At 59.0% G+C, this 56972-nt stretch carries 60 protein-coding genes (1 of these 60 running past the window's edge); 37 read left to right on the top strand and 23 right to left on the bottom strand.

What is annotated here, in order from left to right; genetic code table 11:
• The 3 genes from JX292_RS08875 to JX292_RS08865 form a co-directional block, all read right to left on the bottom strand.
• Positions 1–329, bottom strand: the 5' portion of a protein-coding gene (locus tag JX292_RS08875) for an HIT family protein (RefSeq protein ID WP_204863452.1). It extends 244 nt beyond the left edge of the window; 329 of the gene's 573 nt are visible here — the first part of the coding sequence; its start codon is at positions 327–329; the stop codon falls past the left edge of the window.
• Between the two features lie 147 nt (positions 330–476).
• A complete protein-coding gene (locus tag JX292_RS08870; RefSeq protein ID WP_204863451.1) occupies positions 477–1046 on the bottom strand; it encodes a hypothetical protein in 570 nt (189 codons plus the stop codon).
• A gap of 383 nt (positions 1047–1429) precedes the next feature.
• Complete coding sequence (locus tag JX292_RS08865; RefSeq protein ID WP_239653711.1) at positions 1430–2842, bottom strand: potassium channel family protein; 1413 nt, start codon at positions 2840–2842, stop codon at positions 1430–1432.
• A gap of 191 nt (positions 2843–3033) precedes the next feature.
• Here JX292_RS08865 and JX292_RS08860 point away from each other — a divergent pair, with 191 nt between their 5' ends.
• Entirely contained in the window at positions 3034–3963 is a 930-nt protein-coding gene (locus tag JX292_RS08860; RefSeq protein WP_204863450.1) for a hypothetical protein, read from the top strand.
• A 379-nt stretch (positions 3964–4342) separates the two neighbouring features.
• Positions 4343–7249 (top strand): FAD-binding and (Fe-S)-binding domain-containing protein, encoded by a 2907-nt coding sequence (locus tag JX292_RS08855; protein WP_204863449.1) that lies wholly within the window; start codon positions 4343–4345, stop codon positions 7247–7249.
• A 100-nt stretch (positions 7250–7349) separates the two neighbouring features.
• Here JX292_RS08855 and JX292_RS09075 read toward each other — a convergent pair whose 3' ends face one another.
• Positions 7350–7829: a hypothetical protein gene (locus JX292_RS09075; protein WP_239653710.1), complete on the bottom strand. Its 480-nt coding sequence runs from the start codon at positions 7827–7829 to the stop codon at positions 7350–7352.
• On the bottom strand, positions 7811–8236 hold the full coding sequence (locus JX292_RS08845; RefSeq protein WP_204863448.1) for a hypothetical protein: 426 nt from the start codon (positions 8234–8236) through the stop codon (positions 7811–7813). The genes JX292_RS09075 and JX292_RS08845 overlap by 19 nt, the downstream gene beginning before the upstream one ends.
• A gap of 289 nt (positions 8237–8525) precedes the next feature.
• Here JX292_RS08845 and JX292_RS08840 point away from each other — a divergent pair, with 289 nt between their 5' ends.
• The 3 genes from JX292_RS08840 to JX292_RS08830 all read left to right on the top strand — a co-directional run bounded on the left by JX292_RS08840 (position 8526) and on the right by JX292_RS08830 (position 11769).
• Positions 8526–9299 (top strand): nucleoside phosphorylase, encoded by a 774-nt coding sequence (locus JX292_RS08840; RefSeq protein WP_204863447.1) that lies wholly within the window; start codon positions 8526–8528, stop codon positions 9297–9299.
• Positions 9300–9580: 281 nt separating this feature from the next.
• Positions 9581–10153, top strand: coding sequence for an HD domain-containing protein (locus JX292_RS08835; RefSeq protein WP_204863446.1), 573 nt, complete (start codon positions 9581–9583; stop codon positions 10151–10153).
• 575 nt (positions 10154–10728) lie between these two features.
• Positions 10729–11769 (top strand): GIY-YIG nuclease family protein, encoded by a 1041-nt coding sequence (locus tag JX292_RS08830; RefSeq protein ID WP_204863445.1) that lies wholly within the window; start codon positions 10729–10731, stop codon positions 11767–11769.
• A 366-nt stretch (positions 11770–12135) separates the two neighbouring features.
• Here the strand turns inward: JX292_RS08830 and JX292_RS08825 are convergent, their stop codons facing one another.
• The 6 genes from JX292_RS08825 to JX292_RS08800 all read right to left on the bottom strand — a co-directional run bounded on the left by JX292_RS08825 (position 12136) and on the right by JX292_RS08800 (position 20834).
• Entirely contained in the window at positions 12136–12654 is a 519-nt protein-coding gene (locus tag JX292_RS08825) for an HXXEE domain-containing protein (RefSeq protein ID WP_204863444.1), read from the bottom strand.
• Between the two features lie 225 nt (positions 12655–12879).
• Positions 12880–14913 carry a threonine--tRNA ligase gene (gene thrS, locus JX292_RS08820; protein ID WP_204863443.1) on the bottom strand — a complete coding sequence of 678 codons (2034 nt, stop codon included), beginning with the start codon at positions 14911–14913 and terminating at the stop codon, positions 12880–12882.
• Positions 14914–15045: 132 nt separating this feature from the next.
• The gene (locus JX292_RS08815) at positions 15046–15468 is read right to left on the bottom strand and encodes an ArsR/SmtB family transcription factor (protein WP_204863442.1); all 423 of its coding nucleotides are present in this window, start codon (positions 15466–15468) and stop codon (positions 15046–15048) included.
• Between the two features lie 174 nt (positions 15469–15642).
• On the bottom strand, positions 15643–18408 hold the full coding sequence (locus JX292_RS08810) for a Rib/alpha-like domain-containing protein (RefSeq protein WP_204863441.1): 2766 nt from the start codon (positions 18406–18408) through the stop codon (positions 15643–15645).
• A gap of 760 nt (positions 18409–19168) precedes the next feature.
• Entirely contained in the window at positions 19169–20059 is an 891-nt protein-coding gene (locus tag JX292_RS08805; protein WP_204863440.1) for a fumarylacetoacetate hydrolase family protein, read from the bottom strand.
• Positions 20060–20135: 76 nt separating this feature from the next.
• Positions 20136–20834, bottom strand: coding sequence for a lipoate--protein ligase family protein (locus JX292_RS08800; RefSeq protein WP_204863439.1), 699 nt, complete (start codon positions 20832–20834; stop codon positions 20136–20138).
• Between the two features lie 251 nt (positions 20835–21085).
• Here JX292_RS08800 and JX292_RS08795 point away from each other — a divergent pair, with 251 nt between their 5' ends.
• Together JX292_RS08795 and JX292_RS08790 are read left to right on the top strand one after the other, a co-directional pair.
• On the top strand, positions 21086–22564 hold the full coding sequence (locus tag JX292_RS08795) for an anion permease (protein ID WP_204863438.1): 1479 nt from the start codon (positions 21086–21088) through the stop codon (positions 22562–22564).
• Positions 22565–22813: 249 nt separating this feature from the next.
• Entirely contained in the window at positions 22814–24283 is a 1470-nt protein-coding gene (locus JX292_RS08790; protein ID WP_275586155.1) for a glycoside hydrolase family 1 protein, read from the top strand.
• 105 nt (positions 24284–24388) lie between these two features.
• Here the strand turns inward: JX292_RS08790 and JX292_RS08785 are convergent, their stop codons facing one another.
• From JX292_RS08785 to JX292_RS09110, 12 genes are all read right to left on the bottom strand, one after another.
• The gene (locus tag JX292_RS08785) at positions 24389–25510 is read right to left on the bottom strand and encodes a GNAT family N-acetyltransferase (protein WP_204863437.1); all 1122 of its coding nucleotides are present in this window, start codon (positions 25508–25510) and stop codon (positions 24389–24391) included.
• A gap of 28 nt (positions 25511–25538) precedes the next feature.
• Complete coding sequence (gene uvrA / locus JX292_RS08780) at positions 25539–28427, bottom strand: excinuclease ABC subunit UvrA (protein ID WP_204863436.1); 2889 nt, start codon at positions 28425–28427, stop codon at positions 25539–25541.
• A gap of 213 nt (positions 28428–28640) precedes the next feature.
• Positions 28641–29414 (bottom strand): MBL fold metallo-hydrolase, encoded by a 774-nt coding sequence (locus JX292_RS08775; protein WP_204863435.1) that lies wholly within the window; start codon positions 29412–29414, stop codon positions 28641–28643.
• Positions 29415–30682: 1268 nt separating this feature from the next.
• Positions 30683–32395, bottom strand: a complete 1713-nt coding sequence (locus tag JX292_RS08770; RefSeq protein WP_204863434.1) for a formate--tetrahydrofolate ligase — start codon at positions 32393–32395, stop codon at positions 30683–30685.
• 215 nt (positions 32396–32610) lie between these two features.
• Complete coding sequence (locus JX292_RS08765) at positions 32611–33654, bottom strand: zinc-dependent alcohol dehydrogenase family protein (RefSeq protein WP_204863433.1); 1044 nt, start codon at positions 33652–33654, stop codon at positions 32611–32613.
• Between the two features lie 426 nt (positions 33655–34080).
• The gene (locus JX292_RS08760; protein ID WP_204863432.1) at positions 34081–35208 is read right to left on the bottom strand and encodes a tyrosine-type recombinase/integrase; all 1128 of its coding nucleotides are present in this window, start codon (positions 35206–35208) and stop codon (positions 34081–34083) included.
• A complete protein-coding gene (locus tag JX292_RS08755; RefSeq protein WP_204863431.1) occupies positions 35205–35450 on the bottom strand; it encodes a helix-turn-helix transcriptional regulator in 246 nt (81 codons plus the stop codon). The genes JX292_RS08760 and JX292_RS08755 overlap by 4 nt, the downstream gene beginning before the upstream one ends.
• A complete protein-coding gene (locus JX292_RS08750; protein WP_204863430.1) occupies positions 35450–35623 on the bottom strand; it encodes a hypothetical protein in 174 nt (57 codons plus the stop codon). Before JX292_RS08750 ends, JX292_RS08755 begins: the two co-directional genes overlap by 1 nt.
• Positions 35624–36161: 538 nt before the next feature.
• A complete protein-coding gene (locus JX292_RS08745; protein ID WP_204863429.1) occupies positions 36162–36554 on the bottom strand; it encodes an ImmA/IrrE family metallo-endopeptidase in 393 nt (130 codons plus the stop codon).
• A gap of 42 nt (positions 36555–36596) precedes the next feature.
• Complete coding sequence (locus JX292_RS09145; RefSeq protein WP_204863428.1) at positions 36597–36881, bottom strand: helix-turn-helix domain-containing protein; 285 nt, start codon at positions 36879–36881, stop codon at positions 36597–36599.
• Positions 36869–37252, bottom strand: coding sequence for a helix-turn-helix domain-containing protein (locus tag JX292_RS08735; protein WP_204863427.1), 384 nt, complete (start codon positions 37250–37252; stop codon positions 36869–36871). Before JX292_RS08735 ends, JX292_RS09145 begins: the two co-directional genes overlap by 13 nt.
• A complete protein-coding gene (locus tag JX292_RS09110) occupies positions 37252–37653 on the bottom strand; it encodes a helix-turn-helix domain-containing protein (RefSeq protein ID WP_204863426.1) in 402 nt (133 codons plus the stop codon). Before JX292_RS09110 ends, JX292_RS08735 begins: the two co-directional genes overlap by 1 nt.
• A 102-nt stretch (positions 37654–37755) precedes the next feature.
• On the opposite strand from JX292_RS09110, the gene JX292_RS08725 reads away from it, so the two are divergent.
• The 30 genes from JX292_RS08725 to JX292_RS08580 form a co-directional block, all read left to right on the top strand.
• Positions 37756–37974, top strand: a complete 219-nt coding sequence (locus JX292_RS08725) for a helix-turn-helix domain-containing protein (protein WP_204863425.1) — start codon at positions 37756–37758, stop codon at positions 37972–37974.
• A gap of 53 nt (positions 37975–38027) precedes the next feature.
• The gene (locus JX292_RS08720; protein ID WP_204863424.1) at positions 38028–38264 is read left to right on the top strand and encodes a hypothetical protein; all 237 of its coding nucleotides are present in this window, start codon (positions 38028–38030) and stop codon (positions 38262–38264) included.
• A 10-nt stretch (positions 38265–38274) separates the two neighbouring features.
• Positions 38275–38490: a hypothetical protein gene (locus JX292_RS08715; protein ID WP_204863423.1), complete on the top strand. Its 216-nt coding sequence runs from the start codon at positions 38275–38277 to the stop codon at positions 38488–38490.
• Positions 38487–38999: a hypothetical protein gene (locus JX292_RS08710; protein ID WP_204863422.1), complete on the top strand. Its 513-nt coding sequence runs from the start codon at positions 38487–38489 to the stop codon at positions 38997–38999. Before JX292_RS08715 ends, JX292_RS08710 begins: the two co-directional genes overlap by 4 nt.
• A gap of 10 nt (positions 39000–39009) precedes the next feature.
• Positions 39010–39216 carry a hypothetical protein gene (locus tag JX292_RS08705; protein WP_204863421.1) on the top strand — a complete coding sequence of 69 codons (207 nt, stop codon included), beginning with the start codon at positions 39010–39012 and terminating at the stop codon, positions 39214–39216.
• A gap of 678 nt (positions 39217–39894) precedes the next feature.
• Positions 39895–40038, top strand: coding sequence for a hypothetical protein (locus JX292_RS08700; protein WP_204863420.1), 144 nt, complete (start codon positions 39895–39897; stop codon positions 40036–40038).
• Between the two features lie 21 nt (positions 40039–40059).
• A complete protein-coding gene (locus tag JX292_RS08695; protein WP_204863419.1) occupies positions 40060–40275 on the top strand; it encodes a hypothetical protein in 216 nt (71 codons plus the stop codon).
• Positions 40268–40573, top strand: coding sequence for a MarR family transcriptional regulator (locus JX292_RS08690; protein ID WP_204863418.1), 306 nt, complete (start codon positions 40268–40270; stop codon positions 40571–40573). Before JX292_RS08695 ends, JX292_RS08690 begins: the two co-directional genes overlap by 8 nt.
• Complete coding sequence (locus JX292_RS08685; protein ID WP_204863417.1) at positions 40570–41478, top strand: helix-turn-helix domain-containing protein; 909 nt, start codon at positions 40570–40572, stop codon at positions 41476–41478. The genes JX292_RS08690 and JX292_RS08685 overlap by 4 nt, the downstream gene beginning before the upstream one ends.
• 12 nt (positions 41479–41490) lie before the next feature.
• Positions 41491–41994, top strand: a complete 504-nt coding sequence (locus JX292_RS08680) for a hypothetical protein (RefSeq protein WP_204863416.1) — start codon at positions 41491–41493, stop codon at positions 41992–41994.
• A complete protein-coding gene (ssb, locus tag JX292_RS08675) occupies positions 41987–42523 on the top strand; it encodes a single-stranded DNA-binding protein (protein ID WP_204863415.1) in 537 nt (178 codons plus the stop codon). The genes JX292_RS08680 and ssb overlap by 8 nt, the downstream gene beginning before the upstream one ends.
• Positions 42524–42542: 19 nt before the next feature.
• Positions 42543–43055: a hypothetical protein gene (locus JX292_RS08670; protein ID WP_204863414.1), complete on the top strand. Its 513-nt coding sequence runs from the start codon at positions 42543–42545 to the stop codon at positions 43053–43055.
• An 11-nt stretch (positions 43056–43066) separates the two neighbouring features.
• Positions 43067–43420 carry a hypothetical protein gene (locus JX292_RS08665; RefSeq protein ID WP_204863413.1) on the top strand — a complete coding sequence of 118 codons (354 nt, stop codon included), beginning with the start codon at positions 43067–43069 and terminating at the stop codon, positions 43418–43420.
• Between the two features lie 10 nt (positions 43421–43430).
• Positions 43431–43871 (top strand): RusA family crossover junction endodeoxyribonuclease, encoded by a 441-nt coding sequence (locus JX292_RS08660; protein WP_204863412.1) that lies wholly within the window; start codon positions 43431–43433, stop codon positions 43869–43871.
• Positions 43872–43882: 11 nt separating this feature from the next.
• Positions 43883–44551, top strand: a complete 669-nt coding sequence (locus tag JX292_RS08655; RefSeq protein ID WP_204863411.1) for a hypothetical protein — start codon at positions 43883–43885, stop codon at positions 44549–44551.
• A complete protein-coding gene (locus JX292_RS08650) occupies positions 44545–44778 on the top strand; it encodes a hypothetical protein (protein WP_204863410.1) in 234 nt (77 codons plus the stop codon). The genes JX292_RS08655 and JX292_RS08650 overlap by 7 nt, the downstream gene beginning before the upstream one ends.
• Positions 44779–44848: 70 nt before the next feature.
• Positions 44849–45451 carry a DUF7341 domain-containing protein gene (locus tag JX292_RS08645; RefSeq protein WP_204863409.1) on the top strand — a complete coding sequence of 201 codons (603 nt, stop codon included), beginning with the start codon at positions 44849–44851 and terminating at the stop codon, positions 45449–45451.
• Between the two features lie 99 nt (positions 45452–45550).
• Positions 45551–45865 (top strand): HNH endonuclease, encoded by a 315-nt coding sequence (locus JX292_RS08640; RefSeq protein WP_204863408.1) that lies wholly within the window; start codon positions 45551–45553, stop codon positions 45863–45865.
• A 163-nt stretch (positions 45866–46028) separates the two neighbouring features.
• Complete coding sequence (locus JX292_RS08635) at positions 46029–46370, top strand: terminase small subunit (RefSeq protein WP_204863407.1); 342 nt, start codon at positions 46029–46031, stop codon at positions 46368–46370.
• Positions 46336–47943: a terminase large subunit gene (locus tag JX292_RS08630; RefSeq protein WP_204863406.1), complete on the top strand. Its 1608-nt coding sequence runs from the start codon at positions 46336–46338 to the stop codon at positions 47941–47943. The genes JX292_RS08635 and JX292_RS08630 overlap by 35 nt, the downstream gene beginning before the upstream one ends.
• Positions 47934–49451 carry a phage portal protein gene (locus JX292_RS08625; RefSeq protein ID WP_204863405.1) on the top strand — a complete coding sequence of 506 codons (1518 nt, stop codon included), beginning with the start codon at positions 47934–47936 and terminating at the stop codon, positions 49449–49451. Before JX292_RS08630 ends, JX292_RS08625 begins: the two co-directional genes overlap by 10 nt.
• Entirely contained in the window at positions 49435–50163 is a 729-nt protein-coding gene (locus JX292_RS08620) for an HK97 family phage prohead protease (RefSeq protein ID WP_204863404.1), read from the top strand. Before JX292_RS08625 ends, JX292_RS08620 begins: the two co-directional genes overlap by 17 nt.
• Before the next feature lie 13 nt (positions 50164–50176).
• Positions 50177–51403, top strand: coding sequence for a phage major capsid protein (locus tag JX292_RS08615; RefSeq protein WP_204863403.1), 1227 nt, complete (start codon positions 50177–50179; stop codon positions 51401–51403).
• 24 nt (positions 51404–51427) lie between these two features.
• On the top strand, positions 51428–51934 hold the full coding sequence (locus tag JX292_RS08610; protein WP_204863402.1) for a hypothetical protein: 507 nt from the start codon (positions 51428–51430) through the stop codon (positions 51932–51934).
• 337 nt (positions 51935–52271) lie between these two features.
• Positions 52272–52529, top strand: a complete 258-nt coding sequence (locus JX292_RS08605) for a hypothetical protein (protein ID WP_204863401.1) — start codon at positions 52272–52274, stop codon at positions 52527–52529.
• Positions 52516–52947 (top strand): hypothetical protein, encoded by a 432-nt coding sequence (locus JX292_RS08600; protein WP_204863400.1) that lies wholly within the window; start codon positions 52516–52518, stop codon positions 52945–52947. The genes JX292_RS08605 and JX292_RS08600 overlap by 14 nt, the downstream gene beginning before the upstream one ends.
• Before the next feature lie 3 nt (positions 52948–52950).
• Positions 52951–53556 (top strand): hypothetical protein, encoded by a 606-nt coding sequence (locus JX292_RS08595; protein WP_204863399.1) that lies wholly within the window; start codon positions 52951–52953, stop codon positions 53554–53556.
• Positions 53557–53651: 95 nt separating this feature from the next.
• Positions 53652–53933, top strand: a complete 282-nt coding sequence (locus JX292_RS08590) for a hypothetical protein (RefSeq protein WP_204863398.1) — start codon at positions 53652–53654, stop codon at positions 53931–53933.
• Positions 53903–54304, top strand: coding sequence for a hypothetical protein (locus JX292_RS08585; protein WP_204863397.1), 402 nt, complete (start codon positions 53903–53905; stop codon positions 54302–54304). Before JX292_RS08590 ends, JX292_RS08585 begins: the two co-directional genes overlap by 31 nt.
• A 12-nt stretch (positions 54305–54316) precedes the next feature.
• The coding region (locus JX292_RS08580; RefSeq protein WP_204863396.1) for a hypothetical protein at positions 54317–56972 on the top strand (2656 nt) is incomplete at its 3' end.

The following is a 56972-nucleotide window of genomic DNA, read 5'->3' as shown; positions in this document are numbered from 1 at the left end:
GCAATCTCCAGGGTTTCCGCCTCGGTCGCATCGTCATAGAACGGAATGTGGCGGTACGGGCAAATCAGCAGGTGCCCGGGGTTGTACGGGTAGAGGTTGAGAATCACGAAGGCATGCTCACCGCGGTGCACAATCAGCGACTCCTCATCACTGCGGCTGGGCGCGGTGCAGAAGGGGCAGGTCTTCTCGGTGTAGTCCTTCTGCCCACCGCTCACGTAGGCGGTGCGGTGCGGGGTCCACAGGCGCTGGAACTGGTCGGGTGCGCCGGGTAGCTCGAAGGAATCCTGCACCGAGGGTGCGGTGGTCTCGGGGGTCGTGTTCTCGCTCATAGTCCCATTCTATAGCGTTTTCACGTTCCCACCAGGGGCGTCCACGGGTCGGCAGTGCGGACCGGCTGAGAGCCCCGCGATAGGAATAGAAAGGGGCGCCCGGTCCGTCCACCAGAACGAAACCGGCGCCCCTCAACACTGCGGGCCCTAGCCCTCGAACTTCATCAGCTGCACCGTGCGGGTCTCACCGCGGAAGGTGAACGAGAAGGTCAGCATGCCGTCGCGCACCGTAAATTCCTTTTCAGACTCCGAAGCTGCCATCGGGTTGCGGTCCATCGTTCGACGGTCACCCACCGAGGTCCAGCTGTAGTCGCCCTGACCGGACTCGAAAGTACCAACCCAGATGACCGTGGCCGTCTCTTCGTAGTTGAGGTGGTAGGTTACGGTGATTTTATTACCGCGCACCACGGCGTCCACGTAGTTCTCGGTGTCACCGAGCTGTAGCCACGTGCTCTCCGTCTGTGATGCGTCATCGCGCGGAACGTAGGTTTCAGAGCTGGAGGAGGGAACCTCAGAAATAATCTGGATTTCCGAGGTTTCCGTGCTGGCCGGGGTGGCACGCGCGGAGGCAAACGATGCGTCATCGACAGTGACCGTTCGAGCGGTCAGAGAGGTGCCGTTCGACGAGCTAGAAGCGCCAGCCGTAGCGGAGGCGCACATGCCCAGAGTGAGCGCACCGGTCAGAACCAGCACGCCCAGAGTGGTCTTAGAAGCCACAGGTTGCTCCTGTTGAGTGTTTGAGTGAGAGTTGTGAGTGCATGCTGGAACGAAACGAATATAAAGCAACACCCCGTAGCATGCGAGCTACAGGGTGTCTTCGTACGCCAGCACGTAGATAGTGTATCCGCAGTGGCGTTTTATTGTGTATACCTACTAGGCATTTTAAGTGATAATTTCCTCACAATTGGGTTATTCGAGAATGTATTTGTGAAATAAGCTCTCGGGGTGAACCCAGGGTTACTCATCATCGCCAAGAGGGTTTGCTCCAGCGTAGATTGAATGTTGGTTACTGTTGGGTTAAGTGCGTTCGAGGCGCCTTGATATGTTTTGACGGGTGCATATACACGCTCCCCCGGGCCTCGAAGCAAAACTTCCCAAGACTACTTGCGGGAACGGAATGAGAACTTCTCACGAATAATCGTGAAGGTCTGGCGGGTTTCCTCCAGCAGAGCCACAGGCTCCTGCTCGGGCGCTTCCTCACGTACCGCCACCTCACTGCCGGTACCGCGGCCAGCCTCGGCACTCGGGCTAGCCCAACCAGCGACCTCCTGCCGATTACCCTCAGCCTGTTCTTCAAGCCAGCTACCGGCCCGGCCGGTGCCGGGCGCATCCGTTGCCTCGGGCATCAGGCGGGTACCGTCCCTACCCGTTGCCTCCTGAGTCGGGCCGGACAGGCCCTCGCGGCGAGCGTACTGGCGGGCCAGCAACGCCCGAAGCTCCGCAATCTCCAGGCGGAGGTCATCCACATCAGCCTTGGTGGCGGGGTGTTCCTGCTCCTCCACTCCCCCAATTTTCTCGATAATCCAGCTCGCGAGCGCACCGGTAGCGACCGCGACCAAGCCCACCCCGTACAGCATGACGACCACGGCAATCGCCCTACCGATGCCGGTGACCGGGTAGACGTCACCGTAGCCGACCGTGGCGAGGGTCGTGAACGTCCACCAGTAGGCGGTGGGCAGGTCACGAATCATAGCACCCGGGGCGGAGGACTCCACCGAATAAATCCCTAGGGCGAACATGATAATGAAGATTGCGGTGTAGCCGAAGAGCTTTACTCCCAGCTCGGACAGCCTCTTGTACTGGCGGTTGGTGGTCAGGTGAATCATGGCCAGGAAGCTGACAATACGCCAGGCGGGCAGCAGCACAATCGCCAGATTCATGAGGTTGTGCGTGATGAAGTAGAGTCGACGTGGCGCCAGATACAGGCGAATGCAGTAGTCGGCAGCGAAGAGGGCCCACAGAATCAGCTGCAGGAAATTAAGGTGAGCGTCGTACGGTTCCCGGATTCGCGTACTCACAATGGGCGCAGCAAAAGCCAGGAGATACAGTAGTGACGCCACGAACATGGGCTTGGAGGTGCGCTCCTCCCACGCCGCCAGGTTCTTCTCGCCGCGGTACTTGCTGAGTCTACGGAAGAAGCGGGTGCGCGGGGCGCGACGCGGTGGGTCCGTGACGGTGCGGGTGACCGTGCGGATGGTGGTCGTCTGTGTTCCGGGTTCGCGCACCTCGCGGGCGGTTTCGGTATAGGTTTCGGCATGGGTTTCAGCAGAAGATTCAGCGGACCCGATGCCGAGCGTGGACCGGGGCACGACGGGAATACCCTGCGTGCGCGGGCGGTGGCTTGTGCGGGTGATGCGGTGGCTCTCGCGGTGCGTGCCATCCGGCTCGTCGCTGGTGGCGTATTCTTCGACTACTTCTTCGTAGTCTTCATCCTGCGCGGGATTGTATGCGTCACCGTCGCCGTCCGCGGGGGTCTGTAATTGATGCTGTGCCGTCCTATCCATAGGAGACATAATACTCTGCGCCTTGTGGGCATCCTGGCGCCTCGGTCGGGGCATCGTGTGATTCTGTGGGTTCTGCCGCATCCATGCTTCGTTGCACCGTATGCACTGGAGCTGGCACAATGTGTGGTGCGTGCATCAGCTGCAAATGCGGGTGCGCACCACCGATATCTTCCATCCATGAGTCCACACCGGAGTGTTCCATGACCCCTTCACGCTTCCTCTCCTCTACTGTTCCCGCGGCCCCGTCGGGTCTTCCCGCATCCGGCCTGCATAGGGGTGCTGTGCGTGTGCGGACCCGCGGCGTTGCGCTGGTGCTTTCCCTGGCTGCGGCTCTGGTGGTGCCTCTGAGCGGGTGTGCTACGCAGAATGCGGATTCTTCCGCTTCGGCTTCGGCCAGTGTTGATGGTTCGCTTGCGGTCAGCCGCGGGGTGGCCCCGGTGAATGAGGAGCGTGAGGGCTACCGTCTATTCTCAGGTCGAGGCCCTGTTGAGGAGGCCGTGTTCGAGGGACCCGCGGGTACCGGCTCGTATTCCTATATTGAGTTTGAGCGGCGCGGCGAGCCGACGGCCCCCATGCGTGTTTCTCTGCGTGATGAGGCTGGGACCTCGGTGGAGTTCCCGGCGGGTGAATCGGGTGAAATGGGTGGCGTGTGGGTTCGCAACACCGCTTCCCCTTCCGCCTCCGCGAGCGCGGGCGCTTCGTCTGACGTGTCATTGAGCGCGACGCGAGTGACGGCTTCCACCTCGAATCTGGCCGATGATGCGCAGTGGGTGGTGTCGGTGCGTTCGATGGGCGTTGATTCCTCTGGTGAGCTGACTGCTCCGGAGGGTCTGGCGCTCGTGAGCCAGACGCTGTCGTCGGGCGATATTGTTCAGCAGGGCACGCGAGGTTTTGTTGACGACACGACGAACCGTTCGAGTTCTGCCGCTGTGGAGAACCGTTCGGGCGCACCGATTCGGGTGTACTGTGCGGGGGCCACGCGCCAGGAGCTGACCGTGCCTTCCGGCGGTCGTGTTTTCTTGGATGATTTGGGGGTGCGTGCGGCGGATAAGTCGCCGTTGCTGTGCGGTGTGGTGACTTCGGATGCATCGGCCCGCTGGACCCTCACGACGCTGAGCTCCCGCGCGTAGCGAAGGAAAACTGAGGAATCTGGAAATATCGAAAGCTGCGTTTGACGAGCTATCGACCCTTCGACCGCGACACAATCGCAACAGCGTGAGGCGGGGGCCGCTTTCAACCAAAATGTTACAGCATGTGATGGGGGTGTCTAAGAAAATCTCAGATCAGCGGGCCAAGGATAGAGACACCCTCCCCGGATAGACTGATGAAGCCCCGAGATATCAATAAATACGCAGGAAAATCCCCCGTCACCACTGCACACAATTAGCGATCACATAGCGACGAATAGTCGTCAAACTTAGCCGGAGCTAACCAGAAAAGACGGCGTTCAAAAGACGATACTGGAAGAGACAGCATTACATCCCTTCATCTGTAAGGAAGCTCAAGATTATGACCGTTGTGTCAAATACATCTGAAGCACTCAAGTCCCCCTACGCGGACACCCTCAATCGTCTACTTTCCGATGCACGCGCAGAAGCCGTCGAATCCAGCGTCTCCGAACTCGAACGCCTGGCTATTGCACACGACGCATCCCACTACCTGCTCGTGCCCGCCGGTCTGGTCCGCCCCGATTCCGCCGAAGATGTTGCAAACATCTTCCGCGCAGCAGGCGAACTCGGCCTGCCCCTGACCTTCCGTTCCGGCGGTACCTCCCTGTCCGGTCAGGCCAGCGGTGACGGCCTGATGGTCGACACCCGCCGCTACTTCAAGAAGATCGAAGTTCTTGAGGACGGTAAGAAGGTTCGTGTGCAGCCCGGCGCGACCATCATGATGGTTAACAACTACCTGGCCCCCTACGGCTACAAGCTCGGCCCGGACCCTGCCTCCTGGTCGGCCTGCACCATCGGTGGCGTGGTCGCTAACAACTCCTCCGGTATGTCTTCGGGTACCGCCTACAACACGTACAACACCCTGGACTCCATGGTGTTCGTGCTGCCCAGCGGCACCATTATTGACACCGCAGAACCGGACGCCGACCAGAAGCTACGCTCCCTCGAACCTGAACTTCACGAGGGCCTGCTACGTCTGCGTAAGCGCGTCACCGAGAACCCCGAGTCTATGGCGAAGATTCGCCAGCAGTACTCCATGAAGAACACCATGGGTTACGGCCTGAACTCCCTGGTCGACTTTGAGACCCCCGTGGACATTCTGCAGCACCTGCTGATTGGTTCGGAGGGTACCCTCGGTTTCGTTGCTTCGGCAACCTACCGCACCCGCCCGATTCTGAAGAACATTTCCACCGGCCTGCTGGTGTTCAACAACCTGATTGATGCTGCACGTTCCGTGCCTGAACTGGTTGCTAACAAGCTCGCAACCGTTGAGCTGATGGACGCCACCAGTATTCGTGTGGGCCAGCGTACCGGTCAGGCTGCGGAGGCGCTCGCCGCCATCGACGTGAAGGATCACGCCGCTCTGCTGGTTGAGTTCCAGGGCAACTCCGAGCAGGAGCTGAACGACCTGGCTGCCGCTGCGGCACCCATGTTTAAGAGCCTGCCCGTGGCTTCGCCGGTGTCGATGACCAGCAAGCTGTCTGAGCGTAACGCACTGTGGGCTGCCCGCCGTGGCCTGTACACCACCGTTGCGGGTAACCGCCGCTCCGGCACTAACGCACTGCTGGAAGACGTGGTTGTGCCCGTCGAGGTTCTGGGTAACACCTGTAGCGACCTGACCAAGCTGTTCGAGTCGCACGGCTACCAGGATTCCGTGATCTTCGGTCACGCGAAGGACGGTAACATCCACTTCATGCTGAACGAGCAGTTCCGCGACCCGAAGCGACTGGACCGCTACCGCGACTTCACTGAAGAAATGGTTCAGCTGATTCTGGGCAACGAGGGCTCGCTGAAGGCTGAGCACGGTACCGGCCGTATCATGGCTCCGTTCGTGAGCCGCCAGTTCGGTGAGGAACTCTTCGACGTTATGCGCCAGATTAAGCGCCTCATCGACCCGAAGGGCATCATGAACCCGGGCGTTCTGCTGGTTGAGCCGGACACCGACTACGTGACCGACCTGAAGGTTGCCGAGACCGTTGAGGAAGAAGTCGACCGCTGTGTGGAGTGCGGCTACTGTGAGCCGGTCTGCCCCTCCCGTAACCTGACTTTGACCCCGCGTAAGCGCATCGTGCTGCGCCGTGAAATTGCTGCCGCTGAGGCGAATGGCGACCACGAGCTCGCTGAGCGCCTGCGTAAGGAGTACGAGTACTACGGTATTGAGACCTGTGCTGTGGACGGCATGTGCCAGACCCGCTGCCCCGTGAACATTAACACCGGTGACCTGATTCGCCGCCTGCGTTCTGAGAACCAGAACAAGCTGGCCGCTACCGGTTGGAAGGTTGCCGCACAGCAGTGGGGCTTCATGGACAAGATGGCCGGTAAGTCCCTGACTGTGGCTAAGAAGCTGCCGTTCCCGGTGGTTCACGGTACCACCAGCATCGCCCGTAAGATCATGGGCGACGATATGGTTCCCTCCTACAAGAAGGACCTGCCGGTTGGCGGTGTGGCACGTAAGCCGCATAAGGACGCTAACGCTGAGATTGTGTTCTTCCCCGCTTGCGTGAACTCCATGTTCGGCGGTGTGGACGGCGACGGCAAGCACGACCCGATTAACGCAACTCAGGCGTTCATCCGCCTGTGCGAGCGTACCGGCGTGAAGTACCGCATCCCGGACAACATTGGTGAGATGTGCTGCTCCACCCCGTGGAAGTCGAAGGGCTTCACCGACGGCTACTCGATCATGAGCGACCGTGTGCTGAAGTCCCTGTGGGAGGCTACTGACGGTGGCCGCCTGCCGGTCGTGTGTGACGCTTCGTCCTGTACTGAGGGTCTTGAGGTGATGCGTGAGAAGGTACTCAAGGCGCTCGAGCACAAGATCGTGAACGGCCTGAAGCCGGGTGAGCCGGACTTCTCGCGTCTGCGCATGTATGATGCGGTTCAGTTCGCCGCCGATAACATGCTGGACAAGCTGACCGTGTCCGCTCCCCTGCCGTCTGTTGCTCTGCACCCGACCTGCTCCATGACTCACCTGGGCACTCAGCCTGCGTTTGAGAAGATTGCGAACGCGATGAGTGACGACGTGTATGTGCCGAAGCACTGGGGTTGCTGTGGTTACGCGGGTGACCGCGGTATGTTGCACCCGGAGCTGACTGCGAGCGCTACGGAGGCTGAGGCTTCTGAGCTGAGCGAGCAGAAGGAGTTTGCCGCATACATTTCGGCTAACCGTACCTGTGAGCAGGGTATGACCGAGGCAACCGGCCACACCTACCAGAACGTGCTGCAGCTACTGGAACGCACCACCCGCTAACGGGTTGAGCGCATAGCAGCGGTATAAAGAAGGGACCCGGCGGGCTATCAGATGGGATAGCCGCCGGGTCCTTTTATGCTTGTTGCCTTCTAGGCTGTCTTTAGGCAGTGACCAGGTGGGTTCCTAGCGCGTTCTGTGCAACTGCCTGCACCGGGCTCAGGTCGCTTTCTAGGACAACTGAGCCGTTCGGGATCATCTGTGCGTACTGCAAGAAGGTGCCGATTGTCAGGTCTTCGTGTGCGGTTTCTGGCTGGGTAACGCCGGATGCGCTCGCGACGGTTGTTACGCCTCGTGAGTCTTGTCCGAGGTTTCGTACGCGTTCGGCTTGGATGATTTGGGCGTAGAGCGTTCCGTTGATTTCGGTGACGATGATGACGGCTGATTCTCCGGCGACGTTGCGGGAGCGGCGGAAGACGTCAGCGACTTTCTCAGCCGGGGCTGCGGGGATGACGTGGCATTCTCCTCCGGCACGTTGAGCCGCTAGGGCTACGAGTGCGCGGTGTTCTGGATTGCGGCGGGCAGACAGGTTGAAGCGTCCCGCGATGCGAGCTCGTTCTTTCATCACTTCAATGCTTGCCATTCTTCAATCCTTTCAAATGCGCCTTCTACGATAAAGACTGTTGCTTCTTCGTAAGCGGCGTTGCTTTCCATAATACTATTCAGGGGTCGGTTCTCTTCGACTATAGAGCGGTCGCTGCGGTACTTGTAGCGGTGGTAGTGGAAGTTCCGGTGGGAGGAACAGCCACGAATCACCTGCCAGTACTGCTCCTGTGCCTCTTCGTTACGGCAAGATAGGGCAATGCTGAAGTTGTACGCCATATCTCGAGCCGGGTCGGTAGCGGTACAGGTTGTGTGGCGGTCTGTTATGCGGAGGGTGTTCTCATCATCGAGGTATGAGATAACGGGAGGGTAATCCCAGGTTTCGCTGCAACTGGGGCACCGACAGTAGAATTTCTCGCCGGATATGAGGTGTTTCTTTTTCGCCATGGTGTCGCTCCTTCACGTGGGTATATGAACCCTACCGTGATTTTGAGGAGCATGTGCGCCACGTTCGGCAATCTGTGGAAAACTACCCTCGAAAGCGAGAAAAAGACGACCTGTGGAAAACAGTGCAAGCTACCTTTGGGCCATGAATTCATAAGGAGGACCCGGCGGGCTATCTTATGTGATAGTCCACCGGGTTAGATTTTGTCTGTTTTGTAAGGTTTAAAAAGATATCTAGAATCTAATTGTGGTACAATATTAAACTATAATTTAAATGAAAGAGGTGTACGAGATGATTTTAGAAGAATTTGACCCCAACCGACAGGCTATTATTAATCCACAAGACTTACACAAACCAATTGAAGGATTTCCCAAAGTAGTCATATCGTGCTTTTCAAGAGTAACTTTTGCGCGCCTACTTGAGAATTACGAACATGACGAAATTACAAGAACATCTATGGCTAACTTTGAAGTCATTGTCTATGGGATTACTATTGGAGACCAACAGATTGCTGTCTTTAATGCGCCAGTTGGGGCGGCTTCCTGTGTGGGAATTATAGAGGATATGATTCAATTTGGGATGGAAAAACTCGTTCTCTTTGGAACTTGTGGGGTTTTAGACCAAGATATTGAAGCAACCTCCATCATTATTCCAACATCTGCCCTTCGAGACGAGGGGACTAGTTACCACTATCTTCCGGCAAGTGATGAAGTGGAAGTGAACAAGGGAGTCCTTCCTCTCTTCCAATCTTTTCTGGATAGTCACAATGTTTCATATCAAAAAGGAAAAGTTTGGACGACCGATGCTCCCTATCGGGAAACCATAGGCAAGATGAAGCGTCGAAAGGAATCAGGAGCAATCTGCGTTGATATGGAGTGTTCTGCCGTGGCGGCATTAGCAGCTTTTAGGAGCTTTGAACTCTGCCATTTCTTCTACGCGGCGGACCACCTCTCGGAAGAAAAATGGGATATCAGAACCTTATCTAGTCATTCGGACTTAGATAGTAAGGACAGAATCGCAGACTTGGCAATACAATTTGCGCTCTTTTGGGAAAAGGCTGACTAAATAAACCAAACTTTAATGTATTGATACCAATAGCCTATAATAATATTAATACTTAATGTTATTATGCAGTTAAATCAACTATTTATTCGAGTCTTTTTCGGATGACTATGCGAAAATTGAGTGTAGTTAACCGACTTTCAAAGTTTTAACCCGACAGAAAAGGATGGTCAAGTCCATACCACACAGACAAAAGAAGAGTTCTATCAATATTACGATCTAGATAAGGCAGGCAAAGTCTATCATGAGATTGACTGAAGTAAGATATACAAAGGAGAAGAACGATGATAGAAGAACGAATACATGCTACAAAGCAGTATGTTAAAACTTTATTTGCTGATCGAGCGGATGGCCATGATGTAGAACACACCCTTCGCGTCTATACCAATGCTATAAGAATCGCACAAGCAGAAGGTCCATGTGATATGGAGATAGTGGGCTTGTCAGCTCTTCTTCACGATGCTGATGATGATAAATTATTTCAAACAGAGAATAATGCGAATGCTCGCACGTTTCTAGAAGAGATTTGTATTCCTCAAAACCAAATCAACCAGATTTGCCAGGTTATCAATGCTGTTTCTTTCAGCAAAAATCGCGGTAAACATCCAGAAACCATAGAAGGCAAGATTGTCCAGGATGCAGACCGCCTGGATGCGATAGGAGCTGTAGGAATTGCGCGAACTTTTTCCTATGGTGGCCACAAAGGGAGGCCCCTTACTGATACCATTCAACATTTCCATGACAAGTTGCTCCTCTTAAAAGATGAAATGAACACGGAGACTGCCAAACAAATGGCAGAAAGTCGCCATCAATTTTTAATCACCTTCCTAAATGAACTAGAAAAGGAATTGTACTGAATAAAACATTGAAATTAACTTTTATAAAAGACTCATTTGATAGGAAGATATGCTAAATCGACTATTACCCCCCTTTAAGTTGTTCAATGCATTCAGACATCCTTATCTAATTCGAACAATTACCGGCACCTCTGAACGGTAACGAACGTTAGCACCATCGCTTACACTAGCACGAAGACACCCGCCCGGACTAGGAAAGACTCCCCCACCTGTGCCTCCCCAAAGGCACACAAAGAAACCACTCCCTCCGCAGCCTGTCGCCGCAGGGGGGTCTATATATAGGCTCGGTGCCAGTTCGCTAGCTTAGCTGGCCACGGTCAACTGCAGTCAGCTCGCACCGGCCACAGCTACCGGAACGTGCTGCAGCTGCTGGAACGCACCACCCGTTTAAAGGCTGAGCGCATAGCGGCATAAAGAAGGGACCCGGCGGGCTATCTTATGTGATAGTCCACCGGGTCCTTCTTTAATGGCTTAGAGCGCATAGCGTTCCTCCACTAGCCCAGTATGATTAATAATCAGAAGCGTCTTTAGGGCACCTTTTAAATATTTATTCACAGCGACGGCAAAGGAGCACCGTGTCTACCGTTCACACCACGGTTCAGCTACATACGACCCTCTGGAAGGGCGATGTTAACGAGCGCATCACCTATCAGCTGTATAACCGCAACATTACAATTGATAAGCTTCCGCGCACTTTGCTGGATAAGTATAAGGATGAGGATGAGCTGCAGTTCTCAGGTATCTATTTCCTCACGAATTCTTCGACTGATAATCCGCGTATCTATATTGGTCAGGCAGCAAAACGAGTGAACGGTAATGGGCTCATGGGTCGCATTCGTGAGCACGACCGTCAGAAGGACTTTTGGGATACTGCGTATCTAATTGCGCCTACCGATAATTCTTGGGAGGCGACGGAACTGAACTACCTGGAAAGTGCGTTCTGCCGTCAGGCTCAGAAGGCCAATCGCTATGCATTGGAGAACGGCAATATCCCATTCTCGGGAAATATTGCGAAGGTCAAGAAGGCCATTCTCAGCCCCTTAGTCCATGAGGTTCTTCTGATGCTTCGCGCAAGCGGACACTATATGTTTGAACCCGTTACCTCGGAGAATATTGCTCCCACCGTTGCTAGTTCGCAGCCGGAAATAACACAGAACACACAGCAGAACCAACCTACCGAGACTTCTGTTGGTACAACCCCATTTTCCGATGACTCTCGCCCGGAATCTCATCCGGCTTTTGTCGATGCGGTGTTCCGTATCAAGCGAAAGAATCTGGCGGTTCCCGCTCGTGCGCGAATCGTGGGTAACCTTGGGGCACGCGTGAACGTCGAGGTTTTTGAGGGTGAGGTTCTGCCGGTGCGTGCGCCGAAGAAGGCTGAGGCCCGCTATCTGAAGGATTTGGAGTCCTTGGAGGTCACCCGCAACGAGCAGGCTACCGCCGGTCATCTTGAGGGTTTGAAGATTGTGAAGCCGATTGAGTTTACAAGCCAGTCGGCGGCTTCCCGTTTTGTTCTAGGCGGCTCTTCGAACGGTAATGCGGATTGGGTTTTGGAGTCTGATCCGAACATTTCGCTGGGTGCATTCCTGCAGAACCTTGAGGGTTCTCAGAGCTAATCCCTGCCTGCTGTGTATGAGAAGACCCGGCGGGCTATCTGATGGATAGCCCGCCGGGTCCCTTTGTCAGTTACAGCACCTATTTTCGACTATTAAATAGTCCAATAATCAATACTGCTATTGAGATGCCGTAGAGAATTCCAAGCAGCAGGTCGCTGACATTTGACACTGCGTTCAAGATAATTGCCAGGATCAAGAACAGCATCCCAACAGGAACATACTTATTCGACTTCATACGCTCGTGCTCCCCCAATAATCAACAGCGATACCTCATTTTCAGGGCTATATTAAATATCTGCAATATACATAATATTGATTTATTGAGAAAATTGCCAAAGTTGAGAGGAATCCAGCGATTGTCTTATGTTACATCTTTCTCATTGCGTTTTCAGCAATTTTACGAGTCACTACCCCCATTATCCAGTGAACAAATATCAAATTTAGAAACATTAAAATTACACACAAAATGGATGCTGCAACTATACTTCCAAAAGTAAGCCCCAAATATTCAACGGAACTATATACTAAATAAACACTACCCGGAAAAAGTACAATGCTTGAAATTAGCGACGGAATATACTTCCTTACTATGATGCTTTGCGCTATATGAATTAATAAATGTATCAAGAATGCGATAAACACGCCTATCCACACTAGATACATTTTCCATATTGTAGCCACATAGGTCACCGCAATACATATCACGTATTCTTCAAGAACCGCAACCGCAAACCCTTCAGTACTGAAGTTTCTATACAATTTTCGAAGGATGCTATATTTTTCTATTAGGTCAAGATTTTTTTCAAACCATACCCTGAAACCTACTATCTCCTCCATCTCGTGGACCATAAAAATAACAGGAAACAACCACAGATTTACTTCCACTTTCACCTTCACCTTCTAAATATCTAGATTTAATTACATAGACCAAACAATTCCTTGCCGTTATTATTTTTTAAATATAATCGTCATTTCAATTATAAGACCGTGGTGAAAATTTTAGGCTGGAACACTCCTCTTTTTAGAATACGCAAAGAAACCACCCCCTCCGCAGCTTGTCGCCGCAAAGAGGGTGATTTCTATATATGAGCTAGACCAGAAAGCCTAGTACTACTCAGCAGCCTCAGTGCTGGGCTTGGGGTCTTCGTTCACGCGGTTGCGGATATGCTCCACAATACGTGCCACAGCCTCATCCACGGGCACGCCGTTCTCCTGCTTGTTACCGCGGAAACGGAACGAAACAGCGCCGTGCTCCGCATCCTCACCACCAGCAATCAGAATGAACGGAACCTTCTCGGTAGACGCAGTACGGATCTTCTTCGTGAAGCGGTCCGAACCGTAATCCACCTCAACACGCACGCCGTGCGCACGCAGCTTATCCGCGATCTCAGTCATGTAGTCGTTGAACGCCTCAGCCACCGGAACACCAATCACCTGGACCGGCGACAACCACGCCGGGAACGCGCCCGCATAGTGCTCAGTCAGCACACCCAAGAAGCGCTCAATCGAGCCGAACTTCGCCGAGTGAATCATGACCGGTTCCTGCACGGTGCCGTCCGCAGCCTGGTACTCCAGACCGAAACGGCTCGGCTGGTTAAAGTCGTACTGAACGGTCGACATCTGCCAGGTACGGCCAATCGCGTCCTTCGCCTGAACCGAAATCTTCGGGCCGTAGAACGCAGCACCACCCGGATCCGGAACAAGCTCCAGACCGGTCTCCTTCGCAACCTGCTCCAGAACCGCGGTAGCCTCCTCCCACTGCTCATCAGTACCGATGAACTTATCCTTCTTATCACCCTCAGTGTCGCGGGTCGACAGCTCAAGGTAGAAGTCATTCATACCGAAGTCCTCAAGCAGGCTCAGCATGAACTTCAGCAGGTGACGCACCTCGTCCGGTGCCTGTTCCTTCGTCACATACGAGTGAGAGTCATCCTGAGTAATCATGCGCACACGAGTCAGGCCCTGCAACACACCGGACTTCTCATCACGGTACACGGTGCCGAACTCAAAGAAACGCAGCGGCAACTCACGGTACGAACGGCCACGAGAACGGTAAATCTCGTTGTGCATCGGGCAGTTCATAGCCTTCAGGCGGTAATGGCCGTTATCCAGCTCCATAGGCGGGAACATGCCGTCCGCATAGTACGGAAGGTGACCGGAAGTGTAGAACAGGTCTTCCTTCGAAATGTGCGGGGTGCTGACGTACTGGAAACCCTCCTGAATGTGGCGGGTACGCACGTAATCTTCCATCTCGCGCTTAATCACGCCACCCTTAGGGTGAATCACCGGCAGGCCGGGGCCAATGTTCTTCGGGAAGGAGAACAGGTCCAGCTCACGGCCCAGACGGCGGTGGTCACGGCGCTCCGCCTCAGCGATGCGCTCCTTGTACGCCACCAGCTCGTCCTTGCTCGGCCAAGCGGTACCGTAAATACGCTGTAGCATGGGGTTCTTCTCAGAACCGCGCCAGTACGCGCCACCGGCACGCATCAGGGCGTAACCGTTAGCAATCAGCTTGGTGTTCGGCAGGTGCGGGCCGCGGCAGAGGTCCTTCCAGACGGTCTCGCCGGTCTTCGGGTGCACGTTGTCGTAAATGGTGATTTCACCCTCGCCGACCTCCACGGATGCGCCCTCGGCAGCATTCGCACCAGAACCGGGGCCCTGGCTCAAGGAGAGCAACTCCAGCTTGTACGGCTCGTTCGCCATCTCGGCAACAGCCTCATCGTGGGTGACCACACGGCGGCGGAACAGCTGACCGGACTTGATGATCTTCATCATCGACTTCTCGATCTTCTTCAGATCTTCCGGGGTGAAGGGCTCAGCCACATCAAAGTCAAAGTAGAAGCCGTCAGTAATGTACGGGCCAATGCCCAGCTTGGCGTCCTTACGGTACTCCTGCACCGCCTGCGCCATCACGTGCGCGGCAGAGTGGCGCAGCACGTTCAGGCCGTCCGGCTCATGAATGAAAACCGGCTCAACAGAATCGCCAGCAGACAGCTCGTGGGAGAGATCAACCAGCACGCCGTTCACGCGTGCCACAACGATCTTCGGGTCGTCGGCGAACAGCTCGGCGGCAGTCTTCGCGGACACCTCGCGTTCCTCACCGGAAACGCTAATAACAATTGCTGAAGAATCAGCGGCAGACATAAGTCTCCTTAACTCAGGCGCGCGCGTGCCGCTCGGGGCGCCGCGGGTGCGCATACTATTCCGCACTGTACAGGTGCACGGACACACACCATCTTACAACGGCACCCAGCAAACACTCAGCTTGAGGGCGAATCAGTCCGCATGATGCTCACGCGTATGCTCGTGAACGTCCGTCACAATGTGACTGATATGATGGTCCTTCAGCCGGTAAATCGTGGTGCGGCCATGCTGCTCGCGGTCAATCACGTGCGCCTCACGCAGAATCCGCAGGTGATGCGAGGCCAGCGGCTGAGAAATACCCAGGCACGTGTGCAGCTCGCTCACGCTGTGCGGGCGGTGCACCAGGTGGTGTGCAATGGCCAGGCGTAGCGGGTTCGCGAGCGCCGAGAAGATTGCCACAGACGGGCCGAACTGCTCCTCCCAATCCTTGGGGCCGCTCCCCTCGAAAAGAGGTGCGGAGGCGGGCGCCTCGTGAACGTGGGCGGAGTGGTCTGCGTGGTCGGTGTTAGCTTCAGCTGAGTTTTTGTGGCGGTCTGCGTGGTGGCTCTGAGTCATAGTATTTTCACCTTAGATACAGGTGCGGGGCACGTCAAGAAAGCAACACCTTGTCGGTGTCGGCATTTCTTCACGTGCCCCGTTCCGGTCGTACCTCGTGCGTTCCGCGGTCGCTACGGCGGCCCCGCGCACCTACTCCTCCGGTGAGGAGAAGGGGCCGGTCAGCGAACTCCTCTACTTAGCGGGAGTCGCCACAGCCACCTGCAGGTAACCCTCGGAGGACTTCACGCCCTTGTCGGTCACTGCGCGGTAGCGAACCAGCGGCGCGAAGCCCTGCTTCGACTTAGCAGTCACTGCAATACCCTGAGTACCATCGGGCAGGTTCACCACGCGGTAGGTGCCGTACTCGTCACTGTAGGAGCTGACAACCTGGCCACGCTGGTTCAGCAGCTCCAGCTTCTTCACGGTCTCACCGCGGCTAAACGCGCCGAAGGAGGCCTCATCATTGTTCAACACCGCCACGTTCTGGGTGGTACCTGCGTACAGGGCGACAGAATCCTCACGGGCAATCGGGCTGTTCCTATCCACCACGTGCACCTTCAGCGGAATCGAGTACAGCTGCGCAGTTGCGCCCTTCTTCGCCTTCACGTCGGACATGCGGGCAGGCGCCTTACCGGTACGGTTCACGATAATCTTCGACCCATTATCACGGCGCAGGTCCCAGGTGGTGCCGGTGACCTCGTGGGTGTTCAGGTCAATCGAGAAGGTACCAATCTTGCCGTTAGAGGCAAAACGGATGCCGGTCTCCGCGCTGGAGAACTGACCGCCAGCCGTATTGACCTTCTCCTTATTCACCCAGCGGCTGGGACGGAAGTTCGGGGTCTGCTCAATTTCCTGGAAGTTATAGTCACGGGCGTAACGGTAGTTCGGGGAAATCTTGTGGCTCTGGTGCACGCTCTGCGCCACAGCGGTCTCACCCGAGTAGATGGTGGCGTGGTGCTCCGCCGGCTGGTAAATCACGCCGGAGCCCTCGCCGGTCTTGCCGTAGGAGTCAGCGGGGAAGCTGAACTTCACGGCACCCGAAGCCTGGTTCACCGCGGTCGCCTGGCTGTCAGCATCGCTGATGCGCGGTGCATCCGGGATGCGCACGGTTGCACGACGAAGACGCAGGTTACGTGCGGTCACGGGACGCGCAATCTTTTTCTCTGCGGAACCCTGCTTGTCCTTGTGCGCGGCGTTATCAGCCGTGTTATTGGTGGCGGTCTTCGCTTCAGGAAGCTGCATACCCTCGCGGCGGGCGGCGTTCTCCGCGGACTCAGTGTAGTTCACCGGCATCCACTGCACCTGCTGCCACGGGAACTGGGAGCCCGTAAAGCCGCTGGGCACGAAGTTCGCGAACATTGCCGCCAGCTGCGGGTCTTCCTTATACACGTTCTTACCCTGGCGGGCGTAGGGCGCGTAGGAGCTTGCCGCTTCCAGGTTGAATGCGTTGGTGAAGAGGTTGTGGTCCGTCAGGATGAAGCCGTATTCCTTCATCGCAGTCAGGATCATGCGGGTGAGCTGGTCGTCCGCATGGCCGGTGTTGGCCAGGTACTCCTCCACGTCAAAGCTGGCGGGCAGGAAGCCGCGCTGACCGGCACGCGGAGCGTTCGGGTACTTGCTCACGTCAATCTTGCCGTCGGTGCCCTTCGCGGGGAAGGAGGAGGTCAGCGAGGAATAGTCGGCGGCGGTGATGGAGACCATGTGGTTGATCTTGCCGGCCTTCAGCTCGTCCACACCAATCTGGGTAAGCTCGTTCGCCATACCCACCACGGAGGAGGTGCCGTTCTTGAGGGTCAGCCAGTAGTTGTCCTCGCCCACGCCCTCGAAGTTGGGCTTGGCGAGCATGTAACCGCCCGAAGAGGCGTGGTAGGTCGCCGGGTAGTCCACGGCCACGGGAATATCTACGGTGCCGCGGGTACCCGCGGGAATCTTGTAGGTAATCTCGCCGGTGGTCTCGTTGATGGACGCGCCGGGTACGTTCTTTGCCAGGCGGAACTTCGCGCCGCGAGCAATCGGGTACGAGGTGCGGGCATTGCCGGACTTCGCGTCGATGCTCACGGGTGCGTTGATGGTGACGGTCTGGCCGGCGTTGCCGCGGCCCACGGTCTCGTACTGAATCTTCGCGCTGGAAGGGGTGGAGGCGTTGCCGCCGCCGACCTGCACGCGGGCGGTGCTGGTGTAGGTCTGGGCGTCAGCGTCCTTGACGAATTTAAAGTAGGAACGCCAAATGCCGGTCGCCTCGTCGTACAGGGCGACGGACTGGTCACCTGAGAGGCCGTGATCTTCAGCCAGCCAGGTCGGAATCGGCACGCCACCGGTCAGGATGCGCTTGTTCTCGGGGTTAGCGTTGACGCGCTGGTCGCGGGAGACGACCTCAACATACTCCTGGTGCGGGTTCGCGGAGTTCACGGCGAGGGTCGGGATGTTCTCGTTACCGCCCACGGTCTGGGAGCGGTCCTTGCGGACGGTACCCGCGTTAATGGCGGTGGTGATGGGGTGGTTACCCGCGTCCGCACTGTACTCGAGGAAGGTGCGGCTAATCTCGCTACTGTTGGGGGCGACGGCTTCGGTGCCGGTGAGCTTCTGCGCAGCGAAGGAGTCGTGCGCAAGCTTACCGCTCAGGGGCGAGGTGTTCTCAGTGTTAGTCAGGTTTTCCTGAGTCAGGGAGGAGTTGACCGGTGCCAGTCTATCGATGGTTTTGGCGGCCGGGTCTTCGTTCCAGTGACAGGTGGGTCCGGGCGCCACGTTGGTGAGGGTTGCGAGGGTCGGCACGGTCTTCATACCGGCTTCTACGCAGGTGGTTCCGTTGGGCAGGGTGTGCGTGGAGGCGGTCGCCGCGAAGCTGGCTGGCAGGCTGGCGCCGGTGATGGCGGTGGCCAGTGCCGCGGAGGCAGCGATGGTGGCACGGCGGCGGTTTGCCGGGCGCTGTGCCGGGTTTTTGGATGCAGTTGTGGTCATGTTTTTCTTCCGTTCGTGTCGGCTTGTTTGAGTGAGTGCGTTTGTATGAACAAACACGGACGTGAGTGAAATATTCGTCTGCGAGTGCGTGATGACGCCCCGAGAAACTGGCAGGAATTCCCAGGAAACTCTCAGACAATCCCCATACCCTACCGACTCCCATGAGTGAACGCAAGGCGTTAATGTGATAACAGCCACTTAAATAATTACTAAAGGTTTAACTTCAAGGTGAATTATTACTACACCGCAGTGAATTTAAAGGTGTTCGATTCAAAAGAATTTGCACCGGAGTGTCTAAGCCTTCCTCCTAGTCAGAGGAAACTTTCGACAAAAAACAAAAAAATCACATACTTCCCCGAAATAACGCCTCAAATAAGCTCACAATGAGCCTCAATAAGACAAATGTTGAATTTCTCACACATGGCCACATCCTGGAATTCCCGACCTACCACACCACCACAGCCGCCCCGGGGCGCGCACATCAAACTCACCCACACAGGGGTGGCATCGAGATGAAGGTTGAAGGTTTTCACACCCTAAACCCCCTCTTGCACGCAGAGTAATCATTCATTCCTGCAATTTTTCTTACCCCGGAATGCAACCCCTATGACACGAGCCCCACAAGGCAAATAGAACACAAAAAGAGCATCCCGCCCATGCCTTAACGACACGGACGGGATGCATAATTATTCAGTTCTGGAGGGCCGTAAAAGACCCGCCCAAAGGGCCTCAACCCGACCCTCTCCTATAATCCACTCCCCTACAGGGCACCAGCCTCCGAACAGACATTCACCAGCTCGCCAATACCCTCAATGCGGGTACGCACCTCCTGCCCCGGCTTCAACCACCGGCGCGGATGCAGCGAAAGCCCCACGCCAGCGGGCGTACCCGTGGCCACCAGGTCGCCCGGCTCCAGGGTCATGAACCGCGAAATATACGACAGCAACTGCGCCGGGCTGAACAGCATATCCGCCGTCGAACCACGCTGACGCACCTCACCGTCCACCGCGCAGGTCAGCTCCAGACCGGCGAGCGGATCCACCTCATCGGGGCTCACAATGACCGGGCCAAACGGAGTCATCGCATCCCAGTTCTTACCCTGGAACCACTCCGAAGAACGGCCCTGCCAATCGCGCACCGACACGTCGTTGATGACCGTGTAGCCCATCAGCGCCTGCCGCGCCTGCTCCTCGGTGGCGTTGCGCAAGCGCACCCCGACCACCAGGCCCAGCTCAACCTCCCAGTCAACCTTCGTGCTACCCGTACCGTCGTCGGCGGGCATGCGAATCTGATCATTCGGGCCAATCAGCGCGTTCGAGAACTTCGCAAAGAGCGCCGGGTACTCGGGCACCTCAAGATTCATCTCCTCGGCGTGATCGCGGTAGTTCAGACCCGCGCACACCACCTTGCCGGGCTTATCCAGCGGCCGCACAAAGGGCAGGGATTCCCAGAGCTGCTCGCCGTGGCCCATGACCGTCGCGCCGTTCTCCTTCAGAATCGACAGGGCATTCTTCGGGTCGCCGAAATTCAGGCGGAACCGGCTGTAGAAATTGAGCAAGGGGCTCAACTTGGCCGGCAGCTCGTAGACCGTCTCCTCAAAGAAACAGACGGCACGGCTACCCTTCTCGTCTTTGATCTGACCCCAACGCATATGCGCTCCTTCGCTTCGTTGCTTGACTGTAATGCGTCTACCGTGTGCGGATATTCGATGCTCCCAGAGCGAGTCGCTACTTGAAGCCGTGGCTCGCGTAGGCCTCCACGATGGCGTCCTCAAGGTCCTCCATGAGCAGGCTCGGGTTCGCATCCTGCGCCGCGCCCACCGTCGCCGGGTCGAGCTCCATGTCGAGGGCGCGGTACACATCCGCGGTGACCGCCCGCAGCGAGGCCGAGCCGGAAACCACGATGCCCGTGCTGAACCACCAGCCGCCGCTCACCACGCGCTGAGCGGTGCCGACCAGCTTGATACGCCCGCCGCCTGCGGATTCAGGAAGCTGCGCATACACCGAGTACTCGCCTGGGCAGTACTCCCCCGGGATCTCGCCCACGCGCGCATCCACGCCGACTTCGCGGAGCGCCTGCGCATACATGGACCCAAACAGTTCATAGCGTAGGGTGTTGCCGCTGCGGGCGTCGGAGGCGGGCTGAAAATGGTCCACAACCAGGCACCCCTGATGGTAGGCGGCGGCGTGACCACCCACCTTACGCACCAGGGTCCTAAAGCCGTGCTCCTCGCACGCCGCCACTGCGTCAGCGAATCCGGGGTTCAGCTCATCGCGGCGGCCAAACGCCACTGTGGGGTTCGGCTGGTACATGCGCAAAGTCGCCTCACGCTGACCGCTAGCAACCTCGCGGAGCATCTGCACCGTCTGCTCATGGTGAATGAGGATATCGCCCGAATCGGGCGTGGTTTCTCGAATAATCTGCACGTTTTCTATCTTACCGGCGACAGCGAAAACGCCCCCGCAGAACGATTCTCACCTGTTCAAAAACGCCAATTAACCCCTTCAATGCGAACCCCCCAAACGCTAAGATTAAAGAAGCTATGGTGTGGCACCCCACACTGCCGCACCGAGCACATAGACACAGCATGACAACGCAGAAGAAACGCACCCCCGCGCCCGACGAGTACCCCTCCCCAAGCGCGCCGAACCGTACGTTTCGCAAAGGAGATCGGGCCATGACACAGTCCACCCCCGTCAACACCGCGGCATCCACCGAGGAGGTGAAGGCGGCGAAGTCCAAGCGCACGAAACTCATCGTGCAGGTTGCCATCATCGTAGCCGTCACCCTCATTCTCTGGTTCGTACCCGCCCCCGAAGGCGTCGACCCGCGCGGCATGCACATGCTCGCCATCTTCGTCGGCACCATCCTCGGCCTGATTTTCCAGCCGCTACCCACCCCGTCCGTGGCTCTCGTGGGCCTGGCCGTCGCCATGATTACCGGCACCATGGCGGCAAAGAACGAGGCGCTGACCGGCTTCGGCAACTCCTCCATCTGGATTATCGTGGCCGCATTCTTCATCGCCGACGGCTTCCTCATTACGGGCCTGGGCAAACGCATCGCGCTGCTCTTCGTGCGTGCGCTCGGTAAGTCCTCCCTCGGCCTGTCCTACGGCATGGCCATCACCGACCTGGTGCTCGCCCCCGCCACCCCCTCGAACACGGCCCGTGCCGGCGGCGTGATTTACCCGATCATCCGTTCGCTCTCCGAGGTCAACGGCTCCACGAACGAGACCCCCGAATCCCGCCGCAAGCTCGGCTCCTTCCTACTCATGACCGAGGCACAGGTCAACACCATCACCTCCGCCATGTTCCTGACCGCAATGGCCGGCAACCCGCTGGCCCAGAAGTTCGCACACGACCGCGGCGTGAACCTGGACTGGGGCACCTGGGCCTTGGCCGCCCTCGTCCCCGGTGTGGTAGCGCTGATTGTTCTGCCGTGGATCATGTCGAAGATTTACCCGCCGACCATTAAAAAGACCCCCGACGCACCCCAGCACGCGCGCGAAGAACTGCACGAAATGGGCCCCATGAGCGCGAAAGAATGGATTATGCTCTGCACCTTCGTGCTGCTACTGATTCTGTGGGTAACCGGTACCGCTCTGGGTATTGACGCCACCAGCGCCGCATTCTTCGGCATCGGTATTCTGCTGGTGACCAAGGTCCTGACCTGGAAGGACATGGCGAAGAACTCCAGCGCCTGGTCCACCCTCATCTTCTTCGCCGTGCTCGTGGGCATGGCCGACCACCTCAAGAAGCTCAAAGTCGTGGACTGGATTGGCCAGCAGGCCGCACACAGCGTCAGCGGCATGGCCTGGCCCCTGGCCTTCACCGTGCTGGTTCTGGCCTACTTCTTCATCCACTACATGTTCGCCTCGAACACCGCCCAGATCGTGGCTCTGTACGCCGTGTTCCTCGGCGCGGCCGTCGCGGCGGGCGTGCCGGCCCTATTTGCGGCCCTGTTCCTGGGCTTCGCCGGCAACCTGATTGGCGGCATCACCCACTACGCCTCCGGCCCGGCTGGCGTGTACTACGGTTCCGGCTACTTCAGCGTGGGCGAATGGTTCAAGGTGGGCTTCATGGCCGCTATCGTGAACCTCGTGGTTTGGGGCGTCGTCGGTACCCTGTGGCTTTCGGTGCTCGGCTTCGTCCGGTAGCATTCTATCCCCCCCCCCCGTTCGGCTCACAGGCCGGATGCGGCACTTGCCATAGCGTAAAGCCCGGTACTCCTCGCGCGAATTTCTTCCGCGGGGGTACCGGGCTTTCGCGTACCCGAGGACGCTCGGCACGGCGGCATCTGGCGCGGTTACCGCTGCGGGTCCCGGGCGCGGTTTCAAGGCAAAGCCTAGCAATCCCCCACCCCCTCCGCTAGGGTAGAAGAAAGACCCAACACCCTGGAGGACGCCGTGCATCAGGACCAGCACCCCATCACCCAAACCAGCGCTAACCCGGCGCTGACCGAGCCGCAGCCGCTCGGTGCGTTCCCCGACGGTTTCCTCTTCGGAGGCGCCACCGCCGCCAACCAGTTCGAAGGCGCCTGGAACGAAGACGGCAAGGGCCCCAGCCTGCAGGATGTGCTACCCGCCGGCGGCCTGTACCCGCGCACCGCCGAACCCACCGAGGACAACCTCAAGCTGGAAGGCATCGACTTCTACCACCGCTACCGCGAAGATATTGCACTTCTAGCAGAGATGGGTTTCAAGGTCTTCCGCTTCTCCATCGCCTGGTCGCGTATCTTCCCTCGCGGCGACGAGCAAACCCCCAACGAGGCGGGCCTCGCCTTCTACGACCGTGTGCTCGACGAGCTCGAAAAGCACGGCATGGAACCGCTCATCACCCTCAGCCACTACGAAACCCCGCTGCACCTGGTCGAACAGTACAACGGCTGGACCAGCCGCGAACTCATCGGCTTCTACGAACGCTACGCCCGCACCGTATTCGCCCGCTACGGCAAGCGCGTGAAGTACTGGCTGACCTTCAACGAAATCAACTCGATGCTGCACCTGCCGTTCATGTCCGGCGGTATCAACACCCCGGCGGATCAGCTCAGCGACGCGGACCTCTACCAGGCGATGCACCATGAGCTGGTCGCCTCCGCACGCGCCACCGCTGCGGCACGCGAACTGGCACCGGGCGCGCAGATTGGCTGCATGATTCTTGCCATGCCCACCTACCCGCTCACCCCCGACCCCGCCGACGTACTCGCCGCCATGCAGACCGAGCAGGCAAACTTCGCGTTCGGTGACGTGCACGTGCGCGGCGCCTACCCCGGCTACTTCCTGCGCTCCCTGCGCGAAAAGGGCGTGGAGCTGACCATCACCGAGCAGGACCGCGAGGACCTGGAGAACACCGTGGACTTCGTGTCGTTCAGCTACTACATGTCCACCTGCGCCACCGGCGACCCGGCACGCGGCGAGCGCGGCGAAGGCAACATCCTCGGCGGCGTGGCAAACCCGACCCTGCCCGCGAGCGAGTGGGGCTGGCAGATTGACCCGACCGGTCTGCGCGTGGTGCTCAACCAGTATTGGGACCGCTGGCAGAAGCCGCTGTTCATCGTGGAGAACGGCCTCGGTGCCCGCGACGAGCTGGTTGAGGTGAACGGCGAGCTCACCGTGGAAGATGACTACCGCATCGACTACCTGCGCCAGCACCTGCACGCCGTACGCGAGGCGATTGAGGACGGCGTGAACGTGCTCGGCTACACCACCTGGGGATGCATCGACATGGTGAGCGCCTCGACCGCGCAGATGTCCAAGCGCTACGGGTTCATCTACGTGGACCGCAACGACGACGGCACCGGCACCCTGGCGCGCTACCGTAAGAAGTCCTTCCACTGGTACCGCGAGGTGATTGCCAGCAACGACGCCAAGCTGTAACCGGTCAGGTTCAAGACCCTGGACCCTCGCACAGCTAGCACGCGAAACTCAGTAAATAAAAGGCCCCCGAGATGCAGAATCTCGGGGGCCTTGTGCATATAGCATCTAGTCCATGGGCAGATCGTTCAAGCTGGTCGACACGTACTCCCACCAGGTCGGTACCAGCCCAGCGTTCATCGCCACACGCTGCGAAATAATGTGCGAAGGGCTGATGCCGTAGAACGGCAGGTACCCCTCCGCCAGGGTCAGGCGGGCGGCATCTTGCACCAGGGCGCTCGCGATACCCGCACCGCGGAAGGCGGGCACCACATCCACGCCAATCTGGCGCATGATGGGCGAATCATCGCTCACGCCTACCACAGCCACCGGGCCGTCGGTCGGCTCGCCGTCCACCGCGTAGGCGGCCAGAACCAGCACGTCCGGGCGGGTGGCACTGAAGCCCAGGGCATTCGTAAAGCGCGCATCCCCGCGGAACGACTCAATCTGCTCTTCGCTCAGCAGGTCCACGCGCAGGCGGGTCTCCCCCACCGCGATGTCCTCGGGATCGGCTTCCAGTGCATCGGCGGAGGCGTTGGCCTCGGTGCGGACCACGCGCTCGCCCGTGATTTCGGCGAGCAGCGCAGCCTTCAGCTCGGCGGGGTCAACGCGGCGCATCATGCCCACACCGGGCACGGCGCACTTGACCTCCTGCGCCTGCACGCCCTCGGGCACCACGGAGTTCAGCATGGCGCGGCCGGGCGTATAGTAGATGCTCGTGCCGCTGACCTGCTGGGTGTAGGGGGTGAGCAGTTCGTTGAGCTGGCGAAGCTGTGCATAGTCGCCCAGCCAGTTCGCCTGGTCGCCGAGCATGTAGTCGATGGCCTTCTCCAGCACGCGCGGATGCTTGGCGCAGAGAATGCCCACGCCCGCGTAGTTGGCGACGCGCAGCTCCCAGATGTCGTCGTTGCGGCGGCGGGATACGCCCATCTTCTCGGAGGGAGGCTGCACGGTAGCGAGCAGGGGCTGACTCTCGGCCTCGGGGTAGTCGCGCATCTCTTTAAGGGCGCGATTAATGCTACCGACGGGCTGGCAGAAGTCAGCCTCGAGCTGGGTGTGCAGGATGTGCCGCGCCCGGTCCGCGGTGGTCACGGCGCCCCGATTCACGACTCCTCGGCGCGCGCCAAAGCCCACAGCGCCGCGGGCTGTTGTAACTCCCTGAGCAGGTTTGTTTCCTTGAGTGTCGGTCACGTAGCTTTCCTTTAGTTCAACTTCTCGACTAGTTCAGAATCTCCGCCAGGAACGCGCCGGTGTGCGAGCCCTTCACCTGAGCCACCTGCTCCGGGGTTCCTTCAGCAATCACGGTGCCGCCGCCGCTACCGCCTTCCGGGCCCATGTCGATAATCCAGTCGGCGCACTTGATGACGTCCAGGTTGTGCTCGATGGTGATGACGCTATTGCCCTTGTCTACCAGCGATTGCAGCACGGCGAGTAGCTTGCGGATGTCCTCAAAGTGCAGGCCGGTGGTCGGCTCGTCCAGCACGTAGATGGAGCGGCCGTTGGAGCGCTTCTGCAGTTCGGTGGCGAGCTTCACTCGCTGCGCCTCACCGCCGGAGAGGGTGGTTGCGGGCTGGCCCAGGCGAATGTAGCCCAGGCCCACGTCCACGAGGGTGTTCAGGTGGCGCGCAATCGGGGTGAATGCGGCGAAGAACTCTGCGGCCTCTTCCACGGGCATTTCGAGCACGTCGGCGATGGTCTTGCCCTTGTAGTGCACCTCTAGGGTTTCGCGGTTGTAGCGCTTGCCATGGCAGGTTTCGCAGGGCACGTACACGTCCGGCAGGAAGTTCATTTCAATCTTCAGGGTGCCGTCGCCGGAGCAGTCCTCGCAACGGCCACCTTTAACGTTAAACGAGAATCGACCCGGGGTGTAGCCGCGCATTTTCGCCTCGCTGGTCTCTGCGAACAGCTTACGGATGTGGTCGAACACGCCGGTGTAGGTAGCGGGGTTCGAGCGCGGGGTACGGCCGATAGGCGACTGATCCACGTGAATGACCTTGTCCAGGTGTTCCAGGCCGTCGATGCTCTTGTGGCGGCCGGGCACCTGCTTGGCGCCGTTGAGCTTGTTCGCCAGGGAGGTATACAGAATGTCGTTGACCAGGGTGGATTTACCCGAGCCGGACACGCCGGTCACCGCGGTGAACACACCCAGCGGGAAGGATACGGTCACGTTCTTGAGGTTGTTTTCGCGGGCGCCGCGCACGGTCAGCTGGCGCTTCTTGTCCACGGGTCGGCGGGAGGCGGGCACCTCAATGCGGCGGCGGCCAGCCATGTAGTCGCCGGTGATGGACCGGGTGTTCTTCAGCAGGTCCTCGAAGCTGCCGGAGTGCACGATTTCGCCGCCGTGTTCACCGGCACCGGGTCCGACGTCCACGATCCAGTCGGCTTCGCGCATGGTGTCTTCGTCGTGCTCAACCACAATAAGCGTGTTGCCCATATCGCGCAGCTTGGTCAGGGTTTCGATGAGGCGGCGGTTGTCGCGCTGGTGCAGGCCGATGGAGGGCTCGTCCAGCACGTAGAGCACGCCAACCAGGCCCGAACCGATCTGGGTTGCCAGGCGGATGCGCTGCGCCTCACCGCCGGAGAGCGTGCCAGCTGAGCGCGAGAGGGTCAGGTAGTCCAGGCCCACGTCCAGTAGGAACTGCAGGCGCGCGTCGATTTCCTTGAGGACCTGCTCGCCGATCTTGGCTTCGCGGGCGGACAGCTGCAGGCCGCGCACGAAGGCGAGCGCGTCGGCCAGGGACAGCTCAGTGACCTCGGCGATGGACTTGCCGCCGACCTTCACGCCGAGGATGGTCGGGTTCAGGCGCGCGCCACCGCAGGAGGGGCAGGCGACCTGACGCATGTACTGTTCGTAGCGGTCGCGGGCGAAGTCCGATTCGGTTTCTTCGTGCTTGCGCTTAATGTAGGCTTTCACGCCCTCGAATCCGGAGGTGTAGCGGCGTTCACGGCCGAATCGGTTGCGGTAGGACACCTCAACCTTGTAGTCCTTACCGTCCAGGATGGCGGCGCGGGTTGCGGCGGGCAGGTCCTTGAAGGGGGTGTTCAGGTCGAAGCCGAGTTCCTCCCCCAGGCCTGCGAGCAGGCGCAGCCAGTATTCGGTGGTTGCCTTGCCCTGCGACCAGGGGGCGATAGCGCCCTCGCCGAGGGTCAGGTCGGGGTTGGGTACGAGCAGTTCGGTGTCTACTTCAAGGCGCGAGCCGATGCCGTCGCAGGCGCTACATGCGCCAAACGGCGAGTTGAAGGAGAAGGCGCGCGGCTCGATGGTGTCGATCTGCAGCGGGTGGTTGTTGGGGCAGGCGAGGTTTTCGCTGAAGGAGCGGGTGCGTTCGGGGTCGTCCTGCTCGCGGTCCACGAAGTCGATGAGTACGCGGCCGTCAGCCAGCTTGAGCGCTGTTTCGATGGAGTCGGTCAGGCGCTGGTGAATACCGTCCTTAATGACGATGCGGTCGACGACCACCTCAATGGTGTGCTTGTACTGCTTGGAGAGCTTGGGCGGGTCGGAGAGCTGCACGGTTTCGCCGTCCACGCGGGCGCGCGAGTAGCCCTGGGTGAGCAGGTCCTTGAAGAGGTCCACAAACTCGCCCTTGCGTGCGCTGACGACGGGCGCGAGAATCTGCAGGCGGGTGCGCTCGGGGTACTCCTGCAGGATGTCCACAATCTGTTGCGGGGTCTGCTGGGTGATTTCCTCGCCGCAGGCCGGGCAGTGCGGGTGGCCGATGCGTGCCCAGAGCAGACGCATGTAGTCGTAAATTTCGGTGATGGTACCGACGGTTGAGCGCGGGTTCTTGGAGGTAGACTTCTGGTCGATGGACACCGCCGGCGAGAGGCCCTCGATGAAGTCGACGTCGGGCTTATCGACCTGTCCGAGGAACATGCGCGCGTAGGAGGACAGCGACTCAACGTAGCGGCGCTGACCTTCCGCGAAGATGGTGTCGAAGGCGAGGGAGGACTTACCGGAGCCGGAGAGGCCGGTGAAGACGACCATCGCATCGCGCGGGATGGTGAGGTCTACGTTCTTGAGGTTGTTTTCGCGGGCACCCTGAACCCGGATACTGGTCAGGTCGTTCGCTTTGAGTGCGGTGCTACCGTGTGCCGGACGGGGTGTCATCGAAAATCCTTTCGTCTTATCTTCGAATTTAAATTCTACACCTTGACGCCCCGTACACCGGCGGGATTAAGTTGCCGGCGTACGGGGCGTCAGGATGCAACGAAGAGCCACGCGGCGGGCGCGTAGCATCAGCAAAAAGCACGGGAAGAGGGGCATCACACACGTGAAGAGACGCCTCAGAATTGTCGTGGCGGTGAGAGCACCGGGGCTGAGCTACCAGCCGCGGGTGCCCCACTCCTCCAGATGCGGGCGCTCGTCGCCGAGGGTCGTGGAACGACCGTGGCCTGGTAACACAATCGCGTCGTCCTCGAAGCCGCCGAAGAGCTTTTCGAGCACATTGGAGAAAAGCTCACCGAATTGCTGCGGGGAGTCGGTCTTGCCCACGCCGCCGGGGAAGAGCGCATCGCCAGTGAAGAGCAACGTGACGGGGGCGCCGTCCTCCCATGCGGTTTCGAGCACGTAGACGATGGATCCGGGGGTGTGGCCGGGCACGTGCAGGGCGCGCACTACGGTGTCGGATAGGTAGAAGTCGAAGACCTCGCCGCCGCGCAGGCGCTCCTCCACCTCGAAGTTCTCCTGTTCCATAATGGCGTCGGCATCGGCGTCCCCGGCGGAGGTAATCGCGCCGGTGAGCTTCTCGAGCTCGGCAATGGCGCGAATGTGGTCCCAGTGACCGTGGGTGACCAAGATGCCGGTCAGGCCGATTGCGCGGGGCTTGAGGGCCTCGAAGTCTTCTTCCTTCTCCATGACGCGCACGCGGCGGTCCTCGGCATCGGTGAGTTCCAGCTGCGGGCAGTCCTGAAGTAGCGCGTCGAGAGTGAAGGCGTAGAGCTCCTCGGCATCAGCGGCCGGGTCAATGAGCACCTGCTCGCCGGTGGCGCGCATGGTAATGAGGTAGACACTATTGTCCATCTCAGAGACGCTGAAGGCGCGCACGGTCAGTTCGGAGTTCTCGAAGATCAGGGTGGATTCGGGGTATGTAGTCATACCTCCAGTGTAGGGGGTGTTCCGGTCGAGGAGGTGCCGGGTACTCCCCCCCCCCCCGCGGGATGCATCTCGATGGCTTCTCGACTGCGTTCGGCTTTGAACGCGCAACCTTTGCCCGGGAGAGGCTCAGGTCTGATGAGGTTCCAGCCGAGGCACCGCGTGAAATTCAAAAGTTAAACAGAGAAGCGACTGCGCATCGATACACAGTCGCTTCTCATGACACCCAGGGGTATCTATCACTCACTCAAACACAAGCAACCCGAGGACTTTGGAAATCTCACGATTACTTGATGCATCCATCATAGCGGAGTTTTTTAGCCCTGTCCGGCGGGTCATTTTGGTACGGAGTGCCGATTTAAGTGACCGGAGCCTCACTGTAACCGTTCTGTAATAATTCCACCCGTTTTTTAGGATACCCATACGTACCAATTTTATTTTTTTCACCCGAATAAGTGACCCATCTCACCTAAAAAAATTTCAATTTCCACCTAATTTAGCACTGGAGTGCATATTTTACAGGCCCCGACTACGGGGTGCGCGCAAAATCCAAATACCCCATTTTTCCTTGAAATATCGCGGAACATCAGCCTGAAGTTGAAAGAAATTTCTATACAATGCAACTAGTTTCCATCCCTTCTCGATCAGACTGCACCCCTAAACCCATCAAGTAAACCCCCGACTCCTCCCCTCAGTACAAATCCAATTGGTCCATTAGAAGCCCAAAATAGCCCCAATAGGTAGCATCTTTGTTACCAAATATGATTGCCTCTATTCTTCTGCATCCCCAAAAGTACAAGCTTAGAAAATTTCACCAAAAAGAAAATATACTAGTCAAGACCATATTTTCACGCAATGCAGACATGCAACTCGCTTAAAAATCAACCTCTAGAGGGTGTTTAATGAAAGATAAGGCTCAATCAGATATCAAAGGAAAAAATAACGTATACAGACCAATTGAGGGTTTAGGCACCTGCTCACCACCCCCTCCCGATACCCCCTCACACTCCGCTCTCCATCCCTCCCACCAACCCTCAAGCTCACCGTAAGAAACAGCCATATAAAGCCCTAGCAGAGCATCCCAAAAGCGCCGACAAACGAAACAGTCGGCGGGAAGCGAGCGGGAGCGACAGAGGCCGAAACACCTAACCGACAGGGTTAGACCACCATTCGACAGGCCCACTGTCGGCGTGCAAAAGAAGGCGGCACCCCTCCCCTATTCGGGAAAAGGCGCCGCCTCCACTAGCTATAAATCAGCTAAAACAGTAGCCCTAGGACAGGCCGACCATCACGCCGTTCTCGTCGAAGCCGATGCGCTCAGCTGCGGGGCTCTTGCTCAGGCCCGGCATGGTGCGCATAGTGCCACAGATAGCGTAGACGTAGCCCGCACCGGCAGCTAGGCGAACCTCACGCACGGGCAGGGTCCAACCGGTCGGTGCACCCTTCAGCGACGCATCCGAAGAGATGGACAGGTGGGTCTTCGCGATAACCACGGGCAGGTGCGAGTAGCCCAGCTCCGCAAAGCGCTTGAGCTGCTTAGCGGCGGCCGGAGCAATCGAAATACCGTCTGCACCGTACACCTTGGTGGCGACCTTCTCAATCTTGGTCTCGATGGAGTCCTCAAGATCGTAGGTGTACTTCAGGTCCGAAACGTCATCGCAGGCCTCGGCCACAACGTTCGCCAGGTCGATGGTGCCCTTACCACCCTCGGCCACACCGTGGTGGATGGCCACGCGAGCACCCGCCTCCTCAGCGATACGGCGGATGGTCTCGTGCTCGGAATCGAAGTCGGTCGGGAAGGCGTTGATTGCCACGACCGGCTGAACACCGAAGTTACGCACGATCTCGATGTGCTTCTTCAGATTCTCCGCGCCCTTCTCCACGTCGGAGGGGCTCTCCTGCAACATGCCCTCGGGCAGGGGCTTGCCCGGAACAATCTTGTACAGGCCGGAGTGGGACTTCAGGGAGCGCACGGTCACGACCAGCACGGCAGCATCCGGCTTCAGACCGGAGACGCGGCACTTGACGTTGAAGAAACGCTCGGCACCCATGTCGGCGCCGAAGCCAGCCTCGGTGATTACGTAGTCGGAGTACTCCAGACCCACGTAGTCGGCGACCACGGAGGAGTTACCGGTTGCGATGTTGCCGAAGGGGCCGGCGTGAATCAGGGCCGGGGTGTGCTCCAGGGTCTGCAGCAGGTTCGGGTTGATGGCGTCTGCCAGGATGACGGACATTGCGCCGTCAGCCTTCAGGTCGGCCGCGGTGACGGGCTCGCCATCGTAGTTCAGGCCAATCACGATCTTGGCCAGGCGCTCGCGCAGGTCCTTGAAGGAGGTAGCCAGCGAGAGAATCACCATGATTTCGGAAGCGCTGGTGATATCGAAACCGGTCTCACGCACCACACCGTCCATGCGTTCGCCCAAGCCCACCACGATATTGCGCAGGGAGCGGTCGTTCATGTCGATGACGCGGCGCCACTCGATTGCACGCGGGTCGATGCGCAGCTCGTTGCCGTGGTGCAGGTGGTTATCAATCATGGCGGCCAGCAGGTTGTGGGCTGCAGTCACAGCGTGGAAATCGCCGGTCAGGTGCAGGTTCAGCTTCTCCATGGGAACAATCTGGGAGTAGCCACCACCGGCTGCACCACCCTTGATGCCGAAGGTCGGGCCCATTGCGGGCTGACGCAGAGCCAGAGCGGCCTTACGACCGGTCTGCGCGAAACCCTGCGCGAGGGAGACAGACGTTGCGGTCTTACCCTCACCGAGCGGGGTCGGAGTCACGGCGGTCACCACAATGTACTTGGAGCCGCGCTTGCGGGCGGTCTCTGCGTTGGTGCTTTCGTCGAGCAGAACCTTGGCGACGTACTTGCCGTAGGGTTCGAGGCGATCTTCGCTGATGCCGTTCTCAGCTGCGACCTTGCTAATCGGCCACAGATCGGCAGCAAGCGCGATTTCGAGGTCGGAGGGGAAAGGCTTCTTCGTCATTGTCATCCTTCGAGTTGTACGAATCATGCCCTTTCATTCTATGCGTTAGCTCACGATTTGTCCTTTCCTTCGCCGTCCCGTGCACCAAGAAAGTGGTTTTTAACGAAAGCTATCCCCGCCTCCGGTACCCTCCCCTTTTGGGAAGGGACCGGAGGCGGGGACACTCATGAACGCACCACAACTGCAATGTGCGGCGCGGCAATCTAGGTGTGTGCCTAGTTCATGGTCAGCAGCACCTTGGTGGCGGTGCGCTGGTCCATCGCCTCGTAGCCCTTAGCTGCCTCGTCAATGGGCAGAACCAGGTCGAAGACGCGGCCGGGCTCAATTTCACCCTTGTAAATCAGGTCGATGAGGGTCGGCAGGTACTTGCGCACGGGGGCGGGGCCACCCTCCAAGTGAACCTGCTTGCCGAAGAGCTTATCGGTGCCGATGGAGCTGTCGTGCGGCACGCCCACGAAGCCGATGTAGCCGCCGTGGCGTACGCATCCGAGGGCCTGGTCGAAGGACTGCTGGGTGCCAACAGCCTCGGCCACACCGTGCGCGCCCACGCCGTCGGTGAGCTCCATGACCTTGGCGATACCCTCTTCGCCGCGCTCCTCCACGATGTGGGTTGCACCGAAGGCCTTGGCGAGCGCCTGGCGCTCGGGGTTGCGGGACATGATGATAATCTTCTCCGCGCCGAGCTGCTTGGCACCGATGACTGCGCTCAGGCCGACTGCGCCGTCGCCAACAACGACGATGGTCTTGCCGGGGCCTGCCTGCGCTGCATCTGCCGCGTACCAGCCGGTGCCGAGCACGTCGGAGGCGGCCATCAGGTGCGGAATCTGCTCTGCGGTGGGGGTTGCGGGGGTCTTGACGAGGGTGCCGTCTGCGAAGGGCACGCGGGCGTATTCTGCCTGGGTGCCGTTAGAGCGTGCGCCAATGAAGGCGTCGCCTGCGGCGATGGCCTTGAGGCAACGGGATGGGTAGCCCGCGGTGCAGGTTTCGCACTCGCCGCAGGAGATGCAGAAAGAGCCGACGACGAAGTCGCCGGGGGCTACGGTGGTGACCTCGGAGCCTACTTCGACGACCTCGCCGATGTATTCGTGGCCCATTGCCCGGTGGTCGACGGGCTGTGCGCCGCGGTAGGACCACAGGTCCGAGCCGCAGATACAGGATGCGGCGAGCTTAATGATGGCGTCGGTAGGTTCGAGTAGGGTCGGCTTGTCGACCTCGTTGACGACGACCTTGCCGGGGGCTTCCATAACAACTGAACGCATGATGTTTCCCTTCAAATCTGTGTCGATGGTTAGTCGTATCAGAGTACGCCCCCGCACCCCGATATATCAATAACTTTTTATGCTACGGGGTGAAGGTAAAAAATCTGACGACCGGAACCGCCACAACCGCTCCCCTACTTCTCCGACGCCCTCCCTGCACCTTCCCGTTGATTTCCCCGGCTTCCGCACGACCCCCGCTTTCCCATCGGATCCCGCAGGCTCACCAGCCCGGCGATTTAAACGGTAAACCCCCGCCGCCTCCTACCGGGGTTATCCGGAAGGAGACGCGGGGGTCAGTGTACGCAGGAGCGCGTCTCAAGGATTCAAGGAATCGGAAGACCGATTAGAAGTCCCAGCTCTAACCGGTACCCCCTAAAACCGCGCCAATTCAACGAAGTAGCCACCCTGTGGTGTTCTAGGAGGACACTAAGAGGACACATTCATCTGGGGCGATTCGGCTACTAGATGCGCCACTCCCTGCACGATTTTGCGAGGCTGCACGTAGAACTGGGCAGTCACCGCGGCACTGGAATGCCCCAGCACCTCCGCCGCCGCGTCCAGGTTCTTCTCCCTCGCTAGGAAGGTGGCTACCGTGGTGCGCATGGCGTGCGGAGTAACCCCCACAAACTCGGTGCCTGCCACCTGCTGCCTCCAGATTCGCGCCAGCTCAGTAGAAGAGATCGCCTCCCGCCCAGGCACCCAGTGCGGGAAGAGGAGCCCCTCTCCTACCTGTTCGGCTTGGGCGGTGATGGCGGCGGCAACCGTGGCGGGCACCCGCACAGAGAGCACCTTCTTGTTCTTGCGCTGCTCTTGTCGGAATACGCGGGTGCCGCTGCCTACGGTGGTGCCGCGCAGGTGAACGACCATGCCACCATCCCCGGTAGGTTCAAGGTCTTCGGGAGCGCGTAGAGCCAGCACCTCGCCCGGGCGTGCCCCGGTAGAGAGCATAATGAGAGCCGCTAGGCGGCATATCCCGTCCAGGCGCGCCAGCAGTAGGGGCACTTGCTCGGGTTCGAGCGCTCGCTTATGTTTCACCTCGGTCACTGGCAACCTGACCGCGCCCATAGGGTTGGTGGTTACTACTCCCATACGGATGAGCATGGTGAACACCTGGGTGAGCATGGTTTTAGCGAGGCGGGCATTGCTGGGGGTGGTGGCATGCAGCTGGTTGAGCAGCGCGTGCATGACCCCGGGGGTTGCCTCCTGTATTTGCAGATGCCCCAGTAGCGGGGTGAGGGTGCGGGCGGTGAGGTGCCGGTACCTGTCCATGGTCTGGGTAGCGAGGTTCTTGCCCTGCGTTTCTTCCGTCCATGCCTGGATTGCCTCGGTGAGGGGTGAGGCGGGGGTGAGGGCCCCTACTCCGAGGCGGGTGGCGGTGGCTAACCTTTCCCGTAGCGCGGCTTCGGCTTTGCCTTTGGTGGGGCGGGTGGCGCGTAGCCGTTTGCGTTGCCCATCTAGCCCCCGGTAGTAGGCGTATGCCGCCCATGCCCCGTTTTTGGTGCGGGTGGTGAAGATGGTGCCATGCCCGCCGATGGGCAGCCTTTCCCGGCTCACGACTCCGCCCCGGTGCCCTGTTGGCGGGGTTTGCGTCCCCTGCCTTTGGCGTATTCGGGGCGAGACTTGTATTCCCGGTTCCATGCTTCGGCGGTCTCGGGTAGCCATGCTTGGCGGGTACCGGAGGGGTTTACGAAATCGGGTGCGGGCAGTTCGCCGCGCTTGGATAAGGTGGTTCGATCCAGCCCGAGGTGGGCGGCGATATCGGCGGCGGATAGCAGGATGATACGCGGCTGGGACATTAGTGGCGCTCCTGGTTCTTGCGTAGGTGCCAGGAGATACCACGCATAGCAAGGCACGCCGCCAGGACAATGGAGGAGACCCACGGGACGGCGGGAGCCTTAGGAGCTGCCAGGAATGCGGCGATAAGCGCCAGAGCGTAGAGGAACGTGATATATAGGGTGTTGGTTTTCATGTCGATATGGTACGGTGGAAGCCCGCCCGGCTCTGAGATATTACGGTTATTTCAGAACCGGGCTTAGGACTTAACGGCTATTCGCCGTCTTCCTCTTTCTTCTTTCGCTCCATCCCCTTGGAAGCCCTGATAATATCAGCAACTTCGTGGAGAATGGGAGGAATAAGGGTGAGGATGGGAACCAACCAGGTTTCCACCGTGCTACCTTTCTACTCTGTTTATTTGTGTTTGTCGGTCTCTCACCCCGACATATATAATTCTACTGCATATAGGAACTATATTCAAGTTGAGGGATGGAAAATCCAGTGCAATACCCCACACTGACTCACGCCTGCCTCATCCTGTAGCTGCCTTTGAGAGAAGCTCCGACGTGCTGCAGGTCGCGAACCACGTTATGTCCTTTCTTGTTGCATGGGCGCGGTTTCGCACCTATACTCGTGCCCGCACCAGATGGTGTGGGACCACGTTTTTCTTCCTTACGTAACCACGCGGAGAGCGGCAATCTGGCTCAGAGTAACGGCTGAGCCGGGTTGCCGCTCTATTTTTGTGCCCTCAGCCAGGCCTCAAGAATGCGGTCGGTAACTTCGAGCTCTGCGGCGGCGGCGGAGAGTGAATCAGGTGAGACTGCCAGGGCTGTTGCGACCGCGTCGGGAGTGAGGAGCCATCCGGCGGCGATCTGGTCAGCCTTACGTTCGCGCTTGAGCGCGGCGATAGTGTCGAGGGGAGAGTGAGTGTCTCCCTGGGTAGCGTGGGCAAGTTCGTGGGCGAGGACGCAGCGGCGCTGGCGGTGTAGTAGCCCTGGGCTTGCGAGAATCGTCCTTGTTGTCTCGTCCCAGAGTGCTAGTGTGCCTGCAGGCAGGCAGGCATCAATGATGCGTATGCCCAGCTCAGCAGCATGGGCATCTGGGTCATATGTATTTACAGAAGTCATGAGTGAATCGGTTTTTGGGGATAGAAGTTATACCAGGGCTGACTAAAGCCCCATCTCTTTCTCATGGGCAGTGTACGCCTTCAGGAAGATATCCGAGGGGCTCAACCTAAGCGCTTCGCAAAGCAAGTCCACCTCATTGGTATTGAGAGGTGACGCATCTTGGTTAATAGTGTTGCTCAAACGAGTCTTACTAATCCCCGTCATATCTTCCAGCATCCGCAAGCTCAGACGTTGCCTCGCAACTTCGGCACGCAATTCCGCGTTAATAAGCTGACTAAAGCGACTTGCCGGGCCCGTGCCTCTACGGTTTCCTTTTACGCTACCCATCCCGAGTCCTCACTAACAACATCGTCCGCAGGGTGTGCCGCCAAAGCATATCCTGCCCGCTTTGCGGCTTCGGCACGCGCCAGAATCTGCGCGGCCAGCTGAGCATCAGTAAGGGGGGTCTCCAACTGTTCTCGCAGCGCATTGTCTGCGGCAGAAATAATAACCGTCATGTCCACATTGAGCGCGGCGCAGATAGTTTTGAGATCGCGAACAGGGAGCGAGCCCTCCGACCGATAGACAGAGCGGCTGAGCTTGCTTTTTGAGATGCCAGTTTTTGCGGCGAGAGTCAGTAGGTCTTCACCTCGCCGAACCATCCATACCTTGATTTCACGGTTCACCAAGTCGTTGAAGATTTCTGCTTTGGATTGCATTATGCGCCCCAGCTTGAATCGTCGGTAATGACCTTATCTGCAGGGTGCGCGGCGAGGCGGTAGCCGGCCTTGGTTGCTGCCTCAGCGCGGGCAAGAATCTGAGCAGCCAGCTGAGCATCAGTAAGGGGAGCCGCCACTTGTTCTCGCACGGCGATTTTGCGCTCTGCCCGCTCAATAATCACAGAGAGAGGCTCACCGAGGGCATTCGCCAAGGCTTCCGCTTGGCTTAGCGACAGTGTAGAGGCATTGCGATACATCGTTTTTGAGATCACAGACTGACTCACGCCTGCCTCATCCTGTAGCTGCCTTTGAGAGAAGCCCCGACGTGCTGCGAGCGCTCTCAGTTCCTCGTGAATAGCGGCAATCAGTGCGGTGACTCTAGCTGTAGATTGTTGTCCCATACCTGCTAGGTTACCTCTAGGAAAAAAAATTTACCACAAAAACTTGATTTTGAATCCAATTGGGTTCATACTGGACCCATCACCACAGGAAAGGAGGTGCACATGACCGAGACAGACAAGGCGCTCGCGGCCATCGGATACGCCATGCGTGGGCAGAGAAAAACCCAAGCGGAGCTCTCCGAAAAGCTAGGAAAATCGCAAAAATACGTCAGCTACGCCCTGCGAGGCAAGGCAGACCTGCGACTATCCGAGCTCGCCAAAATCTCCGACTGGCTAGGAGTCCCCGCCCATAGACTCCTGCAGGGTGAGACCACGCCCTAAAATTTTTACCCATGTGAGTCCAATTGGACTCATTTACAGAAAGGACACACGAAATGCTAACCACCCCCACCGTCCCGCCGCGTCTCTGGACAACCCAGGACCTCGCCGACTTCACCCAGCGCAGCGTCTCCTCCATCGAACAGGAACGCTCCGCAGCAAACGACGGACGCACCCACCACCCGCCGTACATCCGCATCGGCAACGCCGTCCGCTACGACCCCGCCACCGTCTACGCCTACTACCAGGCAACTCAGATCACCCAGACCACCCCCGGCGCACCCACCAACTAAGGAGACACCAATGGAACCCGACCAGTTCAAACTCGTCTTCAACGCCGTCTGCTTCGGCGCCAGCGTTACCGCGGCTGGCATCTCCGGACTCTTCTGCTTCTTGGTGACTAAAGATGCCTGGGAAGAGAAGAAGGAAGAAAAGGAAAAGAGCGCGAGCTATCGGCGAATCGGGACGGGTACGACCTCATCGACCCACCCTGCACCAATTAGGAAGGACACACCATGACCAACCCCAAGACCAAGCGCGACCGCGCAGCAGGCCGCCAGCACCGCCACACCGCACTCCAGACAATCATCGACAACCACAACCAGGTCCGCGCCGACATCGACAGCCTCGACAACAGCATCGCGTGCCTCCAGGACGAACTCTGCGAGACTCGCAGCCTCACCGACCACCTCAACGGGCGGGTCGCACAGCACGCGAAGGACGTGAACGCCAACGTCGGATTCGCAGTACAACGCATCGTCAAGAACGAACGCAAGCTCACCGAAACCGAGTGCGCAGTCGGAATCCTACAAGGCGCCAGCAAGAACCAGGGTAAGGCGCTCGCCCAGCTCGACCGCTACACCCAGAGCCTGCACGCCAAGCAGACGAACCTGAAGCACGACCTCGCCATCACTCGCATAGACATTGCATACATGGAAAAGAAGTTCATCACCCTCGCCTGGATCAACCTCGGAATCTGGGTCGCCGTAGCGCTCACCCTCTTCTTCCTCCTCCTCATCGTCTCGTAAGGAAACACCAATGGAACGCACTATTCGAAACACCAAGCTCGTCATCTGGGCACTTGTCCTCGCAACCGTCACCGTCGCCAGCGTCGCGAGCGCTCAGGAAGATATCGGGATCCGCGGCGTCCTGCTCGTCGCCTCGTTGATTCCTGCAGGACCGGCAATCCTGCTGGGTTCTTGGGTGAACGACATGAAGGCAGGTGGTCTCTGTGAGCAGCGTTAGGGCTAAGTTGCCGTCCCCTGCTGATTGGGGGGGGTCTGAGCGTTTGTACACGTTGGCTGAGGCGGCGGAGGTCTTGGGCATTAGCCAGGGGACGCTGCGGAAGCGTGTGCATGGCTGGACTATCAATGCTGTGGCGTGGAGTGAAGAGACTAGCTACTGCTTCGCTCAGTCGTCGCTGGATAAGGCTCTGACGCATGCGTCAGCCCGCCGCGCTCGCCATAGGACGTACCGCGGCTGTTTCCCGAGTGCGGAGATGCTGACCCCGCCTCGGATGAAAATCTCCACGATTGATTGGGGACGCCCCTATGAAGGGAAGGATAAGTAATGGATACCTGTAGCAGTTGCGGGGCGCCTGCAGAGGAACGTACTCGCGGTTGCAAAGCGTGCGCGAATCGCCACAACCGTTGGCGCCGTGCTGGGGACCCGCGCGCCATCCGTTCCCCGGGTTACGGCTTATGCGGCAGATGCGGAGGCTCGCTCCTTGCACGGAACCTGACGTGTAAGACCTGCGCGCACCGCCACGACCACTGGGTCCTGGTCGGAGACTCGCGTGGTATCCCCCGGCCGCGGAAGGCCTGCAAGGGCTGCGGCGGAGACATTGACGAGTACACGGACGGATGCCTCATCTGCAAGAGGCGGAAAGCTGCTCGAGCTCGCAAGGAAGCCAAGGAACAAGACGTGCAATACTTGCCGGCTGACCCGCCTGCAGGAATCCACCCCGTTGAGGAAAAAACCCTCGACAGCCCCCGAGACATCGAGAACCTCCACCACCTTCAATCCTGGCTGCGCGCTCGCCGCGCTCGCCTCACCAAGAAACACTAACCACCCCCTTTAGGAGTCACCATGCGGCAGATCATGCACATCGTTGAGCATGCCACTCTTGTCCAGGCCGCCGCCTACGGTAAACACCGCGCCGCCGCTCTCTGCGGCAAGACCGTCGACATTGACCTGTCAGGCTACTTCATCACCTACGCCCGCACCCCGCAGCGCACCCCAGCGAAACTACCCGGCGTATGCGCCCCCTGCGACCTCTGCCGAATGGATCTACACAATGCTTGACGTCGATATCCTCGGCACCCTCGCAGAAGCCACCTGGCTCGACCACGAGAAGAACTGCCGCATGAGCGAAACCCACCGCAGAGCCCTCTACTGGATCACCCTCCACTCAGACACCAACGGGCACAGCGACCTCTCCCCCGCCAGCCTCGCCCAACACCTGGGCATCTCCCAGCCCACCGCCAACAAACTCTGCAAAGAGCTGCGTGCGGCTGGGCTGGTCACCTTCCTCAAAATCGTCCCCTCCGCATCGGAATACCGGTGCGAACTCGACATCGAAAGAATCGGAGCGCTGACATGAGCTACGGACACATCCTAGCCGCATGGAAAGTCACCGGACTCACCCCACGGGAAAAGGTGGTTCTGCTGGCGCTCGCCGACTGTATGAACGCCACGACGGGTATGTGTTTCCCGTCGGCGCAACGAATCGGCGAAATGACGGGGCTTCATCACCGGAGCGTATGGACGGTGTTAGGGCTCCTTGAGGAGAAGGGAGTAATCACGCGGATTAACCGGGAACTCGAGGGTGGAGGGCAGGGCTCAAATCGGTACCTTCTTCATCTGTCGGAGCCTGTCCCGCCGCCGACTTCACTCCCCATGACGGAGCCTGCACCCCCTATGAAGAAATCTTCACAGCCCTATGAAGAAATCTTCACACCCCCTATGAAGAAATCTTCACACCCCCCATGTAGAAATCTTCACACCCCCTATGAAGAAATCTTCACACTAACAATAGAAGAGAACCATAGAAGAGAACCAAGGGAAGATAACACTCATGGTCAGCTCTTCGAGCTGACCGAGACAGAGCCCACCCCCAAGCCTGCAAAACCCAAAAAACGGCCGCTCGGCGAATACACCGAAGCCTTCGAAGACTTCTGGAAAATCTACCCCTCCAACCGAGGCAAAGCCGCAGCGTTCAAAGCCTGGGAAAAAGCGAAGAAACGCGGAGCCACAGAAGAGCAACTCAAGACAGCCGCCGCAGCCTATCGCGGATACGTCACCCGCCTCGGCCGCGCTGAGGAGCACATCAAGCACGCATCCTCCTGGCTCAACCAAGACGACTGGCTCGACGAACCCGACTCATACCGGATCAAACCCGCCGCCGGCAGCTTCGCCCGCCGCGCCGCCGGCACCGTCAACGCCCTCAACCCAAAGACCCCACCCCCAACCCAGATACCCACCACTAACTACTACGCCCTCACCTAAAGGAGCACCCCCATGACACTCGACGAATTCCGACAATTCTGGCTACTACTCATCGCCACAGACACCCGCGTCGAATCCCTCGACCCCATGCAAGAAGCCGCTGCAGGCATCTTCGTCGGAGAAATCCCCGCAGAGCGCAGCACCGACCTCATCAAAGAGCTCTACGCCGAACGCCTCTACGGGGCCCCCCAAATCCCCGACATTGCCAAAGCCTGGGAGCGCCTCAAGGCAAAGGACGAAGCGCTCGCCCACAAGAAGCGCACCCTGAACCGGCTCTTGGCACTCATCAACGAGGAGAAGGAAGACGTCTACAGCGAGACTGACTGGGTCAACATCACCGCCCTCATCAACCGCTACAACCGAGTCCTCGCAGGAATCGACCCGCACCACCGAGGAACCGCCCAGCCACTCCCCCCATACCCCCGCCCGCAGCTGAAAGCGCTAACCAACGCCAACGCCGCGCACAACGTACAAGCAATCGCAAACACCATCGGAAAGGACCTCACCCATGTCTAACGAACTGACCATCGTCGGCAACGTCGGCGAAACCATCGAACTGCACAACCTGCCCGGCGGCGGCACCGTCTGCAACTTCTCCGTCGCAGACAACCGCGTCCGCCAACTCGACGACGGCTCCTACAAGACCATCAGCACCACCTGGCGCCGCGTCGCCGCCTACAAGAACGCCGAAGCCGTAGCCGAAAACCTCACCAAGGGAGCACGAGTCATCATCCGAGGAATCGAAGAAATGCGCACCTACACCCGCACCGACGGAACCCCCGGCCACCAGCTCAGCTTCATCGCATCCGTCGTCGGCATCGTACCCACCACCCCCAAACCCATCGGCTCCCCCGCCGCCCGCCCGGCACCGCGCCACCCAGTACCCACCCAGTACCCGCCCCACGGATACCAAGCACAGCCCACCAACGGATACCAGCAGCACCCCACCCCGCAGGCCCCGCAGGCGGCCCCGCGCTCGCCGCAGGGATACCAGCAAGCACCGGCATACCCCACCCCGTACACCACCGACCAGCCCCCGTTCTAACCACCCTTTAGGAGTCACCATGACCAGCGGATTCCACCTCGCAGCCACACAAATCTGCAACGCCCTGCGCATATCCCACATCAATTTCGAGAACCTCACCCAGCCAACGGAGATGTTTTGCGAAGACTGCCAGAAAAACTACATGCGCATCACCAGCGGAACCACTCCAGGAGATGTCCGCGTCGCCACGCTCGAACACTACCAGCAGGAACACACCGTAACGTGGACCCACCTCGTAGATGCAGGCGAAGCATGCCTCGAAGCCGCGTCCGCCGCATGGAACGCCGGCGAGGACTTCCTCGGCGTTGAAAACCTCTTCGACTGCGCCGACAACCTCCGGAACCTCTTCATCGTCTGCCCCGTCGAAGAGTGCTGCGCATGGTTTAACCACAAAATCCCACCGCACTCACAGCTCGGCCCCGGCCCACTCGACATCAGCCACGAACTGCAGCACTACTTCATCAGCATGCTCGCCAAACACTACATGGCAACCCACAGCATCCACGACCTACCCATCCCCACCACCCATTAAGGAGAAACACCATGAACACCCCCGACCAGCCCACCAGCTACAACGACCTCAAGCGCCTCGCAGGAGAAGCCCTCACCCAGGCCATCACCGAAGCCAAGAACACCCCCACCCTCAACCAACGGCTCACCACCCTCGAATCCGCCTACGACACCTCAACCGAAGCAGTCGCCAACCGCCTCAAGGAACACGACGAAAAGCTCAAGGAAACCGACGACGCACGACTCGAGACTAACCGCCGAGCCAACTGGCAGGACCAACGCATCGCCGATCTCAGCGACAAGCTCCGCAACACCCAGATCTGTCTCACCCTCTCATTCGCCGGCATCATCATCCTCGCCACCGTCATCAGCAGCTTCTTCCACTAAGGACACCCCAATGACCGAACACCCAGAGCCACTAACCTTCTTCGTCAGAGGAACCCCAATCCCCCAAGGCTCCAAAACAGCAATCAGACACGGCCGCCGCGCCAGACTCATCGAAGCCAACAAGCGGCTCAAACCCTGGCGCAACACCCTGCAAACCGCGCTCGCCGCCCAAGCTGCAGGCCGCCGCGTCCCCGGCCCCTTCACCATCTACCTCGACTTCAGATTCACCCCACCCCAACGACCCCGATACCGAGGCCCCAACGGCGCAGGCATCCACGCCGTCAAACCCGACGTCGACAAACTCACACGAGCCATACTCGACTCCCTCACCAACGCCGACATCATCGACGACGACGCACGATGCACCACCCTCATCGCCACCAAGAACTACACCAATAAGCTCCACCCCACCCCGGGCGTACGCATCATCATCGAGCCCACCACCGACTAAGGAGAAACACCATGAACACCAACACCTACCTCCCCGGCACCACCACCCACAACGGCTACACCATCCGCTTCACCGTCCAGCACGACGCACTCCACAACCCCACCCGCGTCTGGTGGTGCATCCTCGACATCGCCCGCGCCGCCGGCTACCGAGGCAACTCACTGCAGTCCCAAATCCCCGACAACAACCGAATCGAATACGCAGCAGACGGCAAGAGCAAACTCCTCTACGCCCCCACTAGCGCGCTAACCCGCCGCCTCAAGTACGCCCGACTCAAGCACAATAAACCCGAACGCCTCAACACCGCCGCCTGGATCAAGCAACACGAACGTGAACTCCTCGCCGGCCCCGTGCCCACCAGCTACAAGCCCACCCCTGCCGCACCCCGCCCCGCAGGCACGGACAGTGCCCCCGCGCTCGCCGCAAACACCGTCCCCGGCATCGACGACATCCTCACCCCCCAACCCCACCACACCCCCACCCGAAAGGACATCAACACCAACCTCGCCGACCAAGCCCGCTACGTCACCTCACACGTACACACCCTCTGCGAAGGCATCATCGCAAACCCCGCCGCCGACGAAAACACCGTCAAGCACGCGCTCGACCTCGAACGCCTCGCCCGATACCTCGAATGGAAAACCGAAAACCTCACCAAGGAAGGAACCGAACAATGCTAGAACGCCTCGCCATCTACCCCAACACCACACCCGACCACCCCATCATGTGCGCCACCATCGACTACGACCCCAACACCCCAGGAGACCGCCGCAACGAAATCGAACGCCTACTCCGCTCGCTCCTCCCCACCAACTGGGAACACTACACCCTCCACTACAAATCCAGTGAACTAACCACCAAACACCCCACCCTCCCCAACTACACCTACAAAACCATCAAAAACTAACACCCCACACACCACGGCGCGGCGGCCACACCAGCCGCCGCGCCACCCAACAAACGCACAGGAGCACCCCATGCACCCCACCCCAACACTCGAAAGCATGATCACCGCCCTCTGCGATGGCACCCCCCGCATCCGCAAACTCGACGACGGCACCACAACCGTCATCCAAGAAATGCCCCTCCTCGACCAACTCCGCATCGCAGTCACCGACAGGAACGGCACAGGCCGCAGCGGCAAAAACAAAAACACCGGCGCAATCTGCAACCTCGACGCAATCGAACTCGAACACGACATCCGCAACCGCACCGCCCCGTACACCACCACCCCCAACCCAAGCCTCAAGCAGGCCGTCCGAGAATGGGCAATCGCCGAGAACAGAACCGTCGCCACCATCTACGCCGCAGACTGGACACGACGCATCCGAACCCTCAACCACACCACCGTCCACCTCCACAACACCCCCTGCCCCCGATGCAAGAAAGCAACCCACACCCGCCAACTCACCGACGGCACAACCAAAGTAGACGCCGCGCTCGCCATCATCGTCCGTCCAGAAGAACAGCCGTCAACCCGAGTCATGACGTGCTGCGGAGCCTGCGGCTGGACTGAGACGGGCTTCGACGCAATCAAGCGCCTCGCCCACTTGCAAGCTGGAGAATCTTTAGTAAAATAAAAGCTATCGGGCACAGCTGTGCCCAAAGCCCCCGGTATCCGTCAGGTGCCGGGGGCTTTGCTGTCCCTGGCATCAACCCACTCGCACAGGAGATGACACATGGCTACAAACCTACGCAGTGGCAGAGACTACTGGCGACTCCGCCAGCGATTCTTTGAGCAGTGCGCCGCCGACGGCACGCCGTGCTGGCTCTGTGGCCAGAGCATCGACTACTCACTACCGTGGCGAGATGATGACGGAACAGTGAACGACGAAGCTTTCGAGCTCGACCACCTGCACCCCGTGTCTACTCACCCCGAGCTCGTCAAAGACCCCGCAAACTTCAGAGCCTCCCACAGAGAGTGCAACCGAAACAGGGGTAACAAGAAAGCAATCAACAAGATTGGTATCCCGTCCCGCCGCTGGCACGTCTAGCCGTACAGGGGTAGGGGCGGTCAGAAAATAAACCTCCCTCACCGCGGAACATTCCTGGGGGCTCTCTTCCTCTCCCCCCGCCAAGATAACCGGGGGACGCGCGCGCGATTATAGCCCGTGTAAAAAGAAATGCGTTTATGTGTAAAGAAATGCGAGAAATTACATGCTCGATTTGGACGATGTAACCTCCCGCGTCTACCTTGCGCCGCTGGTCAAAGAAGCTATCGAAGAAGCAGAAGCTGCAGGCGTCATCAAGGACATGGACGTCGCCGCCAGCGCCCTTGCAATCGAATACGCACGCACCCTCGATGAGACCTGGGACGATTGCATCGAAAACGGAACCTGGGATGTCTGGCTCAAGTGCCTCAACATTGCCGGTCCTAACCTCAACCGCACCCTCACCGCGCTGGGGCTAACTCCTGTCTCCCGCGGCGAAATGGCTACCAAGGACGCGAAGGTGGATGTTGTTGATGAAATCCTCAGCAAGAGAAAGCGCCCCGCTTAAAGGCTCCACCGTTCCCCGCCTCTGGACTCGCCCGCTACGCAAGCTCACCCCCGAGACCAGCCTCGGATTCGAAGCCATTGAATTTGCTGAGCGCGCGCTAGGACGTACTCTCCACCCCTGGCAGAAGTGGTTCCTCGTTCATTCGATGGAGCTCTCCCCCGGCAGCTTTGTCTCAGATGACGTTCCTCAGTTCCGATTTGAGACCGTTCTCCTGCTCGTCGCCCGACAGAACGGCAAGAGCTACATCATGAGCACCCGCCTTCTGTGGCGCATGGTCGCCTGGGACGGCCCAGAAGAAGAACCGACCTTGGTTCTCGGCACAGCCCACAAGCTATCTCTGGCAGAAGAGATTCTTGACCTATCGCACACCGTGCTCAAGAACTCGCCTATCCGCGCTCGCCTTGCAAAGAAGAGCGATACGAACGGAAACAAATTCATCAAGCTCACCAATGGTGCCCGCTACCGATGCGAGGCCGCCAGCGATGATGGAGGCCGCGGACTCACTGTCACCGACCTCGCCTTCGACGAGCTTCGTCAGCAACGTGAATGGTCAGCATGGTCAGCAATGACCAACACGACCAACGCAATTACCTCCGCGCAGACAATCGCCGTATCCAACGCCGGCGAAGCGAAGTCGGAAGTTCTGCGGAGCCTGCGCGCAAAGGGCATCGAAGAAATACAGGCGTGGGAGGCCGCACAAGCGAAGGGCACGGAATACAGCCCGGCTGATCCGTCTCTCGCGCTGTTCGAATACAGCGCTCCTGACGACTGTGACATCTTCGACCGAAAAGCCTGGGCAATGGCAAACCCCTCGCTCGGCTACCCGCACGGCCCGAGCGAGGAAACTCTCGCCGCCCGTGCCGCGCTGGTCGGTAAGCCTGGCGAAGGCATGCCCGAGCATAAGTTCCGCACCGAGAACCTATGCCAATGGGTCAACGTTGCAGAGGACTCCCTGTTCAAGGAAGAAGACCTTCTAGAGTGTCTCGACTCTGACAGTGAACCCGCGCAAGAGTCACCCATCTATATCTCAGTCGACGTGTCAGATGACCGCAGGATGTCCACCATCTCACTCGCCGCATGGCGTGAAGACGGACTCCCCCACGTTGAGGTGCTAGCCCAGCGTCCCAACACCGAATGGATCCCGGCGTTCCTCGCTGAGAAGCTCACCTTCGAACCTGCAGCAGTCATCATCCAGGGACGAGGTGCCCCAGCCTCGTCTCTCATCGACTACATCGAAGCCGCCGGTACCGCCGTACTCAAGTGTGAAGGCACCGCCCTCACCAATGCATACGCGCAGTTCTACGACAGAGTCATCGACCATTCGATTCGGTGGCGAGACCAGCCCGCGCTCACCCTTGCGCTGGGCGAAATCCAGGTCAAGAGCATGGGCGACGCCTTCGTTTTCAACCGCTCAAAGTCCCCCATCGACATCGCGCCGGCCTGTGCCGCAGCTTTTGCGCTCTGGGGACTGACCTCTCAGAAAGCACCCGAAAAGAAAACCAGCGCATACGCCGGCGACTACGAAGACTGGTACACAGCAGATCAAATCGAGGACGGAGGTAAATGGTGGTAGCACAGAGTATCGGCCAGATTATCACTGAGGCCATCATCAACCGCCTCCCCAGGACTGCAGGCACGTTCCAAGGCCGCCACGTAGACATCTTCGTCAACAACGCTGAAGGGACCGACGGATCAAACCCCGCAGTCGCAACGCTCGCCGCTCTCTACCGCTACCAGCCCTACGTTAGGGCCGCGGTCGATTGGTACGCCCGCCACGTCGCCCAAATGGCTATCCACACCTTCGTTCGCGATGGGGAGCATCGAGAGAGGAACACCAACAACCTCGCGCATGAGCTCCTATCTGGGCAGCCGAACTCGTGGATGACGGGATATGAGCTCATCTACGACCTCGTTGCGAATCTGACCCTGTACAACCGTGCTCACTGGTTCTTCCTGCCCGGCAGCGACGGCACCCCAGAGATTCATCCCTTCCCCACCGCATGGGTAACCCCAGTCTGGGACACCTGGGAGTCAATCTCACACTACAAGGTCCAGCCGCCGGGCAAGAGCTCAGCAGTAGAGATACCCGCTGACAAATGCGTCACCTTCACCGGCTGGTCACCGACCCCCGGCAACTCATGGAGCGTCCTCGACACCCTCCGCATGGTGCTCGAGGAAAACTACCACAGCCACCGGTACAGGATTCAGCTCTGGCGCCGCAGCGGACGAGCCGGCACGTACATCAGCCGCCCGACCTCTGCCCCAGAATGGGACAACAACGCGCGCAGGCGATTCTACGCAATGTTCGAGGACTTCACCGGAGACCACGGCGCACGCGCAGGCTCAACTCCTCTGCTAGAAGACGGCATGGAAATCAAATCCACGACCTTCAAATCGGCAGACGAACAGTGGGCAGAATCAATCACCCTCAGCCTGCACACCGTGGCTCAGGTGTTCCAGATCCCCGCAGGGCTCCTCGGCGCAACCGACGGACTCAGCTACGCCAACATGCGAGAAATGAACCGAGCAATCTTCAGCGGCACGCTCGGCCCGCTTGTCCGATCAATTGAAGACCGCCTAAACACCTTCGTCCTACCGCAACTCGGCATCGACCGGAAGAAGTACTTCGTCGAATTCAACGTCCAGGAAATGCTCCGCGGCTCCATCGAAGACCAGGCGAACATCTTCTCCACCTCAACCGGCGGCCCCTGGATGACCCGAAACGAAGCACGACGGATCAACAACCTACCCCCCGTACCCGGTGGAGACGAACTCATCACCCCCCTCAACGTCATCGTCGGCGGACAAACCTCGCCGCAAGACGGAGGCTCCGCATACCAAGGCGGAGGAAAAGCAGCAGAGCTTATCCGAGACAACCTCGAACGCGCCGAGCGAATCCACCAGGCACGAGGCAAGACCCCCATCAGCCGCCTCGAGAAGGAGCTCGCTGACGACCTCAAAAAGAACTCAGCAGCACCAGACCCCGCCGGTACCGCCCGCAATATCTACCAGCAGGTAGAGACCCGCGGCGCTCCTCCGTACACAGACATTCAGGAAGAGACCAATGACAATCCACTATAAGGACGCCGCCCCCGGCGCTGTCTCCATCATCGAGGAATCAGAAGAGCGCAAGGGTATCTTCACCGGCTACGCCGCAGTCTTCGGCAACATCGACTCCGTCGGCGACCGAGTCATGCCGGGCGCCTTCACAGAAACCCTCGCCAACGACTACCGAGCCGGCGGCGCAGGTATCCCCTGCTACTGGGGACACCGCCTCGACGACCCCGAAATGGTCATCGGCGAAACCCTTGCAGCCGTCGAGGACGAACGAGGCCTCAAGGTTACCGTCCAGCTCGACCTCGAGAACCCCAAGGCTGCAAAAGCCTACGAGCTCATCCGCAGGAAGCTCGTCAATCAGATGTCATTCGCATACGTCATCGAAGACTGCACCGAAAACGCAGACGACAAGTGCACTGACCTGACCAAGCTCCGACTCTTCGAGGTCTCCCTCGTCCAGATTGGAGCAAACACCGAAACCGAACTTACTGATGTCAAGGCGTTCAAAGCCGGCCGCAAGATTTCCTCCTCAAACCTGGAAACCCTCAAGCGCGCCGTAGAACTTCTCGAGTCAGTTATTGATGACGCCGAACCCGACGTCGAGAGTAGCGGCAAGGACCACCCAAAGCCCAATCCCGAGGAGCCGGAAACGGCCAAGGGAAAGGAGGCCCCGGCTGACACACCGCGCACGCTCACGGCAGAAGAGCTGGCAGAGTACAAAGCATATTTCGCATAGAAAGGAGCCAAACATGGCATCCATCAATGATCAGCTCGCATCCGTCAAGGCAGAAGCAGAAGAACTGCTCGCCGCCGCCGCAAAGGGTGGAGCTGTAAACCGCACCCGCCTCGAGGAGCTCCGCCACGACATGGAGAACCTGAAGGCAGACCAGGACGCAGTCGCAGAAACCAACGCACTGCTGAAGGCACTGGGCACCCCGCCGCCCGAGCCCCAGCCCGAGCCCGCCGCTGAAAAGGGCGCTGTCAGCTTCGGCCGAGAGGTCGTCACCGCGCTCGCAAAGACCGGTGCTCTGGGCATGCTCAGCGCGTCCCGCAAGGCAACCGCTGAATTCATCAGCTCCAAGGCCGCCGGCGACGCTGTGACCACCACCAACGCCGCTACCGGCACCGGCCTGCAGACCCTGTTGACCGATGTTGATAAGAACATCATCCCCGCTTACGTAGAGGGTCCGAGCATTGGCAAGTGGCTCTCCTCGGGTACCATCGACGGCAACTCCATTACCTTCTTCACCGGAAACGAATGGACTGCGGCGGCTGGCCGCCCCGGCGGCGCGGCAGAGAACACCAAGCGCGCAGGCGTTACCCCGCCCCCGCTGACCTCTGTCAACATCTCGCTGAAGAACATTGCCGGCTGGCACATGATCACCAAGGAAATGGCAGAAGACCTGTCCTTCCTCGCCACCGAGATCAACACCAACCTGCTCCAGCAGCTGGTTCGCGTGGAGGAGGAGCAGTTCCTCAGCGGTACCGGTACCGGCAACGACCTGACTGGCATCTTGACCACTGCAGGTATCCAGAGCGAGACCGCAGCGACTGCCGCCGACAACTTCGACGCAATCCTGCGCGCACAGACCAAGATGCTCAAGGCCACCGGCCTACGCGCAGACGGTCTCGTCATCCATCCCGACGACTACACCAAGCTCCGCCTGGTGAAGGACGGTAACGGCCAGTACCTGGGAGGCGGCGCTTTCACCGGTGCCTACGGTGCCGGTGGCGTGCTCGTGGATCCGCCGATTTGGGGCATCCCCGTCATTCAGACCAACGCAATCCCCGCCGGTACCGCCCTTATCGGCCACAGCTCCGCAGCAACCGCATACCGCAAGGGTGGCCTGCGCGTTGCCGCGTCGAACGACGTCAACGACGATTTCCTTTACGGCCGCTTCCGCGTGCTGGCGGAGGAGCGCGTCGCCCTGGCAGTCAAGGCACCGAAGGCATTTGTCAAGATCACCTTGAAGTAAACACCTCATAGGAAAGGGGGAAACATGCCACAGTACCCGACCATCAACACCCAGCCGGTATCTCCCCGAGAAGCCGCGGAGGCCGCAGTCCGCGCCTGGTGCGGTTGGCATGTTTCCCCCGTCATCGAGGAAACGCTGACGCTTGATGGCAACGGCACTAACCGCCTTGCGCTTCCCTCGAACATGGTGCATGCCGTCAACGAACTGCTCGTTGACGGCATGCCCGTTGAGGGGTTCTCCTTCTCCCGAGACGGATGGATTCAGCTCCCTGCAGGGTGCCTCACCCCGCGCCGTCCTGGATGCATCACAGCCGTCATCACACACGGCTGGGATTCCGTCCCAGACGTCCAGAAGGTCATCCAGGACTTCACCGCCCGCGCAGCAATGGGCGCCCCCGGCTCTATCGCCTCTCAGCGTGCCGGCACGCAGTACGTCGCATACGCAACGCACAACGGCGAAGTCACAGGCGGCGGCCTGCTCTCCACAGAGAAAGCACTGCTAGAGAAATACAAGCTGAGGCAGGTCCCCTGATGTTCGGCCTAGCATCATACTCAACCACTGCAACGCTTACCCGCCGCACAGGAACAGAATACGACTCCCGTGGCTTCAAAAAGCCAACAGAAAAACAAGAACAAATCACGGTCTTCCTCGACGCCCCCTCCACCGTAGAACCAACCAGTGTGGGCGCTTCCGAGACCGACATCTACACGCAGACTCTTTACACCACACCTGGAACATCAATCCACGCCAAAGACAAAATTACCATCAACGGCACCACATACCAGGTCGTAGGAGTCTCTCCGCCAATCACCAACATCTTCACCGGCACAACGTTTTACACCGAGGTCAAAATCCGGAGGGTAACCACATGAGCGCAAAAAACAAGCTAACCATCAACAAAGAAGCAATCAAAGCTCTGCGCAAATCCCCCGCAGTAGTCGCAGACCTCGAACGACGCGCCAAGAAAATTGCAGCTGCCGCCGGCGGCGAAGCAATCGGTTACAAGGTTACCCACCTCGCACTCGAAGACCCCCGAGGCGCAGTCTCCGTCATGGCCACCGGCCACGCCGCCCGCCACAACCGCAAACACAACTCTCTCGTGAGGAACCTAGATGCCGGCCGCTAACAACACCATCTGGGACTTCGAAGGACTCGTCACCACCACGTACATGTACCTCGTCTCGAGATACAACGACCTCCCCATCTACCGTGACGAACCCCCCGCAGACTGGGACGGGCTCACCGGATGCGTCATCATCAAGGACGGCGGCGGGAACCAGCTCACCACCGACCAGCTCCTCACCGGCCGCGTCACCCTCGACATCAGACACCCAGACCCAGCAATCGCAGAAACATCTGCACGCACAGTCTCAACCCTCATCCGCGAATGGGACTACCTCCCCGACCCCGTCTGGGTCACCTCCGCAGGCATCCCCACCTACGATCCCATCGACGACCCCGCCACCCCGGCATGGACATTCACCGCAGCACTAACGGTGAAATCAACAACCACCCGCGCACTCAGCGCTAACTCTAAGGAGTAACCAATGGCAGAACCCGCATACCTGACCGAAACGTTTGTCCCGAAGCCCGAAAAGATTACCGGCGGCATCCTCTTTGCTCCCGTCGGCACCGTAGTCCCCACCAACGCACGGGATAAGCTCAACGCCGCCTTCACCGAACTCGGCTACGTCTCCGCTGACGGCGTGAAGATTAGCAAGGACTCATCCGACGACGGCGTAGACGCATGGGGCGGCGTCGAAATCCGCAAGATCCGCACCAAGTTCAGCGAATCCCTCAGTTTCAGGCTCTATTCGACTGTCTCCCCCGATGTTCTTCGCGCAGTTCTCGGCGCTGACAACGTCATCGTCAACGGCACCGACATCACCGTCAAGCACAACGCCGACATTGCCCCCCTGCAGACCTTCGTCCTCAACACGATCGACCCGGCCACTAAGGTCCGCAAGCGCTACGTCGTCCCCGAAGGCCAGATCCTCGTCACTGGCGACACCACCGTCAGCCACTCCGAGATGACCGCAATCGAAGTCGAAGTCGGCGCAAAGGCAGACGCTACCGGCACCGGCATCTACGAGCTCATCGACGTCTCTGGTCTGAGCACCCGCCCCGCCGCGGCAGTAGTCGCCGCCGGCTAAACCCATAACCCTATAAAGCACCTGCGCGCCGTGACCGTGACTCCCACGGCGCGCAGGACCACCAAGGAGTCACACCCAAACAAAAGGAGTCACACATGGCCACCAAGAAGAAGCACACCCGAAAAAGCGAAAAGCTCTACCGCTCCCTCACCTTTGAATCCTCCCTCTTCAACGGAGAATTCACCCTCCCCGACATGAAGCAGGCCCCCAACCACGTCATCGCCGCAATGGAACGCCTGGACCTCAACACCCTCATCGACTGGTGCATCAGCGCAGGCGCAGCCAAGGAAGACACCGAAATCTTCTGGGAAATGGACACCGAAGAAACCAAGACCTTCATCGAAGAATGGTCCCACGGCACCGTGGGAAAATTCTAGCCGCCCTCGACCTTTACCGCCGCCACGAATCAGCGGTACGCGCCCGCCTGCTGGAGCTCAACCTCAATTGGGACGCCAGCCGGCGAGGCAAAAGCAACTGGGCAAACATCATCGCTGCACTAGAGACCGCGCCCTGGGATTCAGCGCTCCGCCAGGCGGAGCTTCCTGACTCGTGGCAGTGGGGAAATCCTCTCTATGAACCGGTCCTCACCAGCATGGAGGCTCTCATCGCCGCCAATATCCAGCGGAGCGGTGACAAGGCCGCCGCTAACAGGTTCAAGCGTATCCCACGCCCAGGCGACCCGGCAGAGCAGAAGCTGGCCACCGCAGTAACCACCATCGACGAGCTCAACGCGCTTTTCGACAACTAAATAGGAGGGCATATGGCAGCCATTGAACTTGCTACCGGCTATATCACCCTGGCTGCTGAAACCCGCACCCTCACTCAGCAGATCGCGACTGCGTTTAAGGGAGCTGGAGACCACGGTACCCGCGCTGGACGCGAAATCGGCTCCTCTATGGCGAAAGCTTTTAAAGAGGCAAACCCCATCGACATGGATTCAATCCGTGCGAAGGTAGAAAACGCTGAGAAGGCTATGGCGCAGTCTGCGGAACAGGCCGCTGGTAAGCGTGCCGCCGCCGCAGCAAGCATCGAGCAGGCGCAGGCAAAGCTTCTCGCCGCACAGAGCCGGGTGGAGGCACAAACCCTCAAGGTCCAGCGTGCCGAAGACGCTCTGGCATCTGCACGAAAGAGTGGAAACTCTGATGCAGTGCTGGCGGCTGAATCCCGTCTCGCTTCCGCCCGCTCCCAGCTGCACAGCGCCAGTGCATCGCTCACTGGCGCAGAACAAGGCGTAGCCGGTGCACGTGCTCGATACACCGACATCTCCAGGAAGGCAGTCGCCCAGACGACTGCGTATGCGCAAGCTCTCAAGAGCGCAAAGGGTGACCTGCACCAGGCAGAATCTGCCACCGCATCGCTTGGCACCGAGACTGAGCACGCCGCAGGAAAATTTGGGCGACTGAAGTCTGGCTTCAAGTCCGCCATGGCGGATTTCAAGGCTGACGCAACGAAGAACCTGCGAGGCGCATTCAACGGAGTCGAGGCAGAGGCAGAAGCCGCTGGACGAGCATCCAGCGGCAAATTCAAAAGTGCATTTACTGGCGCGCTGACTGCCGCCGGCGGTCTCTTTGCCGGTGTGCAGCTCTTCGACTTCGGGCGTGACGCGATCTTCAAGGCCGGCGATATCGAGCAGTCAATCGGTGCCGTCGACGCCGTCTTCAAGGGCTCCGCCGAACGCATGCACGAGTATGCCGCCACTGCGAGCTCAACTGTGGGCATCTCCACCAATGCCTACAACGAGCTAGCGGCAAAGCTTGGCGCTTCATTGAAAAATGGAGGCACCAGCATTGACGAGCTTGGAGAGAAAACTAATGGTTTGATCCAGCTCGGCGCTGACCTTTCCAGCCTCTACGGCGGTAGCACGCAAGAGGCGATTGACGCAATCTCTGCAGCTCTCCGCGGCGAGATGGACCCGATTGAACGCTACGGCATCAGCCTAAACGACGCCGCGCTCACGGCGAAGGGCCTTGAACTCGGTATCAAGAAGGTCGGCGGCTCATTCTCCACCCAGGAAAAACAACTCATCACCCAAGCGCTCCTCTTTGAGCAGTCAACCGATGCGCAGGGTAACTTCTCTCGCGAGTCTGACACCTTCGCACATAAGATGCAGGTCGCTTCCGCTCGCATGGAAGACATGAAAACCAAAATTGGCTCCGCGCTGCTACCCACAGTCGTGAACCTCATGGACGCCTTCGGAGAGAAGCTCAACCCCGTGCTCACCGAGGTTGGCGGCGGCTTCAGGGCATTCGGTGCCGCGTGGGAGAAATTTGACGGTGACGTGACATCCGCCGGGTTCCCCGGCTTCATGGAAGTCGCCGCCTTCGCAATCAGGGGTTTCTACGAATCCGTCAAGCAATGGGTCGTAGACAACATCATCCCTGTCTTCCGAGACGTGCTCATCCCCACTCTGCAGAACGCCGGCGCAGGAATCGCTGAGTTCTTCAGGGGGCTATTCGCCGTCCCCGACGGTGAGCCAGGCGCTGTCTCCATCATGCGGTCGATTGGTGATGCTGTCCGTAATACCTTCACCTTCATCGAGGACACCGCCTCATGGTGGGGACCATTCGCAGCAGGTATCGGGGTTGTCGTCACTGCGTACAACGGGTGGCAGAAGGCAACCATGCTGGTGGCCGCTGCCCATACCTTCCTGGAGAAGGCAGCTGGCGCCGCTACCAAGAGCAATATCATTCTCACCGTCATTGGGCTCATCGTGGGCGGACTAATCCTCGCCTATGAAAAGGTCGGCTGGTTCCGAGACTTCGTCGATGGGGCGCTCCAGGCTGTAGGCTCCGCCTTTACGTGGCTGTACGAGAATGCAATCCGTCCTGTCTTCGAGTGGATTAGCCAGGCGGTCGGCGGGTTCATCACGTGGTGGAACAAGAACTTCGTCCCCGAAGTCAATGATGGAGTCCAAGAGGCCGGCAACGTGTTCACTTGGCTGTATGAGAACGCCATTCGCCCTGTCTGGGACGGCATTAGCCAGGTTGTTGGAGGGTTCATTACATGGTGGAATGAGAACTTCGTCCCCGCGCTCAATGGTGGCCTGCAGGCTGTAGGGTCTGCTTTCCAATGGTTCCTCACAAATATTGTTGAGCCTGTCTGGACGGTAATCAAGACGGCTATCGTTGCGGCAATCGCAATTATTCTCACCGTCTTTGACGGCCTCAAGTGGGCTTTCGATAATACACTCGGCCCGGTCTTCCAGTGGTTCTACGAATCAATCGTGAAGCCCGTCTGGGACGGTGTAACCCAGGTAATTAATGGCTTCCTGTCCTGGTGGGATACTACATTCACGCCGGCGATGTCTACCGCCGTTACTAACTTCGGAAACGTGTTCACCTGGCTGTACGAATCAATCGTGAAGCCCGTCTGGGATTGGATTACTCAGGTAATCAACGGCTTCCTGAACTGGTGGA

Source organism: Rothia mucilaginosa, from assembly GCF_901875305.1.
In the GTDB taxonomy this organism is placed as follows: domain Bacteria; phylum Actinomycetota; class Actinomycetes; order Actinomycetales; family Micrococcaceae; genus Rothia.
This window is presented reverse-complemented; position numbering and strand designations above follow the sequence as displayed.

Excerpts from the sequence above, each read along its gene's own strand:
- JX292_RS08855 (WP_204863449.1), top strand. The coding sequence starts at position 4,343 with ATGACCGTTGTGTCAAATACATCTGAAGCACTCAAGTCCCCCTACGCG.
- JX292_RS08590 (WP_204863398.1), top strand. The coding sequence starts at position 53,652 with ATGGCCACCAAGAAGAAGCACACCCGAAAAAGCGAAAAGCTCTACCGC.
- JX292_RS08835 (WP_204863446.1), top strand. The coding sequence starts at position 9,581 with ATGATAGAAGAACGAATACATGCTACAAAGCAGTATGTTAAAACTTTA.
- JX292_RS08815 (WP_204863442.1), bottom strand. The coding sequence starts at position 15,468 with ATGACTCAGAGCCACCACGCAGACCGCCACAAAAACTCAGCTGAAGCT.
- JX292_RS08665 (WP_204863413.1), top strand. The coding sequence starts at position 43,067 with ATGAACACCCCCGACCAGCCCACCAGCTACAACGACCTCAAGCGCCTC.
- JX292_RS08720 (WP_204863424.1), top strand. The coding sequence starts at position 38,028 with ATGCTAACCACCCCCACCGTCCCGCCGCGTCTCTGGACAACCCAGGAC.
- JX292_RS08695 (WP_204863419.1), top strand. The coding sequence starts at position 40,060 with ATGCGGCAGATCATGCACATCGTTGAGCATGCCACTCTTGTCCAGGCC.
- JX292_RS08655 (WP_204863411.1), top strand. The coding sequence starts at position 43,883 with ATGAACACCAACACCTACCTCCCCGGCACCACCACCCACAACGGCTAC.
- JX292_RS08840 (WP_204863447.1), top strand. The coding sequence starts at position 8,526 with ATGATTTTAGAAGAATTTGACCCCAACCGACAGGCTATTATTAATCCA.
- JX292_RS08610 (WP_204863402.1), top strand. The coding sequence starts at position 51,428 with ATGCCACAGTACCCGACCATCAACACCCAGCCGGTATCTCCCCGAGAA.
- JX292_RS08640 (WP_204863408.1), top strand. The coding sequence starts at position 45,551 with ATGGCTACAAACCTACGCAGTGGCAGAGACTACTGGCGACTCCGCCAG.
- JX292_RS08715 (WP_204863423.1), top strand. The coding sequence starts at position 38,275 with ATGGAACCCGACCAGTTCAAACTCGTCTTCAACGCCGTCTGCTTCGGC.
- JX292_RS08650 (WP_204863410.1), top strand. The coding sequence starts at position 44,545 with ATGCTAGAACGCCTCGCCATCTACCCCAACACCACACCCGACCACCCC.
- JX292_RS08630 (WP_204863406.1), top strand. The coding sequence starts at position 46,336 with ATGAAATCCTCAGCAAGAGAAAGCGCCCCGCTTAAAGGCTCCACCGTT.
- JX292_RS09075 (WP_239653710.1), bottom strand. The coding sequence starts at position 7,829 with ATGGCAAGCATTGAAGTGATGAAAGAACGAGCTCGCATCGCGGGACGC.
- JX292_RS08805 (WP_204863440.1), bottom strand. The coding sequence starts at position 20,059 with ATGCGTTGGGGTCAGATCAAAGACGAGAAGGGTAGCCGTGCCGTCTGT.
- JX292_RS08750 (WP_204863430.1), bottom strand. The coding sequence starts at position 35,623 with ATGAAAACCAACACCCTATATATCACGTTCCTCTACGCTCTGGCGCTT.
- uvrA (WP_204863436.1), bottom strand. The coding sequence starts at position 28,427 with ATGACACCCCGTCCGGCACACGGTAGCACCGCACTCAAAGCGAACGAC.
- ssb (WP_204863415.1), top strand. The coding sequence starts at position 41,987 with ATGTCTAACGAACTGACCATCGTCGGCAACGTCGGCGAAACCATCGAA.
- JX292_RS08595 (WP_204863399.1), top strand. The coding sequence starts at position 52,951 with ATGGCAGAACCCGCATACCTGACCGAAACGTTTGTCCCGAAGCCCGAA.
- JX292_RS08735 (WP_204863427.1), bottom strand. The coding sequence starts at position 37,252 with ATGCAATCCAAAGCAGAAATCTTCAACGACTTGGTGAACCGTGAAATC.
- JX292_RS08620 (WP_204863404.1), top strand. The coding sequence starts at position 49,435 with ATGACAATCCACTATAAGGACGCCGCCCCCGGCGCTGTCTCCATCATC.
- JX292_RS08680 (WP_204863416.1), top strand. The coding sequence starts at position 41,491 with ATGACACTCGACGAATTCCGACAATTCTGGCTACTACTCATCGCCACA.
- JX292_RS08865 (WP_239653711.1), bottom strand. The coding sequence starts at position 2,842 with ATGTCTCCTATGGATAGGACGGCACAGCATCAATTACAGACCCCCGCG.
- JX292_RS09110 (WP_204863426.1), bottom strand. The coding sequence starts at position 37,653 with ATGGGACAACAATCTACAGCTAGAGTCACCGCACTGATTGCCGCTATT.
- JX292_RS08585 (WP_204863397.1), top strand. The coding sequence starts at position 53,903 with ATGGTCCCACGGCACCGTGGGAAAATTCTAGCCGCCCTCGACCTTTAC.
- JX292_RS08615 (WP_204863403.1), top strand. The coding sequence starts at position 50,177 with ATGGCATCCATCAATGATCAGCTCGCATCCGTCAAGGCAGAAGCAGAA.
- JX292_RS08705 (WP_204863421.1), top strand. The coding sequence starts at position 39,010 with ATGGAACGCACTATTCGAAACACCAAGCTCGTCATCTGGGCACTTGTC.
- thrS (WP_204863443.1), bottom strand. The coding sequence starts at position 14,913 with ATGTCTGCCGCTGATTCTTCAGCAATTGTTATTAGCGTTTCCGGTGAG.
- JX292_RS08685 (WP_204863417.1), top strand. The coding sequence starts at position 40,570 with ATGAGCTACGGACACATCCTAGCCGCATGGAAAGTCACCGGACTCACC.
- JX292_RS08660 (WP_204863412.1), top strand. The coding sequence starts at position 43,431 with ATGACCGAACACCCAGAGCCACTAACCTTCTTCGTCAGAGGAACCCCA.
- JX292_RS08725 (WP_204863425.1), top strand. The coding sequence starts at position 37,756 with ATGACCGAGACAGACAAGGCGCTCGCGGCCATCGGATACGCCATGCGT.
- JX292_RS08625 (WP_204863405.1), top strand. The coding sequence starts at position 47,934 with ATGGTGGTAGCACAGAGTATCGGCCAGATTATCACTGAGGCCATCATC.
- JX292_RS08645 (WP_204863409.1), top strand. The coding sequence starts at position 44,849 with ATGCACCCCACCCCAACACTCGAAAGCATGATCACCGCCCTCTGCGAT.
- JX292_RS08745 (WP_204863429.1), bottom strand. The coding sequence starts at position 36,554 with ATGACTTCTGTAAATACATATGACCCAGATGCCCATGCTGCTGAGCTG.
- JX292_RS08635 (WP_204863407.1), top strand. The coding sequence starts at position 46,029 with ATGCTCGATTTGGACGATGTAACCTCCCGCGTCTACCTTGCGCCGCTG.
- JX292_RS09145 (WP_204863428.1), bottom strand. The coding sequence starts at position 36,881 with ATGGGTAGCGTAAAAGGAAACCGTAGAGGCACGGGCCCGGCAAGTCGC.
- JX292_RS08755 (WP_204863431.1), bottom strand. The coding sequence starts at position 35,450 with ATGTCCCAGCCGCGTATCATCCTGCTATCCGCCGCCGATATCGCCGCC.
- JX292_RS08690 (WP_204863418.1), top strand. The coding sequence starts at position 40,268 with ATGCTTGACGTCGATATCCTCGGCACCCTCGCAGAAGCCACCTGGCTC.
- JX292_RS08605 (WP_204863401.1), top strand. The coding sequence starts at position 52,272 with ATGAGCGCAAAAAACAAGCTAACCATCAACAAAGAAGCAATCAAAGCT.
- JX292_RS08765 (WP_204863433.1), bottom strand. The coding sequence starts at position 33,654 with ATGCGTTCAGTTGTTATGGAAGCCCCCGGCAAGGTCGTCGTCAACGAG.
- JX292_RS08810 (WP_204863441.1), bottom strand. The coding sequence starts at position 18,408 with ATGACCACAACTGCATCCAAAAACCCGGCACAGCGCCCGGCAAACCGC.
- JX292_RS08770 (WP_204863434.1), bottom strand. The coding sequence starts at position 32,395 with ATGACGAAGAAGCCTTTCCCCTCCGACCTCGAAATCGCGCTTGCTGCC.
- JX292_RS08860 (WP_204863450.1), top strand. The coding sequence starts at position 3,034 with ATGACCCCTTCACGCTTCCTCTCCTCTACTGTTCCCGCGGCCCCGTCG.
- JX292_RS08775 (WP_204863435.1), bottom strand. The coding sequence starts at position 29,414 with ATGACTACATACCCCGAATCCACCCTGATCTTCGAGAACTCCGAACTG.
- JX292_RS08795 (WP_204863438.1), top strand. The coding sequence starts at position 21,086 with ATGACACAGTCCACCCCCGTCAACACCGCGGCATCCACCGAGGAGGTG.
- JX292_RS08600 (WP_204863400.1), top strand. The coding sequence starts at position 52,516 with ATGCCGGCCGCTAACAACACCATCTGGGACTTCGAAGGACTCGTCACC.
- JX292_RS08845 (WP_204863448.1), bottom strand. The coding sequence starts at position 8,236 with ATGGCGAAAAAGAAACACCTCATATCCGGCGAGAAATTCTACTGTCGG.
- JX292_RS08670 (WP_204863414.1), top strand. The coding sequence starts at position 42,543 with ATGACCAGCGGATTCCACCTCGCAGCCACACAAATCTGCAACGCCCTG.
- JX292_RS08710 (WP_204863422.1), top strand. The coding sequence starts at position 38,487 with ATGACCAACCCCAAGACCAAGCGCGACCGCGCAGCAGGCCGCCAGCAC.